The organism is Rhizobium sp. C1, assembly GCF_021026335.1.
In the GTDB taxonomy this organism is placed as follows: domain Bacteria; phylum Pseudomonadota; class Alphaproteobacteria; order Rhizobiales; family Rhizobiaceae; genus Ensifer_A.
The window spans coordinates 1-57671 of the sequence record NZ_JAJNCY010000008.1 but is presented as its reverse complement, the minus strand read 5'-3'; the positions used below and the strand labels follow the sequence as shown (position 1 = coordinate 57671).

Here is a 57671-nt window from a genome sequence, read left to right as displayed (position 1 = left end):
CGGAAACCGTGCTGCAGGCCATGGCGCGGGAAAATGTCAGCGTCTTCTGCGGCACGCCGACCATGTATTGGGCGTTGCTGCATCACGACAGCCCGACCGCGCCGGACCCGGTCAGCATCGGCCGCCACCTGCGCTGCTGCATCTCCTCCGGCCAGTCCATGCCGGGACCGACGCTGAAGGCGTTCGAGGAGAAGTTCTCGACCACGATCATCGAGGGCTACGGCATGTCGGAAGCCTCGCCGGGCATCACCTTCAACCGGCTGGAGATGCCGCGCAAGATCGGCTCGGTCGGGACACCCTTCTGGGGCATCAATGTGCGCATCGTTGATCCCGACGACCGCGATGTGGCCCCGGGCGAAACCGGCGAAATCATCTGCCGCGGCCATAATGTCATGAAGGGCTATTTCAATGCGCCGGAAAAGACGGCGAAGGCGCTGCGCGGCGGCTGGCTGCATACCGGCGATATCGGCCGCTTCGACGAAGATGGCTATCTCTATATTGTCGACCGGCTGAAGGAGATGATCATCCGCGGCGGCGAGAATGTCTATCCCACCGAGGTCGAGAAGATGCTGGCCGAGCACCCCGCCATTTCGCTCGTCGCCGTCATCGGCACGCCGGACGAGAAATACGGGCAGGAAATCAAGGCCTGCGCTGTGCTAAAGGCAGGCGCAAGCCTGACGGAAGACGAGTTCATCGCCTGGGCGAAAAACCGCATGGCGGCGACGAAATATCCCCGTAAGGTCGAGTTCATGGCGCAATTGCCGATGACGGCAACCGGCAAGATCCTCAAGAAGGAACTGGCGCGGCGCGAGCTTGCCAAATGCCTGCCGGAACCGGCTTAAGCAAAGCAATTCCAGCGAAAGTGGAAGCCGGTTTCGCGTCCGGAATTGCGCAAAAGCAAGCAGATGGACCATTTCAGTGTTTTTATGAAACGCTGAAATGGTCTGAGGCAGAAAGGACCCACGATGGAAGACTACGAAACCCTGACGCTCACCGTGGACGCGCGCGGCGTTGCCACCTGCACGCTCAACCGGCCGGAAAAGCGCAATGCGATGACCGACCGGATGCTGTCCGAGCTCATCGGCATGGCCGGCCGCATGTCGGCCGATCCCGCCATCCGCGCCGTCATCCTCACCGGCGCGGGAGACTTCTTCTGCGCCGGCGGCGACCTCGCCTGGATGAAGCAGCAGATCGAGGCCGACCGCCCCACCCGCATGAAGCAGGCGCGGGTGCTCGCCGATGCGCTGCAGGCGCTCAACACGATGGAAAAGCCCCTGATCGGCCGCATCAACGGCAGCGCCTTCGGCGGTGGGCTTGGACTGATGAGCGTCTGCGATGTCGCCATCGCGCCGGTGACTGCGCAATTCGGCTTCACCGAAACGCGGCTCGGGCTCATCCCTGCCACCATCAGCCCCTATGTTCTGGCGCGCATGGGCGAGGGCAAGGCGCGCCGCGTCTTCATGTCGGCACGGCTCTTTTCGGCGCAAGAGGCGGTGACGCTGGATCTTCTGGCAAGGACAGTCCCGGCAGGCGAACTCGACGCGGCCATTGAGGCCGAAGTCACGCCCTACCTTTCTGTTGCCTCGGGTGCTGTTGCCGCCTCCAAACGGCTGGCCCGCTCCTTAGGTGCCCGCATTGAGCCGGACGTGATTGAAGCGACGATTGCCGCGCTCGCCGACACCTGGGAAACAGAAGAGGCGCGTCACGGTATCGAAGCATTCCTCACCAAAGCGTTGCCGCGCTGGGCGCGTTAAACGGCGTGTTGTCCCTTACCTCCAGCCGGCGCTCGAGCACCTCCGATTGGAAATCGATCGCTCAGCCACGCTCGATGACGATCTTCAGCGCGTCGGGGCTTTCGCGCCAGTACGGGAAAGCGGCCTCCGCCTCGTCGAAAGGGAAGACCTTCGAGATGAGCAGATCGGCGGTGTCGCCGATCTTTTCCAGATGCGCGATGACCGTTGTGAAATCGTCCATCGTGGCGTTGCGCGAGCCCATGATGTCGAGTTCCTTCAGATTGAAGAACTTGGTGTCATAGGTGACGGGCGCTTTTGAGTAGCCGATATAGACGACGCGGCCGGCAAAGCAGGCGAGATCGATGGCCTGCACGAAGGTTTCCGGGAGGCCCACGGCCTCGACGGCGACATCGACGCCATCGCCATTCGTCCATTCCGCCACGCGTGCGGCAACGTCCTCGGTCCGGCCATTGACGGTCACGCTCGCGCCGAAGGCGCGGGCAATCTCCAGCTTCTTTTCGCTCATGTCGATGGCCAGCACTTCAGCGCCCTTCGCCACCGCGCCGATCAACGCGCCCATGCCGATCATCCCGCAACCGATCACGGCAACCTTGTCGCCCTTTTCGACGCGGCCGCGCTCCACGGCATGGAAACCGACAGACAGCGGCTCGACCAGTGCCAGCCGATGCGGCTCGAGCGTATCGTTGAGGATCAGTTTCTCCTGCGGCAGGACGATCTCGTCTGCCAGCCCGCCATCCTGCTGGACACCGAGCGTGCGATTGTAGCGGCAGGCGTTCAGCCGGCCCTTGCGGCAGGAACTGCATGTTCCGCAATTGGTATAGGGCATGACGATGACGCGCGCCCCGACGCCCATCGTCGGGCCGACGCCCTCGCCGGCCTCCAGGATTTCCCCACCGATCTCGTGACCCGGGATGCGCGGGAGCGCCACCAGCGGGTTGAGGCCGCGATAGGTGTTCAGATCGCTGCCGCAGAGCCCGACATGGCGCACACGGACGCGCACCTCGCCGGTGCCGAGCGGCTGGCTTTCTACCATGCGGAAACGGGCGGTATTCTCAGCCTCGATTGTCAGCGCTTTTCTCATTGCCAGCTCCCTTGGGGCGTATACAGCGAAATCCGGGATCGCCTGAAACGCTCTGTCTCTTTATTTTGAGGTCACATCGAACGCGAAACCGGTTCCCGCTTTCGCTGAATGTTTTGCTAGGCCGTCTCTTCCAGCATCGCGGCAAGAAACGGCTGGGTCAGGCCGAGCGACCCGCCCGCCTCGACCATCGGCCGGATGCGACGGGCGATCTTCTCAAGATGGTTGTTGGCGATGTCCGAAAGACGATGCACCAGGAAGGGGTTGAGGAAACGATCCAGGACCTCCGCCATATAAGCCGCCGCCTCGTCCCCCAGCCCCCGGGCGGCCATCACCGGCAGAACCTCGCCGCGCCATACTGCCTCAAGATCGGCCCGCACGGCCGGAACGCTCAGGATTTCGCGCACTGTCTCCGTTGCCGATCTTTCCTCTTTCCGCCACCGGTCCGCCAGGAATGTATGGCCGAGATTGAGGATGTGCAGCTTCAGCGTTTCGTAACGCTGAAGATCGGGCGTCACGACGATGGCCGGGTGCTGGCAGGGAAGGACAAGCCCGTCCTGCTGGCCCACCGCCCAAAGCGCATAGGGCTCCGCCACCGCGCCGACCGGCTCGATGGGTTCGGAGACGATCCGGTCCACCAGGCTGTTGGCGAAACGGCAATGCGTCTCGAGATAGGAAAAGAAGCTTTCCGGAAAGCCCCAGTCGCGGGCAAGATCCACGACGATTGCCCGCAAACGCTCGCCGTTCTTCTCGATCAGTTCGCAGGGAAAGAGCGAGACCGGCTGCTGCGGAGCGGCTTCCGAGCGCTCCAGCAGAAGAGCTGCAATCTTCGCCGGAAAACTGCGCGGCGCCGTGCTGCGATCACCGATGCTGTCGCGCGTGTCCTGCGGATCAAGCGCAAAGCCTTTATCGCCGGTGTTGGAAATGATGACGCGAGCGGCCACTGCAGCACGACGCACCGCCGGCCAGTCGCTCCCGGCAAACAGCGCCTTGCCGATCGCCTGGCCCTGAAGCTCCTCATCCACGACCTTGCCATCGGCGAGGCCGCGCACGCGGACTGGATAAGCAGCCCCCGAAGCGAGTGCAGCGACGCGCTTCGCGCTCTGCGCGCTGCCCGTCGTCTGCACCAGCGTGATCTTGCCCAGCGCCTCGCCGGACGCCAGTGCCTGCGAGATGAAGAGGTCGGCATGGGCCAGCAGAAACCGGCTGGTGCCGAATTGCAGGATCGGATTTTCGCCGGTGTGTTGAGAGGATTGCATGTTTCGGTTCCTGTTTCCGGGTCAGCGACCCGGCTTGAGGCGGTAAAAATCCATGGCATTTCCGCCAAAGACAGCGTCGTGATGTTCGGCTGGCACGATGTCGAGGCACTGGTCGAGCCAGGTCCGATAGTCGCTCACCAGGTTGACGACCGGCCAGTCGCTGCCCCAGATCGTCCTCTTCTCGCCGAAAAGTTCAAAGATTGTCTCCGCATAGGGCCTCACCGCTTCGGGGCGCTGATCGCCGGCCTCGACAAGCAGGCCGGAGAGCTTGCAGGAGACGTTCGGCAGGCGGGCAAGCGCCGCAAGCCTTTGGCGCCATTCAACATATTTGCCTTGAGCGATCAGAGGCTTCGCACCATGATCGACGACAATTCGCAGATCCGGATAGCGCTCGGCAAATCGCGTCAACGGCGCCATGTGGCGTGGGAGGATCAGACCGTCGAAAGCAAGATCGTGCGCAATCATGGCGGCCACAGCCGGCGCGAGGACCGGATCATCGATCCAGTCGGCATCTTCAAGGCCCTGCAGCATCGGCCGGATGCCCTTGAGCTCTTGATGCTGGGCAAGCGCTGCGATGGTCTCGCTTGCATCCGCGGCCTTCATGTCGACCCAGCCGACAACACCGAGAATGAAATCGTTCTGCCTGGCGAGATCGAGAAGAAAGAGCGTATCATCGACCTCCGGCAGGGATTGCACCACCACCGTTCCATCGACCCCCGCCGCTTTCAGGACAGGCTCGAGATCGACGGGCAGGAAATCATGGCAGATAGCGGCGAGTTCCGGCGGAGGCCACTGGCCTTGCCGGCGCTCCATCAGCCAGAAATGCTGGTGTGAATCGATGCGCATTGTCATGCCTCTTCCGACGGGAGAGGAACACCCTCTCCAACCAGACCACGCAACCGCAATTCTCGCCAGAAAGCCAACGGAATTTCTTCCTCGAACGAGGCGATGTTGGATGAAATCTGCGCCGCGTTGCGCGCGCCGGATACGACACTGACCACGGCCTTGTGGGCCATCGGAAACTGAAGGGCTGCGGCCTGAAGGCTGACATTCATGTCGCGGCAGACGGCCTCGAGTGCATCGGCCCGCGCCAGCACATCGGTCGGCGCTTCCTCGTAATTGAATTTCCGGTTTCCGGCGAGAATGCCCGAATTGAAGACGCCCGCCGCAACGATTGCGACCCCGGCCGCGGCGCATTCGTTCATGAAGGAAAGGCTTTCCTGTTCCAGAAGTGTATAGCGCCCGGCCAGCATCGCGACGTCGATGTCGAAAACCTGCATCGCATCGCGGATGACTTCGAATTCGTTGACACCGAGGCCAACGGCTTTGACCAGTCCCTGATCGCGCAATTCGCCGAGCGCCTTGAAGCCGCCGCCGGTCAGCTGCGACCAATAGTGCTCGTTCTTTTCTTCATGCGTGACGGTGCCGATATCGTGGATAAAGAGAATGTCGGGCGCATGGATGCCGAGCCGCTGCCGACTGTCCTCGAAGGATCGCATGACGCCGTCATAGCTGTAATCGAAGACCGGGCGGAAGGGCAGCGGCGCGGCGAAACCGTCGGATTCATCACCCACCAGGTCATCCGGCTGCATGACACGACCGACCTTGGTGCTGACGACGTAATCCTGCCGGTCGAAATCGGTGAGCATGGTCCCGAGCCGCCGCTCGGAACGGGTATAGCCATAATAAGGCGCGGTATCGAAATAGCGGATGCCGGCGTCCCAGGCAGCGGTAAACGCGCCCTTCGCTTCTTCATACGGCGTCACCCGGTAGAGATTTCCCATCTGGGCGCAGCCGAGACCGATCACGGAGAGGCTCAGGTCGCAGCGGGGAAGTTTGCGCGTTTCGGACGCTTTCATCGACATCGATCCTTGGGACATCAATCCTCGGGGAGAAGAACGCGCGCCGGACGAGCCCGGCGCGCGCAATGCTGCTCAGTAGAGAACGTTCTTGGCTTCCGGCTTGTCGATGTTTTCCTTGGTAACAAGGACCACACCCGTATCGATGAACTTCTCGACCTTTTCCTTCTTCAGGACCTTTTCGAGCGTTTCGATGCCCTTTTCGCCCATCTGGTAGGAGCTCTGCACGACGATGGCATTCAGCGTGCCGTCCTTGACGAAGTTCTGCAGGTCGGTATTGCCGTCAAAGCCGATGGCGACGATCTTGCCAGCCTTGCCGGCCTGCACGATGGCGCGGCCCATGCCGATGGCGGTCGGCTCATTGGCGCCGAAAATGCCCTTCAGGTCCGGGTTGGCGGCGAGCACGTCGGTCGTCTGGTTGAGAGCGGTCGCCATCTGGGACTGCGAGTAGAACGGACCGACGACCTGAAGCTTGGAATGCGCCTTCAGATAGTCGACGAAGCCGCCGACGCGGCCGATTTCAGAACCGGCACCTGCCACGTAGGACATGACGGCAACCTTGCCTTCCTGACCGACCTTGTCGATCATCGCCTGAGCGGCCAGTTCACCGGCCTTCTTGTTGTCGGTCGACAGGAACGCCTGGTAATACTTGTCGGCGTCCTTGTTGAGCATGGAGTCGATGATCACGACCGGGATATGGGCTTCCCACGCCTTCTTGACGGCAGGAACCAGAGCGTCCGGATCGGACGGCGCGAGCACGATGCCGGCCACCTTGCGGTTCACGGCGTTCTCGACCATGTTCACTTCGTCGGCAATCGCGGACTCCGATGCCGGGCCCTGGAATGTCATGGTGTACTTGCCGTTTGTCTTCTTGATCGCAGCATCTGCGCCCTTCTGGACGTTCTGCCAGTAGTTGGAGTTCACCGTCTTGACGATGACGGCGATTTCGTCGGCGGCGTTGGCCGGTGCGACCCAGAACGCGGCTGCGGTTGCCAAAGCGGCGAACACGATCTTCTTCATGTATTCCTCCCAGTAGGTGGCTTGGTAGCCGGTTGAGACAAGGAGCGACCGCCGCTCCTCGATTGATCGGCCCCCCTTGGGCCGAATTATTCAACGATCAGCGACGGTTGCGCAGCTGATCGATCCACACGGTGCCGAGAATGACGAAACCGATGATGATTTGCTGGATGAAGGCGGAGACGCCGTTCATGTTGAGGCCGTTGCGCAGGATGCCGATGACGAAGGCACCGATGGCCGTGCCCGAGATCGTGCCCACGCCCCCGATCAGCGACGTCCCGCCGATGACCGCGCTGGCAATGGCGTCGAGTTCGTACATCACGCCTTCGTTCGGCTGACCGGTGACGAGGCGGGACATCAGCACACAGCCCGTCAGGCCGGCGAGCGCCCCCGACAGAATATACGTGAAGATGGTGACGCGATCGACATTGACGCCGGAGAGCCGCGCCGCATCCGCATTCGAACCGACCGCGTAGATATGACGACCGAGAACCGAGCGGTTGAGCATATAGGAGACGGCAATCGCGATCACGACCATCAGGATGACCGGATAGGGAATGCCCGGAAACGTCACGTTCGGGAACCCATCGGCGCCGATGCTTTCGATGCGGAAGAGCGAGCCATTGCCGAGTTCGCCGAAGGCGTCGCCCAGGCCCGACACGGCACGCGCGCCGGTGATCTGCAAGGCAAAGCCGCGAGCGATCAGCATCATGCCGAGCGTTGCAATGAAGGGCGGCAGCTTGAGCCGCGTCACGGCGATGCCGTTCAGCAGACCACAGATGGTTCCCGTCAGGATGCCCGCCACCATGGCGAGCCAGATCGGGAAATCATATTCCTTGACAGCAATCGCCGCGACCACGCCACTCAGCGCCAAGACCGAGCCGACGGACAGGTCGATGCCGCCGGTGATGATGACGCAGGTCGCCCCGATGCCCAGAAGGCCGATGGAGGTGACCTGCAAGGCAATCGTCATCGCATTGTCGATGCTGAAGAAGGCGTTGCTCGTCAGAGAGAAGACGGCAGTCAGCGCAACAAGGCTGCCGAGCGCGGCAAATTTCTGCACCAGATCCTTCTGGCGGTCGCTCATACGGGAGGACATTTTCCCGGTCTCACTCATTGCTGCATTCCCTTGTGCTGCGCATCCTGTCCGGAGGCGTAAAACATGATCTCTTCCTGATTGGTCGCCCGGGTATCGAGGATCTTGGCGATCCTGCCGGCATGGAACACCGCCACGCGGTCGGTCATGCCAAGGATTTCCGGAAGCTCCGAGCTGATCAGCACGACGCCGATGCCCCTGGAGGCAAGCTCGTCCATGATCTTGTAGATGGCGTATTTCGCGCCGACATCGATGCCGCGTGTCGGCTCGTCGAAGAACAGCAGGTGGGAATTGCGGAACAGCCATTTTCCGATGATGATCTTCTGCTGGTTGCCGCCCGACAGGCGGCTGACCGTCTGGTCGAGCGACGGCGTCTTGATGCCGAGCAGATCGACATAATGGGCCGCCCGGTCCTTGTGCTGGCGGCGGTCGATAATGCCGAAACGGTTGGCGACGGCGCCCATGTTGGCGAGCAGAAGATTGGCCGCCACCGACATCTTGATGGCCAGGCCCTGGCTCTTGCGGTCTTCAGAAAGATAGGAAATGCCTTCCGCAATCGCGTCCTGCGGCGAGCGGATCGTCAGTTCGCGCCCGTTGAACTCTATGGTGCCGGCTTCCGCTGGCTCCGCTCCGAAGATCGAGCGGGCCACTTCGGTTCTGCCGGCGCCCATGAGGCCGGCAAAGCCGAGAATTTCGCCGCGCATGAGATCGAAGGTGATGTCGGAAAACACCCCTGCCCGCGTCAGGCCCTTGACCCGAAGGATCGGTTCATTGGTCGGAACGGAAACCCTTTCGGGGAATTTCTCATCCAGCGAACGCCCGACCATGCGGGCGACGATGTCGTTGACGGTTATGGCTGCAAAGTCGTGGCTGGACACGAAGCGGCCGTCGCGCAGAATGGTGACGCGGTCGACGATCTGCGCCATTTCATCCAGACGATGCGAGATATAGACAATGCCAACGCCCTTGGCGCGGAGTTCGCGGATGACGCGAAAGAGGAGGTTCGCCTCCTGTTCGGTCAGCGACGACGTGGGCTCATCCATGATGATGACTTCGGCATTCAGCGACAGCGCCTTGGCGATTTCCACCATCTGGCGCTGCGCCACCGAAAGACGCAGCACCTGCGCATCGGGATCGATATCGACGCCCAAACGGTCGAGACAGGCTTTTGCGCCGGCCTTCAGCTTGCGCCGGTCCACCATCGGGCCGCGTCTCGGCTCGCGTGACAGGAAAATGTTTTCGGCCACCGTCAGATGCGGAACGAGATTGAGCTCCTGATGGATGATGGCGATGCCGGCCGCTTCGGATTCGCGCGGCGAGGCATAGCGCACCTCTTCGTTCTTGTAGCGGATGGTGCCGGCGGTCGGCTGGTAAACCCCGCTGATGATCTTCATCAGCGTCGATTTCCCTGCGCCGTTTTCGCCGCAGATCGCATGAACCTCACCGCGGCGAAGGTTGAAATGAACGTCATCGAGCGCGATCACACCGGGAAATTCCTTGCGGATACCCGAGAGGCTCAACAAGGTTTCTTCCGCCGGGCTTTGCGCAGCGGGAGCGCCAGCTACAGAGCTTGCGCCGGACGACGTTTCCATCATATTTCCTCTCAAACCGTTCTGCGACTGGCGCAGCTCCTCACGGCCTCATGGCGGCAAGAAATAGCGACGCATCGAAAATTGGTCAAGCCAATTCTCGATTTGAGAGTGATTTGGGCGGCAGCAACCTTTGGAAAATATCCGTTAAAATTCTGATTAATATGGATAAAATAACAATAGCGCCCTTTGAGTTTCTGGCAGACCAAAACATTGGCTTGACCAATATCGGAAAAAGGGAAGGATGTGGGCATGAGCAAAATCGAAGAACCGCGGCGGCTTTACCAGCAGGTTGCCGACAAGATCAGGCAGTCCATCGGCGCGAAGGGGCTGAAGGCCGGAGCGCGCCTGCCAAGCGAACGCGATCTCGCACAGGAACTCGGCGTTTCGCGGCCCTCGCTGCGCGAGGCGCTGATTGCGCTTGAAATCGAGGGAACGGTCGAAATTCGCGGTGGATCAGGCATTTATCTGACGGCCGACACACCGCGAGATGGCGGGATGTCCTCCATTTACGGTGAAAGCCCGTCCGAGCTGATGCAGGCCCGCTCCATGGTCGAGGGGAGCGCGGTTCTCCTGGCTGCGAGCCGGATCACCGAAGAGGCGCTTGCGGATTTACAGCAGATGCTTTCGCAGATGGCTGAGACGATTGCCTCCGGCCAGATCCCGCTCGAACAGGACAAGGCCTTTCACCTGTGCATTGCGCGCCAGACAGGCAATTCGGTCATCGAAAAGCTCGTCGCCGGGCTGTTCGAGGAACGCCACAATCCCATCGCCAAGCGCCTGCAGGAACGCTTCGGCGGCGGCAAATCGTGGTCGCTCGCCCTTCAGGAACATCATGCCATATTCGACGCGCTCAGTGCGCGAGATCCGCTTCTGGCGCAGGCCGAGATGCACCGCCACCTCAATGCCTCCCGCCGCCGCTGGCTTGAGACCAAGGCTTTCGACAGTACGGCTGTAAAATCGCCGTTGGTCTGACCGTAGCATGCCGCATGCACTGACGACGCGAGATTGCTGGCAGCGGACGAATCCCGGCGGCCATTCCAGTGCAATTCAGATCGGCTGCGATGCAGGGACAGTGTCGCGTGAGCAACCATCGCTGGCCTGTGAACAAATCTCAGCACCAGAATCCTCCCGCAGACCGTCTCACCGTTAACTTTACAGGGCCATTCCAACCGTTAAGTCGACGCCACCCGCGGGTGGGATGAGGCCCCGGCAATGCCGGAACCTCTGCTTCGTCTTGCTGTATGGCGAATTAGAAAAGCGCGGCGGTTTTCTGAAGCGTGATCCACACGCCCCAGACGATCGGAATTCCCACCACAGCCCAGGCGGCAAGCGCCTTGCCGTCCAATCCGCCCTTGCCAATGCCGAACGAGCCCGTTGGGCCGGCGTTCGCCGCCGCAGTCTTCGCCTGCATCGCGGCAACCTCTTCCTGCGACATGTACCATTTTTCAGAGAGCGGTCTCACGAGCGCATTCGCCACAAGCCCGAGCGCCAACATGCCCGCCAGGATATACATCGTGAAGTCATAGACCTGATCACGCGGAATGCCGGCGGAAATCTGGAACTCGCGGATATAGTTCACCACGACCGGCCCGATAATGCCGGCCGTCGCCCATGCCGTCAGCAGCCGGCCATGGATTGCGCCCACGAACTGTGTTCCGAAAATATCGGCAAGATAGGCCGGTACAGTGGCGAAACCACCGCCATACATGGACAGGATGATACAGAAGATGCCAACGAAGAGCAGCTGGTTGCCCATATGTGCGGCGGTCGGGGCAAGCGTGTAGAGAACGATACCGAGAATGAAGAACGTATAATAGGTGTTCTTTCGGCCGATCTTGTCGGACAGCGACGCCCAGAAGAAGCGGCCTCCGATGTTGAAGAGCGATATCAGGCCGGCAAAGCCCGCCGCAATCGCCGCAATCGCCGTCTTCTGCTCGGGGCTCAGCGCGGTGAAGCTGATCTCCGGATGGCCGATCAGGCGGCCTCCGAAGATTTCCTGCAGCATGGGCGATGCCATGCCGATCACGCCGATGCCCGCAGAAACGTTGAGGCAGAGAACCGCCCAGATCAGCCAGAACTGCGCCGTCTTGTGGGCATCGCGCAGGTGGACGTGATGCGCAGTGATCATGGTGGGCTTGGCGCTGGCAACCGGAGGCGTCCAGCCTTCAGGCCTCCAGCCAAGCGGCGGTATGCGATAGCCGAAGGCGCCGCCCATCATGAAGACGAAATAGATCGCGGCCATGATCAGGAAGGTCTGCCAGACACCGACGGAATCGGGCCCCTTGAAGGTCTTCATCAGCATGTCGGCCAGCGGTGCGCCGATCATTGCGCCGCCGCCAAAGCCCATGATGGCCATGCCGGTCGCCATGCCGCGCCGATCAGGAAACCACTTGATCAGCGTGGAGACCGGCGAGATATAGCCGAGCCCGAGGCCCACACCGCCGATGACACCCGCGCCGATCCACATCATCCAGAGCTGGTGCATCATGACGCCGAAGGCCGCGATGGCGATGCCGCCGCACCAGCAGATCGCGGATACGACGCCTGCCTTGCGGGGGCCGGCACGCTCAAGCCACCCGCCCCAGATGGCAGCAGACGAACCCAGCAGAACGAAGAAGAGCGTGTAGATCCAGCCGAGATCGGCGACGCGCCAATTGCATTGCGTTGTGAAAAGCGCACTCGCCAGCGACATGGTCTTGCAAGCCTCGGGCGTGTTGGCGCCCAGTGCATTCGACAATGGAAGCCAGAACACGCTGAAGCCATAAGCCATGCCAATGCAAAGATGGATCGCGAGTGCCGCCGGCGGAACCAGCCAGCGATTGAAGCCGGGCTGCGCAACGATGCGCTCCCTGTCGAGAATTCCGGCGGAATAGACCCCGGACCCGTTGTCGGTGGTGACTGTCATGATTTCTCCTCCGCAGCGCATCCCGTTTCGGAATGCGATGTCTGTTGCCTGCGGGACCGGTCCGGCCACCTTGCAGCAAAAACAGCCACCTCCTCTTGATGGCTGTTCGCCGGAACGTCCCCCTTTTTTCGTAAGCAAGGGGCATGCCAGTAAAATGCGTTGGGAAATTCAAAGCGTTGGCAGAAGATGCCGCAAAATCGGGACAACTTGTCTTTTGTTAAGGGACGAATTGTCCGGTCAGTCCGCTTCAGGCAACCAGATAGTAAATCTCGCGCCTTCGTCTGGCGCGCTCTCGACCGCGATCCTGCCGCCTTGGCGCGTCACCAGTGTCTGACTGATGGAAAGCCCTAGCCCGGTGCCAGCCTGCTGCTTGTTGGTGAAGAACGGATCAAAGACCCGCGTCTGCATGTCCGGATCAATTCCGATCCCGGTATCCGTGACGATGATCGCGACACCCGGTCGCTCGTCCCATGTCCGGTCAACGGTTTCGATGGTGAGCTTGCCGCCGTCCGGCATGGCGTGAATGGCGTTGACGATCAGGTTCACGACGACCTGCTGCAGCTCCGTGCGGTTCATCAGGATCAGTCGCTCGGCCGTGTTTTCAAGGCTGACCTCGATTGCAGCCTTGCTCAGCAGATGTTGTACGAGCGGCATGCAATCTGCGACCGCCTGACCGGGTGCATGGCGATCGACGAACCCGGCAAACTCCTCCGGCTTGGCAAACTGCAGGAGCTTCGTGACAATCTGGTTGATCCGCTGGATCTGCTCGTCGATCAGTCTGAACTCGACCTTCGCCAGATCCGCCTTTTCTCCGACGACCGAGCGGATGACATCCAGATTGCCCTGCATGACGGCGATCGGGTTATTGATTTCATGCGCCACGCCCGCTGTGATCTCCCCGATCGCGGCAAGCTTTTCCGACATGACGAGCTGCTTCGTGGTGGCCTCCAGCTGTCGGTTGGCGAGCTGCAACTCCTGTGTCCGTTCATCGACGCGCAGGTTCAGTTCGTCGTTCCATTGCCGTAGCTCCTGATCCCGTTGTTGCAACTGATCGAGGAGATCATCGAGATGAACCGCCACGCGCCCGATTTCGTCCCGGCTCTCGACAGCGCCGGTACGTGCGCCGAGATCGCCGCTTTCCACCCTTGCAATCGTTGCGTCCACTCGCTCCAGGGGCTCGAAAATACCCCGCGCCAAACGTAGAAAGATCGGAACACTCAAGGCGGCTATGACGAAGAATGCCGCCATGATGAAGAAGGCGGTTTGGTATTTTGCAGCCGTGAAGGGCGCCTGCAGAAAGCCGACATAGAGCATGCCCACCCGTTTGCCGAAACTGTCGGTGATCGGTTCGTAGGCCGATATGTACCAGTCGTTGACGACGAAAGCGCTGTCGAGCCAGGTCTTCCCCTTGTCCAAGACCGCTGAGCGGACAGCGGCCGACACGCGCGTTCCAAGGGCGCGCTGCCCCTCAAAGAGCCGGACATTGGTGCTGATGCGCACATCATCAAGGAAGAGCGTGGCTGTCCCCTTGCTGCCTTCGGGCAGGCTGGCAGATCGGTAGACGAGATCGTTGATCGTATCGATGAACACGAGATTCCGGTTCAGCAGTATTCCACCCACCAGCACGCCCTTGCCGGCTGCCCCCAGATCAACCGGACTGGCGCTCTGGATCACCATTCCGCGGGTCTCGTCGGTGCGCGGGCTCGGCACGGCATTGTCGGTCGGCACGAGCGGCAGCCGCGCCCGCGCCGCAAGATCCGGTGAAAGCATCTGCAGGTCGGCGCTGTCCAAAACATCGATGGCCGTGCGGGGTGTTCCGCGCAGGGCAGCTTCTATAACCGGCCAGTCTGTCTTCAGGGGTCCGGCGGCAAGATCGTCCACCGAGGCAATAACTCTCCCTTGCCCGTCGATGACGTATAGGAAATCGAGTTCGAGACGTGGCTTGGCTTGCACAAGCAGCGCTTTCAGCGCCGCGGGGTCTGCGACGACCTCCTTGAACCGTGCCGAAGCTCCGAGCGCGGTGACATGTTCGCCGGAATTCTCCAGGATGTGGCTCAGATACTGATGCGCGATCGTGAGATCGCCATGCACCTTCGATGTCAGGGCCGCGTCGAATCTGGCATTCAGTCGATAGACCGCGATGCCCAGAAGCAGCGGCAGGATAACGAGCGTCGGCAGGAGCGCGATCACAAGCAGCCTGTAGCGCACCGAACGCGCAGGCCGAACAGGATCGGCGCCGGCGTCAAACATTCCAGGCCGCCAGCTTGCGATCGATGGTCTTGCGCGAAATGCCGAGCTTCTGCGCCGCCTCGTCCCGTTGCCCCTTGCAGGCGGTCAGAACCGCCAGGATATGCCGCCGTTCGACATCGGCAAGAGAGCCAGGCTCCGGCGAGGCCGGTGTGGACTCTCCCGGACCGAGGCCATCGGGGAAATATCCGAGGATGAGCGTGCGTTCGATGAGATTGCGCAACTCACGCACGTTGCCTGGCCAAGAATAGGTGCTGAGCGCACGGCGCGCATCGTCATCGATCGGGACCTGCGGCATCCCGAGCTGCGCGGACAGTTTTTTCATGAAGAGGCTTGCAAGCTCGATGACATCATCTTCACGCGCGTTGAGGGGCGGCAGATGGATCTGCATGACATTGATGCGGAAGAACAGATCGGCACGAAAGCGGCCAGCCTGCACCTCCTTGTCCAGCTCCGCATTGGTCGCGAAGACGAAGCGAATGTCGACTGGGACTTCGCGCTCGGCGCCCACAGGGCGCACCTTGCGGTCCTCCAATACGCGCAGGAGCTTGCTTTGTGTGGCAAGCGGCATTTCGCTGATCTCATCGAGGAAAAGCGTACCGCCCTGCGCATGCAGGAACAGACCCTCGCGGGCGCGTTCTGCGCCGGTAAACGCACCTTTCAGATGTCCGAAAAGCTCGCTTTCGATCATTTCGGGTGGAATCGCACCGCAGTTGATCGGGACGAAAGGCTTGGAAGCGCGATCCGACAGGCTATGCAGCGAACGGGCGGCCACTTCCTTGCCGGTGCCCGACTGCCCCGTCAGAAGCACCGATGTTGGAAGCGGTGCAACACGCGCAATCGTCTCACGTACGCGGTCTATGGCGCGGGAGTGACCGATCAGGCGGTCCCTCAGCAGCATCTGGTCAGACGCAGCCGTGAGCTCATAGCGCAGCACGTAGTTTTCACGCTGAAGACGGATGCGGTCAAGACACTGGGCGACTGCGTTGAGGATCTGGTTCGAGCGAAAGGGCTTGAGGATGAAATCAATGGCCCCAGCCCTGAGCGCCTGAATCGCCGTCTCCAGATCAGCATAGGCTGTCATCAGGATGGCTTCGCCGAAAAAGCCGATCGTCCGCTGTTCGGCGAGCCAATCCAGACCGTTTTTTCTGGGCATGATGTTGTCCAGTATGATGACGTCATAATGCTGCTCGTCGAGACGCGCCGTGGCTTCGTTCGTGTCGGACGCCACCTGAACGTGCTTGCACCGCGGCGCAAGCGTTCTCAAAAGGAAATTGCGCATTCCGGGTTCGTCATCGACCACAAGAATGGAAGCATGCGCCAGCGATGGGCCGAATTCCGTATCTGGCTGAGGGTCACGCGTGTGGCGCGGGGATTCACTTCCCACCTGACCCCTCCCCCTGGGCATGATGATCTTGCTCTAACCTTAGGAAGCTGCGCAAGAGAATGCAAGGCAGAGACCCATGTCTTTGGGGACCAGCCCGCTGAATGCCTTTTCATTGTCCGGCTCGTGTTTGACCGATTGGTCGACGAGTTCGTCGCGCGCCGAATGTAACATCGCCACCCCGTAGGCGAGCCCCATGGCCGCATAACTCAAACCAAAAGGTCTCCGGCAAGGCCGGGGCGTTTCAAAGCCAGGATGGCGGCATGACCATCAAATCCGCAATTGCTGTCTTTGGTTGATAAAGGCGGCCTGTCTGTGAGAACGGGCCTTGTTCCGGCCGCTATATTCAAATACTTGGCTGCTGATATGGGCGCTGACTTCATGATGTCGCATTCAACCGTTGAGCGCGACGACCTAGGGCCAGCGCACAAAAAGGAGGAGACCAGGCGATCGGTCTATACCCCCGGGTGGATTGACGACGAAGATTCAGGCGATCGTCGATAGGCTCGGCAAGGCATCGTGTTAAAAACGAAAGTCCGAGCGATGAAAATTTTGTTTGCGGAAGACGATGAGACGATGGCGGGATATGTCCGCAAAGGTCTGGTCGAACAGGGATTTTCGGTCGATTGGGTGAGTGACGGCCGTGAAGCGCTGACCTATTGCCTCTACAACACCTGTGATCTTGCAATCATCGACAGGATGATGCCGGGCCTTGACGGGCTTTCTCTCGTCAAGGCGCTCAGGGCATCCAACAGCTCGCTGCCTGTCATCTTTTTGACTGCGGTCTCCGATGTCCAGGACAAGGTGGAGGGGCTGATGGCGGGCGCTGACGACTACATCGTGAAGCCGTTTCACTTTTCGGAGCTTCTCGCCCGCATCCACGTCCTGTCGCGGCGTCCGAAAGAGAACAGCCAAAAGACGGAGCTCACCTGCCACGATCTCAAGCTTGACCTTCTCAAACGCGTCGCGGTCCGTCAGGGGCAGGTCATCGATCTGCAGAACAAGGAATTCGCACTGCTCGAACTCCTCATGGAAGCCGAAGGCCGGGTCGTGAGCAGGACAATGATCCTGGAGAGGATCTGGGATTTTTCCTTCGATCCGGGAACGACGGTCGTGGAGACTCATATCAGCAAGCTGCGCCAGAAGATCGACAAGCCCTTCGATACAGCTTTGATCCACACCGTCCGTAACATGGGATACCGGATCCGTGCGCCTCACTGATCTTCTATCTGGCAGCTCCTTTCGAACCTCAGCCAAGGTCGCGATAGGTGTTCTCGTTCTCATGTGCCTGGGCGGGACGCTCTTCATATGGTCGGCCACCCAGACCCTGCGCAATGTGACCGTGCAGCAGACCCTGGAGGAGGCCGTCCTCTTAAACGACGTCTACTCGGCCGGAGGACGTGAGGGCCTGGTGAAGGCAATCAGCACACTCAGCAACCTCGTAAGCAGCCAGGATCGCATCTCGGCGGTTTACGATGAAAACGGGATCAATCTTGCCGGCGCCGATCTCGTCCTGCCGGATTTCGTAGGTGTCCGCGACACCACGCTGCAATCCGTCTCCGCCAAGGGAAGCCAGGGCCATTTCATAGTGTCGGTCCAGAAGTTCAACGATGCAACGCTTGTTGTCGGCCGAAATCTCAAGGCCGTTGACGAGATGCGCGTTCACTTGATTGCAGGCCTCGTCGTTATGACCGTGCTGCTGACCTTCGGGACACTGGTTCTGGGCCTGCTGGCGAGTGGTGTGAGTTTTTCGAAACTCAGGTCGATCGAAGGTGTTCTCGCGCGCGTCGCAAGCGGGGAATCCGATGTGCGCATACCGATCGTGAAGAGGACGGATCAAATCGACCGCATCTCCGTGCAGATCAATGCGAATCTCGATGTGCTATCCCGCCTGATGGCCAGCATGCGCGCAACAACGACCGCGATCGCACACGATCTGAAAACACCGCTCGCCCGCGTCGGTCTTTTACTGAACGATGCTCTGGATGCAATCGAGGCCGGACGCGATCCGCACGGCCAGGTCGAACGGGCACTCAACGAGACCGGATCGCTCAACGAGATCATCGACACCATCCTCCGCATCACCCGAATACGCGCCGGCTCGCGGAGCCAGGACATGCAGCTGAACGACCTCGGCAGCATTGTGGAGAATACGCTCGAATTCTACGCACCTCTCGCACAGGAGAACGGGCAAACGCTCGAGTTTCGACCCGGCGAGACTGAAAAATACCTGCTTCTGTGCGATAAGAACATGGTGCAGCAGATGCTCGCCAACATTGTCGGAAATGCAATCGTGCATGGAGGCTCCGGCATTTCGATCCGGGTTTACCTTCAGGAGCGGCCGGAGATGCTCGACCTCATCGTCGAGGACACCGGCACCGGCATCCCAGAGGGCCAACGCCATGAGGTCTTCGACCTCTTCAAACGGATCGACAGTGCCCGCAGCAAGCCGGGCAGCGGTCTCGGCCTTGCCTTGGTCAAGGCGGTGGCCGACCACCACGAGGCTCGCATTACGCTCTCCAGCACCGATCCCGGCTCCTCGCATCATCCGGGCCTCCGGGTGATCGTGTCGTTCCCCAAGCGCCAAGTTCAACAATAATTATAGAACGCGGCAAGCTGCCTCAAACTGCATCGCTTAGTCTCTTCACTGTTCATGGACTTCGGGAAATGAACGGTGAAAGCGAGAGACGACCCCGTGGGCGTGCTTGAAGGACTGTTGCGTCGTCAGCTGATCGCCCGGCTTCGCAATTCCGGTCTAGACCCCGCCGGAATTGCGAATGCAGTCGGCATGGATGCCCCTGGCTGGTTCTTTCTTTCATCGAAGTCTTCACTCTGAAACCGCGGCGCCTCGGCAAAAGGCCGGGCCCCATTGCGAGGCACTCTGATGACCACGAATACACTTCGAACCGCAGCCCGCTCGAACAACGCACTTGTCGATGCGCTCCGCGATCACATGAACAAACGGATTGTCGGCCAGGAGACGTTTATCGACAGTTTGCTTCTCGGCCTGTTCGGCGATGGGCACATTCTGCTGGAAGGCGCACCGGGCCTTGCAAAGACAAAGGCCGTCAACACGCTGGCGGAGCTTATCGAAGGCGAGCCGTGCCGCGTCCAGTTCACCCCGGACCTGCTTCCAAGCGACCTGACGGGAACCGAGATTTATCGCCCGGAGAAAGGCACCTTCGAATTTCATCCCGGCCCCCTGTTTCACAACCTGATCCTTGCCGACGAGATCAACCGCGCACCGGCAAAGGTGCAGTCGGCGCTTCTGGAAGCCATGGCCGAGCGCCAGGTCACCGTCGCCGGACGAACCTACCGTCTGCCGGAGCTTTTCATGGTGATGGCCACCCAGAACCCGATCGAACAGGAAGGGACGTATCCGCTACCCGAAGCCCAGCTCGACCGTTTCATGCTGCACGTCAAGATCGACTTTCCCTCTGCTGAAGCGGAACGCGAGGTGCTGCGGATCGTGCGGGGCGAAGCGATGGCCCAAACCGTGAAGTCGTCCTTCCGGGTTTCGCAGCAGGACATCTTCGCAGCCCGGCAGGCTGCCCTGAAAACCCATGTCTCGGATGCGCTGACAGACTACATCATTCAGCTGATCCAGGCGACCCGCCGTCCCCAGTTGTACGGCGCCGATCTCGCCCATCAGATTTCCTATGGCGCATCGCCCCGTTCGACCATCGCCCTGGACCGCTGCGCGCGCGTGCATGCCTGGATGAACGGCGCGGATTTTGCGACCCCGTCCGACGTGCAGGCCGTCCTGCATGACGTGCTGCGCCATCGCATCATCCTGAGCTTTGAGGCCGAGGCGGAAGGCAAAACCGCCGACGCCTTCATCGATGCCCTGATCGACAGGGTTCCGGTTGCTTGAACCCGCGGGGAGACCGTCATGACAGACCAAGATCTCAAAGACCGAGACCTCAAGGGCATCGTCGCAACCCTGCCCGATCTGGTTCGGGTGCGCCCGGCGCGCGGCGTTGCCGGCTTCGCGCCATCAGGCCGCGTCGCGACCCATCAATGGGGCGCGAACCGTTCCGTTTATCGCGGTCGCGGTATGGAGTTCGCAGAAAGCCGGATGTATCAGCCCGGCGACGACGTGAGATCCATCGACTGGCGCGTGACGGCCCGCACGGGACACACCCACACCAAGCTCTTCCAGGAGGAGCGGGAAAGGCCCATCGTCATTCTCACCGACATGCGTGCGATGATGCAGTTCGGCACCAGAACCCGTTTCAAGTCCAATCTGGCAGCCGAAGTGGCTGCCATGATGGCCTGGACCGGACATGACGGCGGCGACCGCGTGGGTGGCCTGGTCATGACACGCGACGGTTTGCGGGATTTCCGCGCCGCCAGAACGCGACGCTCAGTGCTTGGACTTCTGGAAGCACTCTCGGAGGAAACCCGGCTGGAGCGACCTCTCGGCACAGAGGCGAGCCTGGCGCATGCCCTGCGGCGGCTGCGTCACCGCAACCGGCCCGGAACGCTGGCCTTCGTGATCAGCGACTTCTCCGATTTCGGCGACGAAGCGGAGAAAGAGCTCAGACATCTGGCTGTGAATGCCCATGTCACCAACATCCAGATCAGCGACCCCTTCGATGCCGCACTGCCGCCGCGCGGTGGGCGCCTCACCGATGGCGAACATGCATTGGCCGTCTCGGCGCTTGGCAGTCGCAAGCTCGACCGCTACGCGCATGAATTCGAGGCGCGCAAAGAGCGGCTCGCACGCGTCAGCCGGCACCACGGCATGGTTTGCCACTTCCTGCAGACAACGGACGATCCCTCCTGGATCCTGCATCCGCGTCTCAACCTGAGTATGGCAGCATGAGCAACGAACTCACTCCCCAAATCCAGGCCCAACTCGACCGGCTTCGCGACATTCACCTGCCTCCGCCCGTTGGCTGGTGGCCGCTTGCGCCAGGTTGGTGGGCTCTGATCGCCCTCGCCTGTGTCGTCATCCTGGCGGCCCTTGTGTGGATGCAGATCCGCCGCAGAAGCGCGCGTTTTCTGGCGCTTCGCGAACTTGAGGCAATCAGCCCTGAAAGGCAGGACGAATTTCTCACGCAGGTTTCTTCCCTGCTTCGACGTGTCGCCCGCCGGCGCTCGGCTGGCGCCGATGTTTTGACCGGCGAGGCGTGGAGCGCGTTTCTGATGGAAGGCAAATACGGAATGAGCAGCAACAGTGCAACGCTTCTGGCCGTGGGGCCCTACGGTCCGCCGGCCAATGAGAATTTCGAACCCGAGGCGCTGCGCGCCGAAACCGCCGTCTGGATCAGGAGGAACGGATGATGACCTTTCTCTGGCCTTTTGCCTTTCTTGTTCTGCCGCTGCCCTTTGTGCTGCGCTATTTTCTCAAACCCGCAGACAAGGGGTTGGGCGGTGCATTGAAGGTGCCGTTTTTTGCGAGCCTGTCGCAGGGTCTGGGGAACCGGGCCGATCGGATTTCGACATCGTGGTGGAAGTTCGCGGCTGCCTCGCTCGTCTGGTTGCTGATGGTGACGGCCTTGGCGCGTCCCGCCTATGTCGGACAGGAAGTGCCGCTGCCCGCCAAAGGACGCGACATCATGATGGCGATCGATCTATCCGGCTCGATGGCCTCGCAGGATTTCGCCGTCGACGGCAGGCCCGCAACCCGCCTCGACGTGGTCAAGGATGCCGCCGATGCCTTCATTAAAAACCGCAAGGGTGACCGGATTGGCCTGGTCCTCTTTTCGGACCGTGCCTATCTGCAGGCGCCTTTGACCTTCGACCGAGAGGCCGTCCGCAAACTACTCGACGAGGCCGAAGTCGGTCTGACCGGTGAGCAAACGGCCATAGGCGATGGCATCGCGGTTTCTCTGAAGCGGCTGGAAGACAGGCCCGCGGAAGGACGCGTTCTCGTTCTCCTGACGGACGGAGCGAACAATACAGGCAAGATTGACCCCATGCGGGCCGCCGAACTCGCCAAGAAGATGGGTGTCCGGATCTACACGATCGGCATTGGCGGCGGTCCGATGGCCATAGATACCCCGATGGGGCGCCAGATTGTCAATCCCTCGTCGGATCTCGACGAAGGCGCCTTGCGCAAGATCGCGGAAATGACCGGCGGGCAGTACTTCCGGGCGACAGACGTCCAAGGCCTGGCTCAGGACTATCGGGCCATCGACAAGCTTGAGCCGGTCAGCGCCGACCCGGTGCATGTGCGCCCCGAAGTCGCCCTTTATTTCTGGCCGGCCGGTCTCGCCCTGCTCATCGCCGCGCTTTCCGTCCTGATCGGTACGGTTCCGGCCCTCATCACCAACCGCCCCCTCTACAAGGGCCCGGTACACAAGGAAGCCTGACATGGAAACCAACCTATTCCACTTCCTGCGCCCGGAATGGTTCTGGGCGCTGATCCCGGCGGGCCTTCTTTTATGGCTCGTCCTCAGGGCCAGCAAGAACGCCACCGGCAGCGACTGGGGCAGATATGTGGACGCCCATCTGCTGCGCCATCTGGCCATAAGCGGCGCTACCGCCCGCGCATCGCGCGTCTTGCCATCAGCGGCAGCGGCCATGCTGCTGGTCCTGGTGACGGCGCTGGCCGGGCCGACCTGGGAAAAGGCCCAGATGCCCTCCTTCACCAGTGGGGAGCCCGTGGTCGCAGTCCTCAGTCTGGCGCAATCCATGAACTCAGACGACCTGTCGCCGAGCCGTCTGCGCACCGCGGTGCACAAGCTGCGCGACATTCTTGCGCGCACGGAAGGCAATGAGCGCGCACTGGTCATCTATTCGGACGTCCCCTTTGTCGCCGCTCCCCTGACGAGCGACCAGAAGGTGATTTCGCAGATGATTCCCGAACTTTCCACCAATCTGATGCCGGTTTTGGGCGACCGGCCCGATCTTGCCATCTCCGAGGCAGAGTCCGTCCTGAAGGGCGCGCACGCTTCGCGCGGCAAAATCGTGCTGCTCGCCGACAATGCCGGCAATAGGGCGGCAACGGAAAAGGCCGCCGCCGCTGCACGCAAAGCCGGCTACACCGTCTCGGTTCTCGGCATCGGCACCGAAAAGGGTGCAACATTGCAGACTGCGGGCGGTCAGGCCATTACCGACAGCTCTGGCGGAAAAGTGACGACCTCGCTTGACGCCGAAGGTCTGAGCGCGGTCGCCAGCGCCGGTGGCGGTACCTATTCCAGCGTGACTGCAAACAGCGCCGACCTGGACCGCATCCTGCCGAAGACGGACAAGGTTGAGACTGCCGGCAAGGTTGATGACTTCCACGCTGATGGCTGGGTCGATATGGGCTACTGGCTCCTGATCCTGCCGGTCCTTCTTCTGGCCTTTGCCTTCCGCCGCGGTTTGGTCTTCAGCATCGGACTGATCGCATGCCTGAATTTCGTGCCCGGCATTGCAACCCGGCCCGCTCATGCCGGAACCTGGCAGGACCTTTGGGCGACTTCTGATCAGCAGGGCAAGAAAGCCTTTGCCTCAGGGGATTACAAGACCGCGTCCGGCAAGTTCGAGACACCCTCATGGCGCGGCAGCGCCGCCTACCGGGCGGGAGATTACAAGACGGCGGCTCAGGACTTTTCCGCCAGCGCCTATAATCGCGGCAACGCGCTTGCCAAATCCGGCCAACTGAAGGAGGCGCTCGGCGCGTATGATCAGGCGCTGGCTTCCAACCCTCATGACGCGGACGCGAAGTACAATCGTGATCTGGTTCAGAAGCTGCTCGACGAGCAGAAAAGGCAGCAGGAACAGGAGAAAAACAAACAGCAGCAATCTCAGGGCCAGTCCGGCCAGCAAAATCAGCAGTCCGGCTCTCAAGGCCAGCAGAAGCAGCAAAATGCGGGTGGCCAACAGAACCAGCAGCAGCAGGCCGGCGGCAAAGGTCAGAAACAGGACCAGCAGCAGTCTCAGGGACAATCCGGCCAGCAGGGTCAACAAGATCAGCAGTCCGGTTCGAAGCAGAAGCAGACCGGCGGCCAATCCGGCGATCAGCAACAGTCTGCCACTCAGCCGGGGCAGGAAAACGGTTCGCAAAACGGCGTCGGTCAGCAAAGCGCGTCGCAGGGCGAACAACCCAGAGACCAGGCATCGGCCCAATCTTCAAAGCCCGCCGACGAGGCGAAAGGCGGCCAGTCTCCAAAGGCCGGAGCCGAGAAAAGCGCGGCTGAAAAAGCCCAGGATCAGAATGCGGCTGCCGGCAAGGAACAGAAGCAAGAGGCCTCTGCAACCAATCCGCAGGGCCAGCAAAGCGCCAACGAGCAGGCCGGTCAGCAACAACAGGACAAGAGCGGTCCAGAGGGCCTTGCCCAGGCGGACAAGGCCGCACAGAAGGCTGCCGAGGCCCGCCAGCAGGCAAGCGCTTCCGGGAATGGCAGCGAACAAGCCCGCAAGGACAGTGAAAACGCTCTGTCGAAAATGCTTGCCAGCATGCTGGACGGCAATGGCAAGGACAACGGCGGCAAGCCGGTGAAGGCCTCCGTTCCCGGCGCTCCGGTCGTCGATCAGGCGGTAGAGCAACAATTGCGCGAGGTGCCTGACGACCCGTCCGGCCTGCTGCGCGCCCGTATTCGTCAACATTACGCCGAGCTTCGGTCTGGCGCCAACTAAGAGGAAGCAGAACCATGAATCTCAACAGACTCAAGACCACAGTCAGCGCTGCTGCTCTTTCGATTGCGCTTGCCGTTCCTGCCTTCGCCGCGGGGCTCTCCGCCCAGGTGAACAGTGGCACGGTGGCGGAAGGGGATACGTTTCAGCTGACCCTGACGACCAACGGCCAGACGGACGCAAGCCCGGATCTCACGCCGCTGGAGAAGGATTTCGACGTCCTCGGCACATCGCAGTCCTCGTCGACGCAAATCATCAACGGGCAACGTTCCGAAAGCGAGAGCTGGATTGTGTCCCTGTCGCCGAAATCGAAGGGCACACTCGAAATTCCGGCAATCAGTGCAGGAAGCCTGAGCAGTTCGCCCATCCCCATCAAGGTGGTGGATGCGGGATCCATGCCCAAAGCCACGGGGGCCACAGGGATCGATCTGTCGGCTACCCTTAAAGACGGCGACCCCTTTCTGTTTCAGGAAACGCCGCTGACCGTCCGGATCGAGACCAGCGCGCCCATAAAGAGCGCCGAACTCATCGCGCCGCAATCCAGCGCATTTGAACTGGCTAAACGCGGCGAGGACAAGGTGAGCCAGGTCACCCGGAACGGGCAGACGGTCAACGTGATCGAGCGCACCTATATGCTCAAGCCACAGCAGAAGGGTGCCATCGAAATCCCCCCCTTCGTCCTGCGCGGCTCCGTCGAGGACCCTTCAGCGCAGGGACGCGATCCATTCGCAGACGTTGGCTTTGAGGGGTTCCCCTCGTCCATGTTCAGCGACATGTTTGATAGCGGCAAGCCGTTTGCCATTCGCTCCGAACCGATCAAGGTGACTGTTCGCGCCGATCCCAACGCCGGCTCCGGGCAGCATCAGTGGTTCCTCCCTGCCAAGGACGTCCAGCTAACCTCCAAGTGGTCTCCCGAGCACCCGGTCTTCAAGGAAGGAGAGGCGGTCACCCGGCGCGTCAGTCTTCTGGCCCTTGGCGCGAGCGCAGTCCAGCTTCCCGACCTCTCGTTCGAAAACCCGGATGGCGCGCGCATTTATGTTGATGACGTCAAGACAGGCGAAGATCAAACGGCTGACGGCACTGTCGCCAGAAAGGATTTTCTCCTGTCCGTGGTCCCAACCCGTGGCGGTGAGATAACGCTCCCGGAGATCAAGGTGAACTGGACCGATAGCGTCTCGGGAAAAGCAAAAACCGCGACCCTGCCAAGCGAAGTCATCAAGGCCGAGGGAACCATCCCGCCTGCTAACCAAGCCGCAGCGACACCCAAAGCTGAACCGGCCTCTCCGGTCGAGTCGCATGCGCAGCAGCAAACCAGCGAGGCATTGCCTGCCTATCTTTTTGCCGGTCTGGGAGCTGTCGCGGTTCTGGCGGCACTCGGCAGCGCCGCCCTCTATTTCAGACGAAAGCAGCGCCCGGATAAAAGCCCTCGTAAAGCCGTAGCGGCGAATGCGTCCACCCAAGAACGCCCCGACACGGTTTCCGAACGCCGCAAGCAGCTGGCCCTGGCAGTCAGCAAGGGAAAATCTGGCGATCTGCGCGGATCCTACGGCTGTGTTCTCGCCTGGCGTCGGCTGGCGGGTGGTGACCCGGCCATGACCAATGCCGCCCGAGAGGCAATTGCCGGCCTGGAAAAAGCAGCCTTTGCGCCTGCGGCAGAAACTGCAGAAGCTCAGGTCCGCGACCGGCTTGACGTGCTTGCAAGGGAAGACCGCAAGATCGGCCATGCGCAAAGTAACACGTCGTCGAAGCTACCGTCTCTCTATCCGGCTTGAAGCAGGACGATCGGGCCCAATGTCGGCAGTGGCAAGAGAGCGGAACTGCACAGCGATGTGGACGAGAAGATGAAGGCGCTTGAGCGGGAGGGCCGCAAGCGTCGTCATCCATGCAATGGGTATGGGAATGCATCCGGAGACGCGTCACGGCCATGCCGCGAGCGCGCAGCGACACTTGTGCATGGGAGGGAAACACGATCATCGTGTCTTCGGCGGAGTGCTCGTTCTTCGAATAGGAGTTTAACTCCGTTTCTGTTCATTCCTGCGCGACGCGTCCTTGTGGTAGGCGTCGTGAAGTTCTTCCATGCGCTCGGCCAGATAGGCGACGAAATCGGCCGGGACCGACTTGCTGAACACCATCCTGCCGCCCGCCTTGCCATAGGTCACATCGACCAGCTTGATGCCGCGCGACACAACCGTCAACGGGCCGGGATCCTTGGGCGCCGGCTTCAATGCCTTGACGAACATGGACGACATGGCGAGTGCAAAGCGCTCCTCGCTCGTCATGTTCTTGCCGGCGAAATCCAGCACTTCCTGCACCATGACATGCGAATGCTGGTGCGTGATCCACTTTTCCATCAGCTCGATCCAGCGCCGCCGGCCGATTTCCGGCGCGGAGCCGATGGTGCGGACCAGCTTGTCCGGCAGCGTGTTGGCCAGCCGGATCATCTCGGAAATATGCGACTTGCCGGTGGAGAGCGAGGCGGCAATCGTGTTGCGCGAATAGCCGGCCTTTTCCATGGTCAGTGCGAAGGCGCATTTCTCGATATAGGTCAGATCGTTGCGGGCGGTGTTTTCCTCGCCCTGGTAGATGACGGCCTGTTCGTCGGTAAGCTCGCGCACCACCGCCTTGAACTTGAGGCCGAGCTTCTTGGCGGCGGCCAGACGCCGGCGGCCATAGACGATCTGGTAGCGCTGCGGCTCGCCGCCCTCTGCCGGAACCGGGCGCACGAGACCCGGCACGATCTGGCCGCGATCGGCCATGCTGATCACCAGCTCCGAAATCGCCGTGTCGTCATAGGCCCCTTCGAAACGGTCGGCGAGCGCGGACGGCAGGACCTGATCCGGGTCAAGCTCGACCACCTGACCACCCTCTTTCAGGAGCTTGTCGATCAGCTCGCCGCGCTCCTGGATCTGGCGCACGCCGGCGGCCACCTTCATCAGATGCGGCGAGGTGAGCGGCTTCGGCGCGGATGGTGCTGCGGCCTGCGTGCCGGCAGTCGTGGACGGTGCGCTGTCTGCAGCCCCCTCCCCCAGCTTGCCGAGCACATTGGCGAACATGCCCTTCGAATCCTTCCGGCTCATTGACGCCCCCATGCGTTCCAAAGCAGTTGCTCGATCTCTGCGTTCGCCGCATTGATCGATTCGATCGCCCGGTCATAGGTCTTGGGCGCGGAGAATCGCGCCCGCTGCACCTCGTACAGGCTCTGCTTCCATGTTAGCGCATCCGCGACCGCCGTGGACTTGATGACCATGTTCAAAAGCAGATCATTGCCGAAGACCTGCCGCATGAGGGCCATCATATTGGCCTGCGGATGGTCGTTGGGCTCGAATTTGGTGATCAGGAACTTGGCGAAATCCCACTGCGCGGTCGCACCGATATCGGCGAGGATCTGCATGTAGGAGCCGGCCAGCTCAAGGAACTTCGCCGTCGAATCCACATCCAGCATATGCGCCGGCACCGGGATCAGAACGCCGGTCGCGGCCGTCAGCGACGAGAGCGTCAGGAAGTTGAGCGAGGGCGCGGAATCCATCAGGATTACGTCATAGCGATCCACCACCTGCTCGATCGCCTGATTGACCCTCAACAAGAAACCCGTGCCGCCGGTATTGCGCATTTCCAGCGCCACGGCGGTTTCGAACTCGGTCAGTTCAAGCCCGGCGCAGATGACATCGAAGCCGGCAATATGCGTCTTGTGGATCAGCGTTTCGGTGGCGACCGGCTCGTCGAAGCGGATCGCCGAATAGAAGGTCTCGCCCTCGCGCGGATCGAAGCCTTCCAGCGCACCGTGAAGCGCGGTAAGCGAGGCCTGCGGATCGAGATCGATGGCGAGAACGCGGTAGCCTTTCAGCGCGAGATAATGACCGAGATGGATCGTCGTGGAGGTCTTGGATGAGCCGCCCTTGAAGTTGGTGACCGCAATCACCTGACAGGGCTCGCCTTGCGCCCGGCGCGGATTGATCCACTTTTTCCGGCCGTTTTCGGCGAGCAGCAGGCGCAGTTCGAGGATCTGCTCGACCGAGTAGAGCCGCCGCCCATTGGCCGCCACTTCCGGCTCCGGGCCCCTCCCCTTCAGTGAAATCTGCCGGATATAGGCCTCCGTCACATCGAGAAGCTGGGCCACTTCGGAAGACGCAAACTTGCGCATGGTGCGGTGGGCGTCGGGCGGATATTGGGCGAGCGACAGATTGCGCAGAGCCCCGTCGAGCTTGGCGGAAAATGTCTGCATGAAATCGAGGCTGCTCAGGTGCCGTGTCAAATGGCGATCCTCTCCTTTTGAAGTGACCCCATGTTACAGACTATGGTTAACAAAATGTTGATCGGGGCGAGACTACGCAAAAAATCGAAATTTTCGGAAATCCGCGTAACAGGGTACGACGATTCGGGAAGGGCGGGCAAATGGGGTCAGGATCCGGAAAAGTTCCCCGCGGCGAACTTGAGACGGAAGGTTGGGGGCAAGACAAGAAATTGCGGAGTGAGCGAGGCTCGTTCGGGCCGGAGCAGAACGATCCATCGCCACTCAAAATACAAAGTTCCCCGCGGGGAACTTCTTGGAGAAAGGCACTTAGAGAGGGCCAGCGCCCTCGCCCTCAGTCCTCTTCGGACAGATGCCGCTGAGCCGATTCCTTGACCTGGCCGAGTTCGGAGAGCAGCCGCTTTAGAACGGCGGGCTCGACCTCGGCCATCATTTCCTTGATCCAGCGCTCATGCGCCTCCGCCATCCCTTCGAAATAGGTCCGGCCCTTTTCGGAAAGCCGGGCGACGGTGACGCGCTTGTCGTCGGGAAGACGCTCGCGGATGATCGTGCCGTCGGCCTCCAGACGCTCGACGAGACCGGTGACATTGCCGTTGGTGACCATGGTGCGGCTGGAGAGTTCTCCGAGACGAAGCCCGTCCTTCTCGCGATAGAGCTGGGCGAGCAGGTCGAACTGCGGCAGCGTCGCGCCGAATTCGCGGCGGAGCCTCCGGCGGATTTCCTGCGACATGAGCTTGGTCGTCGCAAGCAGGCGCAGCCAGAGCTTCAGCTCCTGCTTCTTGCCCTCCTGGGCGTCGCTGGCAACCAGTTCGAGATCCATCGCCGAGTCCGTCATGCGTGTGTTGAGATGAACCCTACCTGCGGGAAGTGCCGGGCCGCGTCAAGACATTCGTTGAGACCTGAAGCAATTGCCCCCAGGTCTCGCGATGGTCTCAGCCGGCCAGCATCTTCGCCAGCATGAAGCCGGAGCCGGCTCCCGTACCGGCGCCCGGCCAGGTCGCCGCGCCGCACATGTAAAGTCCATCGATCGGACTCTTGTAGCGCGAGTAGCCCGCGACCGGGCGAAAGAGGAAATTCTGGTCGAGATGATGCGAACCAGACAGGCTGTCGCCGCCGATGAGGTTCGGGTTCTCCGCCTGCAGATCGAGCGGCGACCAGACGGCGCGGCCGCGGATTTTGGAGCGGAAGCCGGGCGCGTAACTCTCGATGATCGAGAGGACGCGATCGGCATAGGCTTCCTTCACGCTCGCCCAATCGGTCGCCGAAATCTCAGCCCCCGCATCACCCTTGATCTCGGCGGGCAGGACGCGGACCTGGACCCAGAGCACATGCTTGCCCGCCGGCGCGCGCGTCGGATCGAGCGCCGTCGGCTGGCCGACGACGAGAGCAGGTTCGCGGGGCAGCAGACCGGAGACCGCCTCGTCATAGACCCGGTTCATCATAGCAAGGTTCGGGGCGATGTGGACATAGGCGTAGGACTTTAATTCCGGCGAGGCGGACCAATCCGGGAGATCGTCCAGCGTCAGATGGATCATCATGGCGCCGGGGCCGGGGCGGTAGGTCTCGAGACCATCGGCAAAACGGCCGGGCAGGGCGCTGCCCTTGACCAGACCGTTGAAGAGGAGCTTGGGGTGGATGTTGGAGATGACTGCGCGCCTCGCCGTGAGCTTGCGGCCATCGGCGAGCGTCACCGACTTCGCCCGGCCGCCCGAAACATCCACGGACGCCACCGGGGAATTGAGGAAGAGTTCCCCACCCTTGGCCTTCAACAGACCCGTCATCGCCTTGATGATCGCATCCGCGCCACCCTCGCCGATTACCATGCCGAAGGCCTGGTTGGTCATCGTTTCGAGATAGGGAAAAAGCGCACCGCCGGCGGCATCCGGCGGGAAGTCGAGATGCAGGCCCCAGGCGGCCATCATGGCCTTCAGCTTCTCATTGTCGAAATGCCGGTCGAGAAAACCGCGCGGCGAAGAGAGGAGGAGACGAAGCATATCGGTCAGCAGCGGAACGCCGCCTGCCCGCCATGCCTTCCAGACCGCCTTGACGCTGCCGAGCGAGGGCATGGGGTTGCCGAGCAGTCCGAAGAGGTGCGGGGCCGTGTTGCCGAATTCGGCGGACATGGCGGCGAAACTTTCCGCATCCTTCGGGGCGAGCGCTGCAATGGCCGCCCTGTTGGCGGCCGCATCGGTGCCGATGCCGAGATGGGTACCGTCCGGGAAGACGGAGGCGAAGCATTTGGGGGCGGGGACGAATTTCAGGCCGTGGGCGGCCAGCTCCCCGGCATAGGTCTGGTGAAAGGCGGAACCGGCGAACATGGAAAGGTTCATGGCGGCAATGTCGTGGCGGAAGCCCGGTTCGATCAGCTCGACCGTCTTCACCGCACCGCCAGCGCTGGCCTTGGCCTCGACAACCGCGACCTTCCAGCCCCTGGCGGCCAGATGCACGGCAGCGGCCAGACCATTGTGACCCGCGCCCAGAATGATCGCATCAAATTCAGACATGTAGCTCCCCCGATTTTCCGGTTTTATTTCTGTATGCATACATTTTCCCGAAAATGCATCAAGCTTAAAATAGTTTTCCGAAAGGGGAAACAACCGCCAGAATGCCTTTTGTACAGCGCACAGAGTGCCAGAAGCGGGAAGGGGAGGGGAGGCGGCCGCGCGACGCCCGGAACCCGCTCCACAAAATTACTTGCATTTACATATTTTGTGATCTAGCGTCGCCTCAATGCAGGACCCGGCCGGGCTTCCGCCGGGTGCGCATCCGCCAATAAAAGGGGATCACCATGTCGGATACAAGCTCACTTTCGCAACTCGCCACCCAGCTTCTGACCGGCAAGGTCAAGGTTGTCGACCTCACCGCACCGCTCGGCCCGGAAACGCCGGTTCTCTATCTGCCGCCGCAGTTCGGCAAGAACACGCCGAACGTCAAAGTGCACGAAATCTCGGCCTATGACGAAAACGGTCCGTTCTGGGCCTGGAACTGGCTGGAACTCGGCGAGCACACCGGCACGCATTTCGATGCGCCCTGTCACTGGATCACCGGCAAGGACCATGTCGGCAACACGACCGACACCATCCCGCCGCAGAATTTCGTCGCCCCGGTCAATGTCATCGACCGTTCCAAGGAAGCGACCGAAAACCCGGATTACCTGCTGACCGTCGACAGCATCAAGGAATGGGAAGCTGAGAACGGCGAGATCGAAGCCGGTTCCTGGGTGCTCATGCGCACCGACTGGTACAAGCGCAACGGCTCGACCGAAACCTTCCTCAATGCCGACGAAAACGGCCCGCATTCGCCCGGCCCGACGGCGGAAGCCATCGAATATCTGCTCTCCAAGGGCATTATCGGCTGGGGCCAGGAAACGATCGGCACGGATGCCGGTTCCGCCGGCGGCATGAACCCGCCCTTCCCGGCGCATAACCTCATGCACAAGGCCAACAAATACGGCCTCGCCAGCCTCTCCAACCTCGACCAGCTTCCGGCCAAGGGCGCGATTTTGATTGCGGCTCCGCTCAAGTTCGTCAAGGGCACGGGCTCGCCGGTGCGCGCGCTGGCGCTGATTGCGTAAGGCGTTAAGAGACCCCTCCCTAGCTCAACGTCCATAAAGAGGGCAGGGCGGTCGCTCCATTCGTCTCCCCCCTTGTGGGGGAGATGGCGGCAGCCAGAGGGGGACTTCGCCACGAGCGCTGAGCAAGCAGAAAGAAAGACCCCTCCCCAACCCTCCCCACAAGGGGGAGGGGGAGTTGCCGCTGCGGCGAACCCCTCTGAGCCGAGAGGTACGAGTTTGCTGCATCCTCTGCACAACACCAACCATCCCCAGCAGGAGATGACCCATGAGCGATCCGGATTACATTATCGTCGGCAGCGGCATCAATGCGCTGGTGGCAGCGGCCATGCTGGGGAAGAAGGGCAGGAAGGTTCTCGTTCTCGAGCGCAACGCCCAGATCGGCGGGTGCCTGCGGACGGAAGAGATCACGGCACCGGGCTTTGTGCATGACGTGATGGCCACCACCATGGTGCTGTTCATGACCTCGCCGGCCTTTGCAGCGCTTGGCAAGGATCTCGAGGCGCGGGGGCTGGAGTTCTGCCATTCGGCCACGCCGACCGGGGTTCTCAGGCCGGATGGATCGCATGCGATCCTTGCCATGAACCGGGCGGAGAATGTCGCGAATTTCGACCGGCTAGCCCCCGGCGACGGGCAGGCCTTCGATCGCGAGATGAACCGCTTCGGCGGCAATGCCGGCTTTGTCTTCGGGCTGCTCGGCGGCAATCTCTGGTCCATGGCGACCGCAAAACTGGTGGCAAAGGAAGCCTGGTCGCGCGGCCTGAAGGGCTTGGCCGCCTTCTTCGGCGAGGCGCTGGCGCCGGCGCGGTCGTATCTCGAAACCACCTATCAGTCGGACGAGATGAAGGCGCTGTGGGCGCCCTGGGCGCTGCATTGCGGGCTGGGACCGGAAAGCAGCTATTCGGCCGAGATGGTCAAGGTCATCGGCTTTGCCGTCGAGCTGGCCGGCTGCCCCATCGTCAAGGGCGGCGCGGTGAACCTTTTGAAGGCGTTTGAAAAGCTTATCACCGATCAGGGCGGCCAGATCGTCACCGGCGCCGACGTCGATGAGGTCATCCTGGGGCCGGGCGGCAAGGCCACTGGCGTGCGCCTCACCGATGGCCGCAGTTACAAGGCCGGTGCCGGCGTGATTGCCTCCATGACCCCCGACCAGATCTACAAGCGGCTCCTGAAGAGCGGCGCGGCGGCCCTGCCGGACTATGTGAAGGACGGGCTGAAGGCCTATCGCTACGGCAAGGGCAACATGCAGATCCACTATGCGCTGAAGGCCGCGCCGCGCTGGAAGGCGGGCGAGGGCTTAAGCAAGGTGGCGCTCCTGCATCTCACGCCCGGCCTCGACGGCGTGTCGCGTTCGGCCAACGAGGCGGAGCGCGGGCTGTTGCCGGCCGAACCCACAGTCTGCGTCGGCCAGCCGACCTCCTTTGATCCCAGCCGCGCGCCGGAAGGGCAATCGATCCTCTGGCTGCAGCTTCCCGATACGCCGCGCTACATCAAGGGCGATGCGGCGGGCAAGCTGGACTGCCCGGCGGGTGGTGGCTGGACCGAGGCGCTCCGCGAGGCCTTTGCCGATCGTGTGGAAGCGATGCTGCGCCACCATATCGAGAATTTCGACGAGGTGGTGATTGCGCGCCGCGTCTATTCGCCGGCCGATCTCGAATTCATGAACATGAACCTTGTGGGCGGCGATCCCTATGGCGGTTTTTGTGGGCTCGACCAGTTTTTCCTCTGGCGTCCGTTCAAGAGACCGAATAACCACATGACCCATGTGCCGGGGCTCTACCATATCGGAGCATCCACCCATCCGGGGCCGGGCCTTGGCGGCGGATCGGGCTTCCTGCTCGCATCCTCGCTCAAATGAGGATTGTTAGCCGACGAATTATTTCGTCGCGCTGACCCGACAAGTGGGAGAAGACTGGATGGACAACGGCTTTTCCGGCGCGGTTCCGGCACCTGGGGTCACCGAGGATGGCCGCATGCCGTCGCTCGGCGAAATGGGCCTCAACCATTTCGCGCCCTATATCATGAACCGCGTCATGGCGCGCTGGAATGCCAATCTTTCCGAAGAGCTGCGCGCCCGCGATATCACCACGGCAAAGATGCGGGCGCTCGCCGTTCTTTCGGTCTCGACCTCGCTGACGATCAACGAACTGTCGGTTCTCGGCGTCACCGAACAGTCGACCATGAGCCGCACGGTGGATTCGCTGGAAGAGCAGGGGCTGATCAGCCGCACGCCGCGGCCCGACGACCTGCGCGTGCGCGATGTCTCCATCACCGAGGAAGGCCGCGCGGTCTTCAACGAGGTCTGGCCGCTGATGTATGACGGGCTGCGCCAGATGTTCCGCGACATCGACGAGGACGAGTATCGCGCCTTTCTGAATACGCTGCACAAGATCCTGCGCAATGTTCGCAAGAACGAGATGTGAGACATTTGACGATTGCTATATATTTAAAACAATTTTAATCGTCTTTCTTTAGAATCTCTCCACATAATGTTTTGGACAATGGAGAGCGGGCGTGTTCAAGAATCTTTTCGGCAAGCCGGAGAATTTCCGACAGGAGGCCGCGGCTTTCATTTTTGAAAGCATGCCGGACTCTCTTTGCGTGCTGCGCGAAGGCAAGATCATCGAATTCAACGATGCGTTCGTGAAAATCATGGGCCGCCCGGCAGAACAGCTGAAGGGTATCAGCCCGAACGATTTCTCTCCGGAGTTCCAGCCAAACGGCGCCCGCTCCGACGATATGGCCATGGAACACATCCAGAAGGCCTTGCGCGAAGGCTATGATCGGTTCGACTGGCATGTCGTGCGAGGCGACAAGACTGCGTTCCATGTCAACGTGACGCTGATGCGCTGGCCGCGCGGCGACGAGATGCTGCTGATCTGCCTCTGGCGCGACATCGATGAGTTAATGGAAATGCGCCGCCGCGAGGCCGCCCGCATGGAAGAAATCCGCCAGGCCGCCGCCAACGACCAGCGGACAATTGCAGCACTGGCCGAAGGGCTGAAGGCGCTGGCCGCCGGCAAGCTCTTCGTTTCCATCGATCAGGCCTTCGACCCCAAGACCGACGCGCTTCGGCGGGACTTCAACGACGCGGCCGATGCACTCTGCCGCGAGATCTCCGAAATCGCCTCTGTTGCCGGTTCCATGTCGAAAAGCTCGCGCGAAATCGGTTCCGCCACGCGGGATCTGGCATCGCGCACCGAGCGGCAGGCGGCCAGCCTCGAGGAGGCCTCGGCCTCGATCAAGCAGATCGTAGAGAGCATCAGCGCGACCGCAGACTTTGCCCGCAAGGCCAAGGGTCTCGTTGATATGGCCCGCGGCGACAGCTCGGCCATCGGCACGATCGTCGAGCGCGCAGTCGCCTCAATGGAGCAGATTTCCCGTTCGTCGTCGGAAATCGGCAAGATCATCGGGGTCATCGACGAGATCGCCTTCCAGACCAACCTGCTTGCGCTGAATGCCGGCGTTGAAGCCGCGCGTGCCGGCGAAGCGGGCAAGGGCTTCGCGGTCGTGGCGCAGGAAGTCCGCGAACTGGCCCAGCGCTCGGCCTCGGCCGCCAAGGAAATCCGCCAACTCGTCACCACCTCCGAGCGGCAGGTGAAGGATGGCGTGGAGCTCGTCGGCGAGACGGGCGGCGCGCTGTCTCGCATTGCCGGTCATGTCGAGGAAATCGGCAGCGCCGTCGTCCAGATCGAGAAATCCGCGCAGGAGGAAGATGTGGCGATCCGGGAAATCAACAAGATGATCGCCGAGATCGACCAGGTCACCCAGCATAACACCGCCATGGTCGAGGAGACGGTGGCCGCCATTCACTCTCTGAACGAGGATGTCAGCGATGTGGAGACGCGGGTTTCCCGCTTCGCGCTGCAACGGCAGGCCGCACATCCGGCCCGGCGCGTCGCCTGAGAAAACGCGCGCAGACTCTATGGCCTGGACGTTTTGTTAAAGCTTGAGTTGTATTGTATTCACCTGTAGGCCGATTCGCGCCGCCAGCGCGATGCGACGTTAAATACACGCCATTGCGCCTTGCATGTTTCGAAGCCGTGTTGCGGGCTTGGAGCACGGCGAGGCGCTTCTGGGACCCAAGGGGGCAAGGTGAGCAGTTTTCGTGATGCCGGCGTCGCACCGACGCCGTTGTCGGCGTCCGTCGCAGGGCATATCAATCTTATCCTCGATACGATCCGCGCCGAAATGAGCATGGACATCGCGTTTCTGGCGGAGTTTCACGAGGCGGCACGCGTGTTTCGCGGCGTCTCGGCGCGGGTTGAAAATCCGCCGATCCGCGCCGGTGACATTCATCCGCTCGGCGCTGGCTATTGCCTGAAGGTGGTCGAAGGCGCGCTGCCGGAGGTCATTCCCGACACGGCGGATGTGCCGCTCACGGCGGAGATTCCGGCAACGGCCGACGTGCCCATCGGCGCGCATCTGAGCGTGCCGGTGAAGCTTGCCGACGGGCAGATTTACGGGACGCTCTGCTGCTTCAGCTTCCAGGCGCGCCCCAATCTCGGCAATGCCCAGCTCTTCCTGCTGCGACGGCTTGCCGATTTGATGGCCAGCATGCTGGCGGCCGATGTCAGCACACAGAAGAAGCGCACCCGCGCCCGCAAGCTGGTCGAGACGGCCCTGGCCGCCGGCGATCCGGGGATCGTGTTCCAGCCGATCGTCAACCTGAAGACGCGCGCCATCACCGGCTTCGAGGCGCTGTCGCGCTTCAGGACCGAGCCGCAGCGCAGCCCCGACAAGTGGTTCGCCGATGCCGATTTCGCCGGGATCGGCAGCCGTCTCGAGCTTATCGCGGCGCATCGCGCGATGTCCGAGAGCCGCATCCTGCCGCGCGACATGTCGATCAACATCAATCTGTCGCCGAAAACGATCCTGACAAGCAATCTCGAGCCGCTTCTTTCGCTGATCGATCCGAGATTTCTCGTCATCGAGATTACCGAACATGCCGCCGTCGACAATTACGACGACTTGCAGGCCGCGCTCAGAGCGATGCGTCAGCGCGGCGTAAGGATCGCCATCGACGACGCAGGCGCGGGTTACGCCAGCCTCCAGCACATCCTGAAGCTCGAGCCTGACGTTATCAAGTTCGATACGAGCCTGACACGCGGGATCGACACAGACCCCTCGCGCATCGCCATGATCAGCGCGCTGACGGAATATGCCCGCCGGACGAAGTCGACCGTGGTCGCCGAAGGCGTCGAGACGCCGGAGGAGGAAAGGACGCTGCGCGAACTGGGCGTCCACAAAGGCCAGGGTTACCTCTTCAGCAGGCCGAAGCCGGCGGGTGAGTTTAGAGGGGTGGCTAAGGCGGGCTAAGTGCGAAGCACCTCTTCTCTCCTTGGGGAGAAGGGGAACAGCACCCTGCTTACAGGCTCGCCACCGTCTTCAGTGCCCCATCCAGCGCAATCCCGCCTTCGTCGAGCAGCGCTGCCTGACGAAGCCGGCGCATCCACGCCGCACCATCCTCGCGGCCCGTCAGCATCGGCAGGGCCGACATGACGCGGTCGAACTTGGAGAGGCCGCGGACATGGGTGTCCGAATAGCCCTTCACGAGGCGACGATTGCCGAGGACCTCGACGGCGAGGTCGTAATTCTGCGGCAGGACGTTGAGTGCGGTCCTGATCCACGCATCGCGATGCGCCATTTCGATGGAGTGGCGGAGGCTGCCGCGGCGGAAGCGGCGCAGCGACGAGACGAAATAGAGACCGGCGAACCAGAAGAGCGTGCCGGTCTTGACGCGGCGGCCCTTGTCGATGCGGCGGTTGAGCCAATTGAACAGGGCAGGGCGGTTTTCGATGAAGCTGCCCAGCCCCTTCGGCAGCGTGCCGCAGACCTCTTCCATGCGCGGATGCATGTATTCGGTCGTGTAGAGGATCTGGTCGGCCTTGACGCCGACTTCCTTCTTCACGCGGTCGAAGCGGCTGCCGCGCGTCTTCAGATCGGCGACACGGATCACGTCGTCATAGGCCATGGCGATGGCGACATATTTGGCGGCCTGGCTCGTGAAGGCGAAGTCCTTCTCCATACCTCCATTGAGCTTGTCGGCAGCGTGGAGTTTCGCGACTTCGGTCAGGTACTCATCGGCATAGGCCGGGTCCTGAAAGTCCGTCAGCTTCTTCACACCGGCATAGAGCATCGGCTGGATGTTCTCCGGAAACTCCTTGCGGATGCGGGTCAGCAGCCTGTCCAGCGCCGGATGGCCGGCGGTCTGCGGGATTTCGGCGAAGGTCTTGCCGGGCGTGGCCGAGACCTTGTCATTGCCGCCGCGCAGCACGCGGTCATAGGCCGCGTTGAAGGCGCGGAGGCTGGCTTCCACGCCCTTGCCGCCCTTGCGCACGGTCGCCTCGAAGGCTTCCTTGGAGAAGGGCAGCGCGCCCGACGCAGCGAGCGAACCGAACATGGAGGCGGAAATGACGCTACCGTTCTTGGTGGCCAGCGTGTCCATATCGAAGGCGATGGTCTTCTTCGCGGCGAAATCGGTGGCATCGACCACGATGGTCGGGTTGCCGATGCCGTCGCCGGGCTTTTCCTTTTCGCCGACCGCATAGGAACGATGGGTGGAGGCAATCAGCATCGTCTTGTCGGGGGTAACGAGGCCGCGCAGCACGGAGCGGCCGGCCTCCATCAGCTCGGCGGCGAGCACGACATCGACATCGCCCGGCGTCGGCATCAGCGCCAGAACCGGATGAGCGCCGTCGCGGGCCTTGATGAGTTCGAGATAATAGATCGTTGCACCCGTGCGCTGGGCGACGCCCGGCACGGAACTGGTCTGCGCGACCCAGCCTTCGGATTCGGCCAGATCGACGATCCAGTCGGCAAGCACACCGCCGCCCTGACCGCCCATGGCGAGGATGGCAAGCGACAGCGGCTTGTCGTGGGAGAGGGCGGCGAAGGCATTATCGACATGGATGTTCATGATATTCACCCCTCTCAATCTGCAAAGACGACGCGGCCGCTCGCGCGGCGCGACTGGAGCCAGCCGATGACGGCCTTGCGCACACGATGCGCGAAGCGGTCCCAGCCGGTCGGGTTATGGATGACATCGGCGCGATAGAAGGAGGGGCACAGCACCGCCGCTTCCGACACTTCGCCGCAATTGCCGCAGCCGACGCAGGAATTGTCGATGGCCGCGACCGGATCGTCCTTCAGCGGATCGTCCGTATGCTTGACCGAAAGGGAGGGACAGCCGGAGAGGCGGATGCAGGCGTGATCGCCCGTGCAGACATCCTCGTCGACGCCGAAGCGCTCCTTGACCATGCGCTTGCCGTCCTTGACGGCCTTGGCGAATTGCGGCTTCACGCGGCGCTGCTTGTTGAGCATGCATTCGGATGAGGCGACGATGATCTTCGGGCCGGGCTCCTTGGTCGTCAGCGCTTCCTTCAGCGTGTCGCGCATCTTCGCGACATCATAGGTGCGGTCGATCTGGCGGACCCAGGTCGCGCCGATTCCCTTCACCGCATTGACGATGGAATTGTTGGTCTTGCGGCGCGGGTTGATGGCGCGGGACGACAGGATGTCCTGGCCGCCGGTCGCCGCCGAATAGAAGTTGTCGACGACGAGGATGACGCCATCCTGCTTGTTGAACACGGCATTGCCAACCGAGGTCGCGAGCCCGTTATGCCAGAAGCCGCCATCACCCATGACCGAGATGGAGCGCTTGTCGGCCTCGACATTGAAAGCGGAGGCGGAAGCCGGGCCAAGACCGTAACCCATTGTCGTGCCGCCGATGTTGAAGGGCGGCAGGATGGAGAAGAGGTGGCAGCCGATATCGGCCGAGACGTGATGTTCGCCGAGTTCCTTTTCGACCAGCTTCATGGCCGCGAAGATCGGGCGCTCCGGACAGCCGGTGCAGAAGCCGGCGGGGCGCGGCGGGACGACTTCGGCCAGCGCCTTGACCTTGGGGTCGGTGAGAATCGGATCGGGGTTCGGCACCGGCGGGCGGTTGCCGAGCAAGCCCGGTGCATTGGCCTCGATGAAGGCGCCGAGCCCCTTGATGAGCACCGGCGTCGTATATTCGCCACCCAGCGGCAGCACGTCCTTGCCGGACACTTTCGTCTGGATGTCTCTGCGGCGGAAGAGCGTGTGCAGCGTGTGCTCGATATATTCCGGCGCGCCTTCCTCCACCATGAGGATCGCCTTCTTGCCGGCCGCGAATGCGATCAGCTCGTCATCGACCATCGGGTAGGAGACGTTCATGACATAGAGCGGCACGCGGGAATTGCCGTAGACATCGGCAAGGCCGAGATGCTGGAGCGCGCGCATCGCGCCATTATAGACGCCGCCCTGCAGCACGATGCCGATCTCGCCTTCGCTCGGGCCGAAATGTTCGTTGAGCTTGTTGGCCTTGATGAACTCGACGGCGGCGGGCCAGCGCTTCTCCAGCTTTTCCTTCTCATGGACGAAGGAGGCCGGCGGCAGAACGATGCGGTTCACGTCGCGGCGCGGATTTTCCAGCGCTTCCTTCAGCGTATATTCGGGCCGCTTGTTGTCCTTGGCGACGAAATGGCCGTGGACGTGGCAGGAGCGGATGCCGACCTGCAGCATGACCGGCGTGTTGGAGGCTTCCGACAGCTCGAAGCCCTTTTCGACGGCGTCCACAATCGAGGGAAGGTTCGGGCGGGGGGTGAGCAGCCACATCTGCGACTTCATCGCAAAGGCGTGGCTGCGCTCCTGCATGATCGAGGAGCCTTCGCCGAAATCCTCGCCGATGATGATCAGCGCGCCGCCGGTGACGCCGCCGGAGGAGAGGTTGGAAAGCGCGTCAGACGCCACATTCGTGCCGGCGGTGGACTTCCAGGTGACGGCGCCGCGCACCGGATACATCACCGAGGCCGAGAGCATGGCGGCGGCGGCCGCTTCGGACGCGGAGGTCTCGAAATGCACGCCCAGCTCTTCCATGACATCCTTGGCATCGGCCAGCACGTCCATGAGATGCGAGATCGGCGAGCCCTGATAGCCGCCGACGTAAGAGACGCCCGATTGCAGGAGCGCCTTGGTGATGGCGAGGATGCCTTCGCCTCTGAAAATGTCACCTTCCTTGAGCTTCAGGTCTTCGACTTCACGCGCAAATGATCGCTCTGCCATGACATTCCCCATCTTGTTGGCAAGTTATATGCAAATGCATATTTCATCTCCTGGATCGTGTCAATTGCATAAATCTCCACCGCTCACGCGCGCGATTGCCTTTATATGCGGCGGAGCGGAAATATTCCATTTCATATTATTTTCGAGAAATGCGCCAAGCGACCCTTGTCAAAATCCGGATTTTCATTTTAAGTTTCAAACAATCACAAAATCCGGAAAACCGGAAATCCGTTCAAGGGGAACTTAGGAGTCCAAAATGACTGACTTGACGCGTCGTGGCGTACTGGGATTGGGTGCGGCTACCGTTCTGACCGGCATTCTCGCCGGCCGAATTCCGGTTCAGGCTGCCGAAACGAATACTCTGACAATTGCCTTCAACTCGAACCTGCCGTCCTTCGACGGCACGGTCGGCCTGTCGGGTGTGAACCCGGCGATCCAGGCGATCTATCGCTCCATCTATGACCAATATATCGGCCAGAAGCCGGACCTGTCCTTCGAGCCCGGCCTGCTGACGGCCTGGGGCTGGAACGACGATAAGACCAAGGTCTATATGGATGTGCGCGAAGGCGTGAAGTGGCATGACGGCTCGGACCTCACGCCCGAAGACGTCGTCTGGTCGCTGACCCGCGCCGGCAAGCCCGAGACCGGCAACCCGGTAGCCGGCGTCTGGGCCGGCATCGGCAATTTCAAGGTCGAGGGCAAGCGCATCACGGCCGACGTTCTCGCCTTCGACCCGACCATCTTCAAGTGGATGGCCTTCCTCACCGGTTATGTCCTGCCCAAGGCCTATTATGAAAAGGTCGGCGCGGAAGGTTTCGAAAAGAAGCCGATCGGCACGGGCCCCTACATGTTCGACGCTTACGAAGGCAATTCCTTCCTGCGTCTCAAGGCCAACCCGAACTACTGGGGCGCCAAGCCGGCCTTCGACACGGTCATCTTCAAGTTCGTGACCGACCCGACCAGCCGCGTCGCCGAAATCGAAAGCGGCTCGTCCGACGTGACGCTTGAAATTCCCTATGAGGAGTTCGACCGCCTCAAGGCCAAGAAGGGCTTTGCCGGGGTCTCCTCGCCGATCTCCGATATCGGCATGATCTTCATCACCAATGTCGAGCCGATGCTGGACAAGAATGTGCGTCTGGCCGCCCATCACGCCATCGACAAGGCCGGCATCGTCAAGAAGCTGCTGCGCGGCTATGGCGTGCCGATCGACACGCTGGAAGCCCCGGAATATGCCGCCTTCGATCCCTCGATCAAGGTTCCTTATGATCCCGACAAGGCCGTCGCCCTTCTCAAGGCTTCGGGCTATTCGAAGGACAAGCCGGTCAAGTTCAAAATCCAGACCACGCGCGGCCTGAAGCCCAAGGATTACGAGATGATCCAGGCCATCGTCGGCATGTGGCGCAAGGTCGGCATCGAAGCCGAGATCGAAGTCTACGAAATCGCCAAGCACTTTGAACTGCGCGCCGGCCACAAGCTCGCGCCCGCCGCCTTCTACAACTGGGGCAACGCGATCGGCGATCCGACGACCTCGACCGGCTTTGCCATGTTCTCCAAGTCGCCGCATTCGGCCTGGAAGACCGACGATGTCGACGCGCTCATCGGCCCGCTCTGGGGCGAAAAGGACGAGGCCAAGCGCATCGCCGGCTGGAAGGCCGCCGACAAGTATATTGCCGAGCAGGGCTATGTGATCCCGCTCCTGCAATATGTGCAGCCCATCGTCTTCAAGTCCTCGCTGAAGGTGACGCCGAACGTGTCGAGCGCGCTGCAGCCGACGCTGGTGTCGAAGGCGTAAGCTTAAGGGCTTCGGCGGTGCGGTTTCGCCTTCTCCCCCCTTTTGAACAGGGGGAGGGGAGAAGGTGGCCCGCAGGGTCGGATGAGGGGCTTTTGCGGCGGGCTTCGTTGCAAGTTCTGCCGTGTGGTTCCCCCTCACCCCGCCTCCGCTGACGCTCGGCGACCCTCTCCCCAAGGGGAGAGGAGGTCCGAGAGGCTGCGGCACACTCCCTCTTCTCCCCCTGGGGAGAAGGTGGCGCGAAGCGCCGGATGAGGGGTTCCCACGTCCGAAGCCGCTGCTCGCAGGTGGATGAGGGGGCTCCCTCCGCCCCAAAAAGCTAAAAGAGACCGCACCATCGCGATCTCCCAATCTCACGACTTCGAAGGCAACAGGAAGGTTCCGATGACCGCTTCCGATCTTCTCAATCGTCTTTTCATGGCGGTGCTGACGCTGATGGGCGTCGCCGTCATCGTTTTCTGTCTCTTGCGCATCGTGCCGGGCGATCCGATCGCCATGATGATCTCGCCGAGCGCGACGCCAGCAGACATCGCCGCATTGCGCGCCCATTACGGCCTCGATCTCGGCCTGCCGCAGCAATTCGGCATCTGGTTCATGGATGTGCTGAAGGGCAATTTCGGGACCTCGATCTCGCAGCGCCGCGATGTCATGGAGCTGATCGGCGAGCGGCTGCCCGCAACGCTGGAACTCGCCTTCGCCGCCCTCGTCTTCGGCGTGCTGGCCGGCGGCGTCATCGCCACGCTCGGCACATTGGCGCGCCGCACCACGCTTGATCCGGCGCTCGACTTCATCAACGGCCTGTTTCTCGCCGTGCCCGATTTCGTCTGGGCGCTGGCGCTGGTCCTGCTGCTCGGCGTGTTCTGGCCGGTGTTTCCGCTGTCCGGCCGTATCGATCCGACGCTTTCGACGTATTTTCATACGGATTTCTACCTGATCGAAAGCCTGGTGACCTTCAAGTTCGCCGCCTTCGGCGATCTGATCGCCCATATGGTCATGCCCATGCTGGCGCTCGGCCTGCCGCTCGCGGCCATCGTCGTGCGGACGCTGAAAGAGGCGCTCGCCGAGGCCATGGTGCAGGATTACGTGCTGCTCGCCCGCCTCAAGGGCATGTCGCCGCTCCGCCTCGTCCTGCAGGAAGCGCTGCGCAATGCGGTTGGCCCGACGCTGACGCTGACCGGCGTACAATTCACCTTCATGATCGGCGGCACCGTCATCGTGGAGCGCATCTTCTCCTATCCGGGCCTCGGCAACATGGCGATCGACGCCGTCATCAACCGCGACCTGCCGCTGATCCAGGGCATCGTGCTCACCTTCGGCGCTATCTTCATTCTCGTGAACATTCTCGTCGATCTCATCGCCGGCTGGCTGAACCCGCGGGGTGCGGCCCATGGCTGAGATCGTGACCACCACTGCGGACGCCCCCGTCCCCCTCCGGAGCTTTCCGATGAAAACCATCAAACCGCTTTTGCGTGAACCGCGGGTGGTGATCGCCGGCGGCTTCCTCCTCCTGCTCCTGCTGATCGCGATCTTCGCGCCCTACATCGCGCCGAAGGACCCGCTGGAGCAGGACCTGATGCTCGGCAACATGCCGCCCGTCACCTCACCCGGCGCGGAGCCGGGCTATTATCTCGGCACCGACGATCTCGGCCGCGACGTGCTGTCCCGCGTGCTTTACGGTTCGCGCATCGCGCTGACCGTCGCCTTTGTCGCTGCAAGCCTCTCCGCCGTCATCGGTACGCTGATGGGCCTCGCCGCCGGCTGGTATGGCGGCTGGGCGGATCGCATCATCTCCCGCCTCGTCGATATCTGGATGGCCTTTCCGCCGGTACTGCTCTCGGTGCTGCTCGTCGCCGTGCTCGGCTCGGGGCTCCATTCGGTCATCGCCGCCATCGTCATCATCGACTGGACACGCTTCTGTCGCGTCGTGCGGGCCGAGACGATGGCGCAGGCGCGGCTGGATTACGTGATGGCCGCCGAAACGATCGGCTTTTCCCGCAGCCATATTCTCTGGCGCGAGATCCTGCCCAATGTCGCGCCTGTCCTCATCGCCGTTGTCAGCCTCGAAATGGGCATCGCCGTCATTGTCGAGGCGATCCTGTCCTTCGTCGGCCTCTCGCTCTCCTCGGATATCCCGACCTGGGGCGGGATGATCGCCCAAGGCCGCCAGATGATCCATCAGGGATGGTGGGTCTTCGTTTTCCCTCTCATCGCGCTCTTCGCCACCGTTCTCGCCTTCAACCAGCTGGGCAACGGTCTGCGCAAGGCGCTCGACCCGGTGATGCGCCGATGACCCAGTCCCTTGTTGCTATCGAAGGCCTGAGCGCCATTTCCACCCGTGACGGCGGCGCGCCCGTGCTGCGCGACGTGTCTCTCACGCTCGAAAAGGGCGAGGTGCGCGGTCTCGTCGGCGAGTCCGGCGCGGGCAAATCCACCATCGCCAAGGCGCTGCTGGGCATACTGCCCTCCACGGTGAAAGTCACCGGCGGCTTCATCCGCTTCGAGGGACGCGACCTGCTTGCCATGCCGCGCCGCGAACTCTCCGACCTCATGGGCCGCGAGATCACGCTGATCCCGCAGGACCCGCAGACGGCGCTCAATCCGGCGCGGCGCATCGAGGCGCAGCTGACCGACGGGCTGCGGCTCAAGCTCGGCATGGGCAAGGCTGCGGCGCATGAGCGCGCCCTGCAGCTTCTCGACGAAGTGCAGATCCGCAATCCGGAACGCGTGCTCGCCGCCTATCCGCACGAGCTCTCCGGCGGGATGCGCCAGCGCATTCTCATCGCCTCAGCCTTCGCGCTGAACCCGAAGCTGGTGGTCGCCGACGAACCGACGACGGCGCTGGACGTGACGGTGCAGAAGGAGATCCTGCGCCTCATCCGCCGCATGCAGGAAGCCCACGGCACGGCCGTGATCTTCGTCACCCACGATCTCGGCGTGGTCGCCAAGATCTGCGACCGCGTGACGCTGCTTTATGCCGGCAAGGTGATCGAGGACGGCGCCACCGCCGGCATGCTGACGGCCCCGAAACACATCTATACCAGCGCGCTGATTGCCGCCGGCCCCCGCTACGACCGGCCGAATGCCGGGCTGGAGCCCGTGCCGGAGGCCGTATTCCGTCAGCTGCGCGCCGAAATCGGCATTGCCGAGAGGAGAGTGTGAAATGAGCGATCTTCTCTTTGAGGCACGAGGCGTCGAAGTCACCTATGGCCAGAGCAAGGGCCTGTTCGGCCATGGCCGCCCCGGCGTGCGCGTGCTGCATGGCGTCGATCTCGCGATCCGGCGCGGCGAGACCGTGGGCATTGTCGGGGAATCCGGCTCGGGCAAGACGACTCTCGGGCGGGCTCTCTTGAAGCTCGTGCCCGTTTCCGGCGGCGCGATCCGCTTCGACGGGCAGGACATCACGAACCTCTCAGCTGACGCCATGCGCCCCTTGCGCCGGCGTATGCAGATGATCTTCCAGGACCCGATGGCCTCGCTCAACCCGCGCCACTCGATCCGGCAGATCCTCACCGAACCGCTCATCCTGCACGGGCTTGCGACCGACCGGCGCGATGCCGAGCGGCAGGTGCGCGCCATTCTCGACCGCGTCTCGCTGCCGCCCGTAACACTCGACCGCGCCCCGCACGAGCTTTCCGGCGGCCAGCGCCAGCGCATCGGGATCGCGCGCGCCGTACTGATGAAGCCGGATTTCGTGCTCGCCGACGAGGTCGTCTCCGGTCTCGACGTCTCCACCCAGGCGCAGGTGCTCAACATCCTGAAGGCGCTGTCGCAGGAAATGGGTCTCGCCATGGCCTTTATCAGCCACGACCTCTCCGTCATCCGCGCCGTCTGCGACCGCGTCACCGTCATGCGCTTCGGCGAGGTGGTGGAGGAGGGGCCGTGCGAAACCGTCTTCGACGCTCCGCAATCGCACTACACGCGCCTGCTGCTCGACGCCATTCCGCTGCCCGAAATCGATGACGGCTGGCTGACGCGGCCGGCGCCGTCACTCGAAAACGCTGCCTGAGGGGAGAAACTTCCATGACCGTTCAAAAGGGCCTGCCCGGCCTCGTCGGCCACGACCATACCGGCCTCACCGTGCCGAACCTCGACGAGGCGATCGACTTCTTCGACTGCGTGCTGGGCTGCACCCATGTGCTCACCTTCGGACCGATCGGCGACCCGGAGGGCAGCTTCATGACCGACGCGCTCGGCGTCCATCCGCGCGCCCGCATCGAACGCGTCGCCATGATCCGCTGCGGCAACGGCTCGAACCTCGAACTCTTCGAATATTCCGCCCCCGACCAGCGCGACCTCAAGCAGAAAAACAGCGACATCGGCGCCTTCCACATCGCCTTCTACGTCCGCGACATCGCGGCGGCGAAGGCCTATCTGGACGAGATGGGCGTGGAAACGCGGCTGGGGCCGCTGCCGATCGAGGACGGCCCGATCGCGGGGCAGTCGATTTTGTACTTTCAGGCGCCCTGGGGCCTGCAGTTCGAGGCGATCAGCTATCCGAAGGGGATGGCGTATGAGGCGACGAGTGAGGTGTTGTTGTGGCATCCGGAGAAGCCGGGGGTGTGAGGTTGCGATTGCGTCATTACATTCTATGATGGGCTCCTTCCCCACACACGCTCATTGTTTGACGAAGAGCCTACCTCAACCTCCGTCATCCCGGACTTGATCCGGGATCCAGTGCGCGATGTCTATCGCGCGGGAGACTCTTTTTACGCCGCATCCTCGAAATAAGTCCTTTCAGCCCGCAGACGCGGGCTGGCTGGATCCCGGATCAAGTCCGGGATGACGGTGGGTGGGGGGAGCGCCTCCGAAACATTCACCATTTCGCCTGCGGGAACGGCCTACAAGGATGCGACTTTGCCTGAGCTGACCAAGACGCCTGCGAGGCAGCAAACTCTCAACAATAACAAATAATGCGCGATATCGTCCCAATCCGGGTTCATCGCTTCAATCAACTCCAGCTTCCACTTGCGCGGCCAGTTCTTGATCGCCTTCTCGCGAGTTATCGCATCCGTAACGAGATCGAACTCCTCGAACCACACCAATGTCTTCACCCCATAGGTCGAGGTGAAACCCGGCGTGAGATTGTTCTGATGTTCGTAAAGTCGTCGCGGCAGATCGCTGGTGACGCCGGTGTAGAGCGTTCCGTTGCGTTTCGAGGCGAGGATGTAAACGTAGCCTTTCATGCTATGGTTGTGCATGAGGTTGCATGCGGTTGCAAGATACGGACGGAGATTGTTTGGCGCAGAAGGGGCTTACCTTCTCTCCGTCATGCCGGACTTGATCCGGCATCCAGCCAGCTCGCGTCTGCGAGCTGAAAGGAGTCTCTTATGCCGTGCCGGGACATGAAGTGTCTCCCGCGCGATGGACATCGCGCACTGGATCCCGGATCAGGTCCGGGATGACGGAACCGAGGGGCTGTCACCCGCCTGAAACAACCTAAGCATTCGCTGCGCGAACAATAACTGCGCCCATGAAGGCTCACCGCCCCCGCACCCGCCGCAACGTCTCCGACGGGCTTTCCCCATAGACCTCGCGATAAGCCGCCGCCGCCCGCCCCAGATGCCCGAAGCCTGAGGCCAGAACCGCGTCCGCCACATTCAGCGTCGGCGTCGGCTTCAGCAGCGCATGGCGCAAGCTCTCCAGCCGTGCCTGCTGGACGCCATCCAGCAGCGTGCGGCCGAGCGCCTTGCGGTAGGCGTCCTGCAGCGTCCGCAGCGGAATGCCGGCGGCGCTGGCGATGTCGGCCATGGAGATGTTGTCGCTCGCGCGTGCGCGGATGAATTCTTCCGCCTTGCGCACGGCGGCGGAGCCGGCATCGGCGGCAGGGAGACTAAGGGCGCCGGAGACGTTGTTGCCGAGGCCGTTCAGCAGCAGCGAGATCAGGCCGTCGCGCAGCATGGCGCGGTACGCATCCGGCAGGCCAGACCCGCCTTCCGCCGCCTCGACCATCATGCGCGCATGCGCCATGAGGCTGCGGCCGACGGGGGCGGTGAGGTCGATTGCGGGTGTAAACTCGATCGCCGCGCGCGGGCGATGCGTCATCGTCTCGAAGAAATCCTCCACCATGCGGCGGCGCATCAGCACGATCAGCTTTTCGCAATCCTGCTTCCAGACCATCCGCGAGGCGAGCGTCGGCGAGAGGATCGAGGCGCGGTGGCCTGCGGCGACATCGACAGTCGCGGTGCCGCTGCGCACATGTGCGGCACCTTGGACGGGTAATTGCAGCAGGAAGAAATCGGAGAGTTCGCCCGGGTCGATCTCCACCTCCGCGCCGTAGGCGACGAAATTCACCGAATAGCCGGGCTGCTCCACCGCGTTGTGGACGGCGTGAAAGCCTTCGGCCGAGCGGTCGCGGACATCGAGGAAGTGCGGGCAGAAGATGCGGCCGATGGCGTCACGCGCCTCGTCCACGGCGCGGGTGTCGACCAGACCGTGATGCTGAAGAGGCTTTTCCTGCGCATCGAACATCGGCGGTTTCCCCGTCACGAGCTCAAATCAAACCACACCTGCCGGATTTGGACAACACCCTGCGCAAATTGGATTGCCGATTGTCAAATCCGGTTCATGATTAGTTTAAACATAAAATGAATGGAAAATCCATTCGGCTAAAAACGGGAACATGACAATGGGTAGCGATCTCTTCCGTGCCGGAATGCGCCGTCTTGCAGGCGGTGTCACCATCATCACCTCGCTGGACGCCGAAGGGCGTCGCTGCGGGATTACGGCGACCGCCGTCTGTTCGCTCTCCACCGAGCCGCCGTCGCTGATTGCCTGCGTCAACCGCTCGACCTCCATTGCCGCCGTCGTCGAACATCGCGGCGTCTTCGCCGTCAACGTTCTGGCCGAGGATCAGCGCCCGGTCGCCGAGACTTTTGCCGGACGCACCGGCCATGCCCGCGAAGACCGCTTCGCCGTGGGCGAGTGGATCGATGACGGCACCGGCGCGCCGGTTCTGGCGGATGCTTCCGTCTCCTTCGATTGCAAGCTCGCCGAGATCCACGAATTCGGCACCCATATGATCCTCATCGGCGAGGTCATCTCGACTCGCTGCGCCGACGGCGAAACGCCGCCGCTGATCTATGGCGACGGGGCGTTTTTGACGGCGCGTCTCGCGGCAGCGTCGGCCTCCGCCGCGGCCTGAGCAACATCACAAAAAAGCATCGTTAGAACGACAAGGGGAAGCCATCATGAATGGACTGAACGGGAAAACTGCGATCATTTCTGGCGGCGCGACGCTGATCGGGCAGGGCATCGCCGAGGTGCTGAAAAATTACGGCGTGACGGTCGTGATCGCCGACATCAACAAGGAGGCCGGCGAGAAAGCCGCCGCCAAGGTTGGCGGCAACACGCATTTCATCGCTACCGACATCACCAACGATGACGACATCGCAGCCCTGGTGAAGGCCACGGTCGAGAAGACCGGCCGCCTCGATTTCCTCGTCAACGTCGCCTGCACCTATCTCGACAATGGCGCCGAGACGACGCGCGGCGACTGGCTGAAGGCGCTGGATGTCAACATTGTCGGCTCCGTCATGCTGATGCAGGCCGCGCGCCCGCATCTGGCCGCCAACAAGGGCGCCATCGTCAATTTCGGCTCTATTTCGGCGCGCGTCGCGCAGACCGGTCGCTGGGTCTATCCCGTCTCCAAGGCCGCGATCCTGCAGCTGACGCGCAACCAGGCGATGGATCTCGCGCCCGATGGCATCCGCGTCAATGCCGTGTCACCGGGCTGGACATGGTCGAACATCATGCAGGAACTGACGCATGATACGCGCGCCAAGGCCGACGCGGTCGCCAAGGATTTCCATCTGCTCGGCCGCACCGGCAGCCCGAGCGAAGTGGGCGAGGCGATCGCCTTCCTGCTTTCCGACAATGCCAGCTTCATCACCGGCACGGATATCCGCGTCGACGGCGGCTACACGGCCATGGGCCCGGAAACCAACGTTCCGGCCATCCCGCGCCTGATGGACTGAACCTCATCACTTGAACAAACCAAAGAAAGGGGAATGACATGACCAAATCCAGACATTTCACCATCGTGGGCGGCGGCCAGTCCGGCCTGCAACTCGGCATCGGCCTTCTCAAGGCCGGCCATGAAGTGCGCATCGTGCAGAACCGCACGGGCGAAGACATCGCCAAGGGCAAGGTCATGTCCAGCCAGTGCATGTTCGATCAGGCTCTGCAGAACGAGCGCGATCTCGGCATCAACTTCTGGGAAGCCGAATGCCCGACGGTCGACTCGATCAGCTTCACGGTTCCCTCGCCGGAAGGCAACGGCGCCAAGGCCATCGACTGGAACGGCAAGCTGGACAAGGTCGCGCAGAGCGTCGATCAGCGCGTCAAGATCCCGCACTGGATGAAGGAATTCGTGCGCCAGGGCGGCGAAATGGTCATCCACGACGCCGGCATCGAAGACCTCGAAACCTATGCCAAGCAGAGCGATCTGGTGATCGTTGCCGCCGGCAAGGGTGATATTGCGAAGATGTTCGAGCGCGACGCCTCCCGCTCGCCCTTCGACAAGCCGCAGCGCGCCCTGGCGCTGACCTATGTGAAGGGCATGGAAAAGCGCCCCGACCATTCGGCCGTCAATTTCAACCTCATCCCCACGGTCGGCGAATATTTCACCTTCCCGGCACTCACGACCACAGGCCCCTGCGACATCATGGTGTTCGAAGGCATTCCGGGCGGCCCGATGGACTGCTGGAAGGACGTCAAGTCGCCCGAAGAGCATCTGGCGAAGTCGAAATGGGTGCTGGAAACCTTCACGCCCTGGGAAGCCGAGCGCTGCAAGAATATCGAGCTGACCGACGATAACGGCATTCTCGCCGGCGCGTTTCCGCCCACGGTGCGCAAGCCCGTTGGCCGCCTGCCCTCCGGCGCCATTGTTCTCGGCATGGCGGACGCCGTCTGCCTCAACGATCCGATCACCGGCCAGGGCTCCAACAACGCTTCCAAATGCGCCAAGGCCTATATGGACGCGATCCTCGCCCATGGTGACCGCGCCTATGACGAGGCCTTCATGGTCGCGACCTTCGAAGGCTATTGGGCCTATGCCCAGTTCGTCGTCGGCTGGACCAATGCGCTTCTCGCGCCGCCGCCGCCGCATGTGCTGAACATCATGGGCTCGGCCCAGGCCTATCCGGACCTCGCCAAGCGCATCGCCAACGGCTTCAACGACCCGCGCGATTTCTTCCCCTGGTTCGCAGTTCCCGAAGAGGCGGACGCCTATCTCACGCGTCTTGCCGCCTGACGGATACCTCCCAGTTCAAAGGCGAACCCTTGGCCGCGTTTCGACGCGGCCTTTTTTGTTGTCTCAGTCTGCGGAGTCGCTTGCGAAGCCAGATGATCCCTTGCGGCCAGCGATGCGCCGCGACCGTGAAATGCCGGTCAATGAAATCGCGAACAGCAGGCCGGCAGCGACCATGAACAGCCAGCCGGCGATGGCCTGATAGATGACGACACCGAGAACGCCGCCCGCGAGAAAGGCGGCAATCGTATAAAGATGCAGGCGCAGCTTCGAGCGGTTATGCGCCGCATCGGTCTCGCGGTCGCGCCCGCGCAGGATGTCGAAGGCGATGCCGAGTTCGATGCCGATATCGGTCGCCATGCCGGACACATGCGTGGTGCGCACACGCGCATCCGAAATCCGCGTCACCACCGCATTCTGCAGGCCCATGAGAAAGGCGAGGCCCAGCACGACAACCGGCGTGCGCCACGCCTCCAGCAGCCAGAGATCGGCGCATCCGAGCAATGCCAGCAGAACGGCTTCCGTCAGGACGCTATAGGCATAGATGCCATGCACCTGACGCCGCCGCCCGGTATTGATGAGCAGCGTCGAAACACCGGCGCCGAAGATAAACGCGAAGACGATGCTGAAATAGAAGAGCGCGGACTGCCACTGGCCTATTGCGAGATGATCCGACAGCGTCGAGACATTGCCGGTCATGTTGGCGGAAAAGAAGCCCACCGAATAGAACGCCGCCGCATTGAGCGCACCTGCCGTTCCGGCCAGCGTCACCGCGAGGTTGAGATCGACGCGTTCATCACGGGCTTGCCCCTGCTGCAACAGCATGCGGTGTTCTTTCTGGGCGACTTCAAAGGATAAGGGGCGAATACACCCGTTGAAGCCGGGTCGCAATGTCGATGTGGGATGAAAGATAAGGTTGGGGAGGGGCGGGAAGCCGAGTCAAACCCGCTTCTCACTCTTCGTCATGCTCTGAAATGTTGTCACGCCCGAGGATCTGCTGGCGGGGCCAGGCAAACGACCTTGCTGCAGGAATCCGGCGCAGGCAGATGGCCGGGACGGGCCCGGCCATGGACGCCTTGGGAGAACTTCGGGCGGATTGGGGCGGCGACGGCGGCTCGGGAGCCGTCACCCCCGGCGGATGCTGAGAAGCTGGTAGGGTGTGGTCCCCACCATTCCGCCCTTTGGGTAGCTACTGTAGCAGACCCTGTCGCCCTGGTTGCCGCCGAGAAGCTTGATCTGCGTTCCCTGATCCTCGACGAAGAACCCGACATGCCCGTGTCCCTCCGGGAGCGGCCCACGGGCGAAGACCGCGATGTCGCCTTCCTGCGGGGTTCTGGTCACGTCCTGCCCCCAGTTTTCCCAGCTTCTGGCGCTCTGGCTGTCTGTGCCTTCCATGCCGGCCTGTTCAACACAGTAATTGACGAAGGAAGAGCACCACGCCACGGAATCGGCGGTGCCGTCAGTGTGGTCGGTTGAGCGGTGATACAGGACAATGCGGGGATTGTCGCCCGGCCCGGGCACCTCGGCGACGCCCTGTGCCAGTTCCGCCTTCGCCACCTCATAGGGCGTCTTGCCCATGGCCGATACGATGGGGAACCCGCCCGACAGTACCGTCAGATAGTTGGCGCTGACATAGCCGTCGAACCCGCCGTCGCCATTCACATCCACCTTGGCCCAGCCGTCGGCGCGTTCCAGAACGACCACCGGCGCGCCCTTGGCCAGCACTTTCAGGATCGGGAAATTCGTGCCCGGTCCCCCGCGCAGGTTCAGCGCACCGGTGGTGCGGATTTCGGCGAGTTCGGTGTGTTTGGAAACGGCAGCGAGAAGGCGGGAGCTCGCGCCCATTTCCAGCGTGCCGCCCTGCGCCGCGGCGGCGCGAAACTGACCGAAATCGGTCCATTTCGCCCCGACGAAATTGCCATCATAGCCCACGCCCTTGTAGGACATGGCGTTGGGCAGCTGATAGAGCGCCCATTGATCGGTTTTCAGCATGTCTCTGGAGCCGGACCATCCGCTTCCCGCAGCCAGCCATATAAGGTCTGCGTGGCCGGCGTCGCGGACGGCTTTGCAAATCATCCCGGAGCCGTATGCGCCGACCCGATAGGTCCCTTTCAAGGCTTCGGAGACGACCTCGAAATAGTCGAGGATCGACGCGATCTCATCGTGATGTGTAAAGTCGAAGTCCACGGCGAAATAGATCGCCGAGCCGACCGGCTGGCCGAGCTGCTTTGCGAGGGCCAGGGCCCTTTCAGCGTCCCTTTTCCCCGTCTGGGCGCTGAGATCTTCGATATGCGCCGTATCATGGTCGTTGTTGGGTGCACCGGCGCGCTGTTCGAACACCACCGCCAGCGAAAGGCCGCCTTGCAGAATGGCATCATATTCCGCCTTCTCGATGCATTTCTGCGGCAGTTTGGTGGAGTTCTGATGGTTGTAATAGCGGATGACCGTATCCACCCCGGCGGCCTTCAGCTCGGCAGCATATTGCCCGATCTGCCACGGACTATCGATAACCTTGTGCATCTATTGGTTCCCCCAGCTGCGTTGATGGCAAGACACGCCGCATCCGGGTAGACGTTAACATTCACTCTTTAAGGTTGCAATTCGAATCAAGGGTAACTTTATGTTGCAATCAGGCATGCCCGGCCCGAGATCGTCACCGGGGCAGCCGCCGATGCGTTGCCGCCGTCCTTGCCACCTGTTCGTAAATGCCCGTCAGCAGATCCAGCGTTTCCGCCGCATCCTGAAGCCGCTTGCCGAGGTTCGGCACCGATTGCACGGCCTTGACGAGAAGAGCCGCGCGGATGTCGGCATAGCGGTCGGTGATATCGCGGCCGGCTGGCGTGACGGTGTAGGTGACGCCGGAGCGGCCGCTGCCGGTGCGCTCCACGAGGCCGGCGCCGATCAGCTTGCGCAGGCTGTATTGCATATTGGGAATGTCCTCGCGGTTGGAGAGCCGGGCGATGTCCTTCAGCGTCTTCGGCCGATCGTTCATGCGGATGATGTGCAGCATGGCGTTTTCCGGACCGCTCGCGGTGAGGTCGAGAACGGTGGAGAGGCATTCCGTCTGCCAGCGGCCGAAGGCCTCGAAGGCGCGCATCAGCGCATATTCCAACTCGGCGACATCCATCTCGACAGGCGTGCGCGCCAGATGCCAGTGGCGGTCGAGGCCGCTATCCTTCTTCGCATCGGCGCCCTTGCCGGCGTTACCGTTCTTGTCCTGCATGTCCCGCACCTCACTCCGACTCGTCCCCGACATTAACCGCGCTTGCGCCCCCGCTCCAAGCCCGGTGCGGCCAGCGCTGAAAAATAGCGATTTGCGAACTTCCGCCGTTGACAAAGTTCAGACTTCAAATAAATTTTCTATCGTAAATTCTAACAAAACTTCTGGGGAACTACTATGACAGAGAACTCGATGTTCGCTGAAGGCCAATTCGTGCTCGGAACCTTCGCGTCCAACTGCTCCGGCGGCATGTCCGTCACCAAAGTGCCCGAACGCTGGGTCAATTCCTGGGACAACAATCTCAAGCTCGCCCGCCTGCTCGACGATGCCGGCATCGACTTCATGCTGCCGATCGCCCGCTGGATCGGCTATGGCGGCGAGACGAATTTCCATGGCGGCGTGCTGGAAACCATGACCTGGGCGGCGGGACTTCTCGCCAGCACGCAAAACATCAACGTGTTTGCCACCATCCACACGGCGGCCAACCATCCGGCGGTCGTCGCCAAGCAGATCGCCACCATCGACCAGATCAGCCGCGGCCGCATCGGCCTCAATATCGTCGCCGGCTGGAACGAGCCGGAATACAAGGCGCTGGGCCTCGACCTGCCCGCCGGCCATGAAGAACGCTATGCCTATGCGCAGGAATGGTTCGACGTGATCAAGGCGCTGTGGAGCTGCACAGAGACCTTCGACTGGGACGGCGCCTTCTTCAAGCTCAAGGGCATTCTCGGCGACCCGCGCCCGTCACGGAAAGTTCCGATCCTCAATGCCGCCGGCTCCGGCGAGGGCAGGGCCTTCGCGGTCAAGAATGCCGATTTCCTCTTCACGCCGGCGATCGATCTTTCCCGCTCCGGCGAGGAGATTGCGGCCCTGAAGCAGCAGGCCCGCGATGTCGGCAGCAAGGTCGGCGTGCTCACCTTCAGCCATGTCGTCTGCCGCCCGACGGAGAAGGAAGCGAAGGACTATCTCCAGCATTTCGGCCAGGACAATGCCGACTGGGCGGCGGTCGACAATCTCGTGCGGCTGCAGTTTGCGCACGCGCATTCCTTCCCGCATGATCTGCTGGCGCTGATCCGCGACCGCATGGCTGCAGGCCATGGCGGCTTCCCGCTGGTCGGCACGCCGGAACAGGTGGCCGAAGGGCTGATCGCGCTCCACAAGGCCGGCTTCAACGGCACGACGCTCTCCTTCGTCGATTATGCCGAGGAGTTCCCCTATTTCCGCGACACCGTGCTGCCGATGCTGGAGAGCGCCGGTATTCGGCGGGCGGTCACGAAGGCGGCGAAGGCGGCTTGAGGCGAACCGCAACTTCCTCCATCATCCCGGCCTTGAGCCGGGATCCAGCTGCGCGATGTCTATCGCGCAAGAGGACTCTTTTTGGGAGTCTTTCCAGCCCGCAGACGCGGGCTGACTGGATGCCGGATCAAGTCCGGCATGACGGAAGAGAGCGGCCTCCCTTTCTGAAGCAACTGAGCGTTAGGCGAAGACCCCTCCCCAACCCTCCCCACAAGGGGGAGGGGGAGTGACTGTCGTGCTTCCGGGTGCCCACGCGTCGAAACTGAGTGTTTCTTCTCCTCCGCCGCCGCCGTGGGGCAGGCGCTCACCACGAGTCGTCTCCCCCCTTGTGGGACCGTTGCATAATGCGATGTCTTCGCGGCTGGGAGATTGTTAGACGTGCCTTATCGAGCCCGGCCTCTGTTTTGGCCGGGTTTTTGGTCGTTTGGGTTGGCTTTGGGTGTTTCTAGGCGC

At 62.0% G+C, this 57671-nt stretch carries 47 protein-coding genes (1 of these 47 running past the window's edge); 26 read left to right on the top strand and 21 right to left on the bottom strand.

Annotated features, from left to right (window positions below; genetic code table 11):
• Positions 1–842: the 3' portion of a long-chain-fatty-acid--CoA ligase gene (locus LQK83_RS16535; protein WP_230838502.1), read on the top strand. Its footprint begins 739 nt before the window's first position; only the last 842 of its 1581 coding nucleotides appear in the window; its start codon lies beyond the left edge, outside the window; the stop codon is at positions 840–842.
• Between the two features lie 123 nt (positions 843–965).
• Positions 966–1754 (top strand): crotonase/enoyl-CoA hydratase family protein, encoded by a 789-nt coding sequence (locus LQK83_RS16530; protein ID WP_230838501.1) that lies wholly within the window; start codon positions 966–968, stop codon positions 1752–1754.
• A gap of 61 nt (positions 1755–1815) precedes the next feature.
• On the opposite strand, the gene LQK83_RS16525 is transcribed toward LQK83_RS16530, so the two are convergent.
• The 7 genes from LQK83_RS16525 to LQK83_RS16495 form a co-directional block, all read right to left on the bottom strand.
• Positions 1816–2835 carry a zinc-binding alcohol dehydrogenase family protein gene (locus LQK83_RS16525; RefSeq protein WP_230838500.1) on the bottom strand — a complete coding sequence of 340 codons (1020 nt, stop codon included), beginning with the start codon at positions 2833–2835 and terminating at the stop codon, positions 1816–1818.
• Between the two features lie 116 nt (positions 2836–2951).
• Positions 2952–4091 (bottom strand): mannitol dehydrogenase family protein, encoded by a 1140-nt coding sequence (locus tag LQK83_RS16520; protein ID WP_230838499.1) that lies wholly within the window; start codon positions 4089–4091, stop codon positions 2952–2954.
• A 21-nt stretch (positions 4092–4112) separates the two neighbouring features.
• Positions 4113–4937 (bottom strand): amidohydrolase family protein, encoded by an 825-nt coding sequence (locus tag LQK83_RS16515; protein WP_230838498.1) that lies wholly within the window; start codon positions 4935–4937, stop codon positions 4113–4115.
• 2 nt (positions 4938–4939) lie between these two features.
• The gene (locus LQK83_RS16510; RefSeq protein ID WP_230838497.1) at positions 4940–5950 is read right to left on the bottom strand and encodes an aldo/keto reductase; all 1011 of its coding nucleotides are present in this window, start codon (positions 5948–5950) and stop codon (positions 4940–4942) included.
• A gap of 75 nt (positions 5951–6025) precedes the next feature.
• A complete protein-coding gene (locus LQK83_RS16505) occupies positions 6026–6970 on the bottom strand; it encodes an ABC transporter substrate-binding protein (protein ID WP_230838496.1) in 945 nt (314 codons plus the stop codon).
• A 97-nt stretch (positions 6971–7067) separates the two neighbouring features.
• Positions 7068–8084 carry an ABC transporter permease gene (locus tag LQK83_RS16500; protein WP_230838495.1) on the bottom strand — a complete coding sequence of 339 codons (1017 nt, stop codon included), beginning with the start codon at positions 8082–8084 and terminating at the stop codon, positions 7068–7070.
• On the bottom strand, positions 8081–9655 hold the full coding sequence (locus tag LQK83_RS16495; protein ID WP_230838494.1) for a sugar ABC transporter ATP-binding protein: 1575 nt from the start codon (positions 9653–9655) through the stop codon (positions 8081–8083). The genes LQK83_RS16500 and LQK83_RS16495 overlap by 4 nt, the downstream gene beginning before the upstream one ends.
• A gap of 249 nt (positions 9656–9904) precedes the next feature.
• On the opposite strand from LQK83_RS16495, the gene LQK83_RS16490 reads away from it, so the two are divergent.
• Positions 9905–10627, top strand: coding sequence for a FadR/GntR family transcriptional regulator (locus tag LQK83_RS16490; protein ID WP_230838493.1), 723 nt, complete (start codon positions 9905–9907; stop codon positions 10625–10627).
• Positions 10628–10904: 277 nt separating this feature from the next.
• Here the strand turns inward: LQK83_RS16490 and LQK83_RS16485 are convergent, their stop codons facing one another.
• The 3 genes from LQK83_RS16485 to LQK83_RS16475 form a co-directional block, all read right to left on the bottom strand.
• The gene (locus LQK83_RS16485) at positions 10905–12560 is read right to left on the bottom strand and encodes an OFA family MFS transporter (RefSeq protein WP_230838492.1); all 1656 of its coding nucleotides are present in this window, start codon (positions 12558–12560) and stop codon (positions 10905–10907) included.
• Between the two features lie 237 nt (positions 12561–12797).
• Positions 12798–14810, bottom strand: coding sequence for a sensor histidine kinase (locus LQK83_RS16480; protein WP_230838491.1), 2013 nt, complete (start codon positions 14808–14810; stop codon positions 12798–12800).
• Positions 14803–16194, bottom strand: coding sequence for a sigma-54-dependent transcriptional regulator (locus LQK83_RS16475; protein ID WP_230838490.1), 1392 nt, complete (start codon positions 16192–16194; stop codon positions 14803–14805). Before LQK83_RS16475 ends, LQK83_RS16480 begins: the two co-directional genes overlap by 8 nt.
• 540 nt (positions 16195–16734) lie before the next feature.
• Between LQK83_RS16475 and LQK83_RS16470 the strand changes: the two genes are divergently transcribed.
• The 8 genes from LQK83_RS16470 to LQK83_RS16435 all read left to right on the top strand — a co-directional run bounded on the left by LQK83_RS16470 (position 16735) and on the right by LQK83_RS16435 (position 26531).
• A complete protein-coding gene (locus tag LQK83_RS16470) occupies positions 16735–17412 on the top strand; it encodes a response regulator transcription factor (RefSeq protein WP_230838489.1) in 678 nt (225 codons plus the stop codon).
• A 115-nt stretch (positions 17413–17527) separates the two neighbouring features.
• Positions 17528–18790, top strand: coding sequence for a sensor histidine kinase (locus LQK83_RS21770; protein ID WP_230838488.1), 1263 nt, complete (start codon positions 17528–17530; stop codon positions 18788–18790).
• Positions 18791–19075: 285 nt separating this feature from the next.
• On the top strand, positions 19076–20065 hold the full coding sequence (locus LQK83_RS16460; RefSeq protein WP_442966782.1) for an AAA family ATPase: 990 nt from the start codon (positions 19076–19078) through the stop codon (positions 20063–20065).
• A gap of 18 nt (positions 20066–20083) precedes the next feature.
• The gene (locus LQK83_RS16455) at positions 20084–21019 is read left to right on the top strand and encodes a DUF58 domain-containing protein (RefSeq protein ID WP_230838487.1); all 936 of its coding nucleotides are present in this window, start codon (positions 20084–20086) and stop codon (positions 21017–21019) included.
• Positions 21016–21480 (top strand): DUF4381 domain-containing protein, encoded by a 465-nt coding sequence (locus tag LQK83_RS16450; protein WP_230838486.1) that lies wholly within the window; start codon positions 21016–21018, stop codon positions 21478–21480. Before LQK83_RS16455 ends, LQK83_RS16450 begins: the two co-directional genes overlap by 4 nt.
• Entirely contained in the window at positions 21477–22511 is a 1035-nt protein-coding gene (locus LQK83_RS16445) for a vWA domain-containing protein (RefSeq protein WP_230838485.1), read from the top strand. Before LQK83_RS16450 ends, LQK83_RS16445 begins: the two co-directional genes overlap by 4 nt.
• 1 nt (position 22512) lies before the next feature.
• The gene (locus LQK83_RS16440; protein WP_230838484.1) at positions 22513–24762 is read left to right on the top strand and encodes a VWA domain-containing protein; all 2250 of its coding nucleotides are present in this window, start codon (positions 22513–22515) and stop codon (positions 24760–24762) included.
• A 14-nt stretch (positions 24763–24776) separates the two neighbouring features.
• Positions 24777–26531, top strand: coding sequence for a BatD family protein (locus tag LQK83_RS16435; RefSeq protein ID WP_230838483.1), 1755 nt, complete (start codon positions 24777–24779; stop codon positions 26529–26531).
• 240 nt (positions 26532–26771) lie between these two features.
• Here the strand turns inward: LQK83_RS16435 and repB are convergent, their stop codons facing one another.
• The 4 genes from repB to LQK83_RS16415 form a co-directional block, all read right to left on the bottom strand.
• The gene (gene repB, locus LQK83_RS16430) at positions 26772–27836 is read right to left on the bottom strand and encodes a plasmid partitioning protein RepB (protein ID WP_230838482.1); all 1065 of its coding nucleotides are present in this window, start codon (positions 27834–27836) and stop codon (positions 26772–26774) included.
• Complete coding sequence (repA, locus tag LQK83_RS16425; protein ID WP_230838481.1) at positions 27833–29011, bottom strand: plasmid partitioning protein RepA; 1179 nt, start codon at positions 29009–29011, stop codon at positions 27833–27835. Before repA ends, repB begins: the two co-directional genes overlap by 4 nt.
• A gap of 331 nt (positions 29012–29342) precedes the next feature.
• A complete protein-coding gene (locus LQK83_RS16420) occupies positions 29343–29828 on the bottom strand; it encodes a MarR family winged helix-turn-helix transcriptional regulator (RefSeq protein ID WP_230838480.1) in 486 nt (161 codons plus the stop codon).
• Between the two features lie 112 nt (positions 29829–29940).
• On the bottom strand, positions 29941–31512 hold the full coding sequence (locus LQK83_RS16415; RefSeq protein WP_230838479.1) for a phytoene desaturase family protein: 1572 nt from the start codon (positions 31510–31512) through the stop codon (positions 29941–29943).
• A gap of 284 nt (positions 31513–31796) precedes the next feature.
• On the opposite strand from LQK83_RS16415, the gene LQK83_RS16410 reads away from it, so the two are divergent.
• The 5 genes from LQK83_RS16410 to LQK83_RS21765 all read left to right on the top strand — a co-directional run bounded on the left by LQK83_RS16410 (position 31797) and on the right by LQK83_RS21765 (position 37898).
• Positions 31797–32582, top strand: coding sequence for a cyclase family protein (locus tag LQK83_RS16410; RefSeq protein ID WP_230838478.1), 786 nt, complete (start codon positions 31797–31799; stop codon positions 32580–32582).
• Between the two features lie 265 nt (positions 32583–32847).
• Positions 32848–34437, top strand: coding sequence for a phytoene desaturase family protein (locus LQK83_RS16405; RefSeq protein WP_230838477.1), 1590 nt, complete (start codon positions 32848–32850; stop codon positions 34435–34437).
• Between the two features lie 58 nt (positions 34438–34495).
• Positions 34496–35002 carry a MarR family winged helix-turn-helix transcriptional regulator gene (locus tag LQK83_RS16400; RefSeq protein ID WP_230838476.1) on the top strand — a complete coding sequence of 169 codons (507 nt, stop codon included), beginning with the start codon at positions 34496–34498 and terminating at the stop codon, positions 35000–35002.
• Positions 35003–35093: 91 nt separating this feature from the next.
• The gene (locus LQK83_RS16395; RefSeq protein ID WP_230838475.1) at positions 35094–36485 is read left to right on the top strand and encodes a methyl-accepting chemotaxis protein; all 1392 of its coding nucleotides are present in this window, start codon (positions 35094–35096) and stop codon (positions 36483–36485) included.
• A gap of 189 nt (positions 36486–36674) precedes the next feature.
• Positions 36675–37898, top strand: coding sequence for a sensor domain-containing phosphodiesterase (locus LQK83_RS21765; RefSeq protein WP_230838474.1), 1224 nt, complete (start codon positions 36675–36677; stop codon positions 37896–37898).
• 49 nt (positions 37899–37947) lie between these two features.
• On the opposite strand, the gene LQK83_RS16385 is transcribed toward LQK83_RS21765, so the two are convergent.
• Positions 37948–39498, bottom strand: coding sequence for an indolepyruvate oxidoreductase subunit beta family protein (locus LQK83_RS16385; RefSeq protein ID WP_230838473.1), 1551 nt, complete (start codon positions 39496–39498; stop codon positions 37948–37950).
• Between the two features lie 14 nt (positions 39499–39512).
• Entirely contained in the window at positions 39513–41666 is a 2154-nt protein-coding gene (locus tag LQK83_RS16380) for an indolepyruvate ferredoxin oxidoreductase subunit alpha (protein ID WP_230838472.1), read from the bottom strand.
• Between the two features lie 256 nt (positions 41667–41922).
• On the opposite strand from LQK83_RS16380, the gene LQK83_RS16375 reads away from it, so the two are divergent.
• The 6 genes from LQK83_RS16375 to LQK83_RS16350 all read left to right on the top strand — a co-directional run bounded on the left by LQK83_RS16375 (position 41923) and on the right by LQK83_RS16350 (position 48018).
• On the top strand, positions 41923–43458 hold the full coding sequence (locus tag LQK83_RS16375; RefSeq protein WP_230838471.1) for an ABC transporter substrate-binding protein: 1536 nt from the start codon (positions 41923–41925) through the stop codon (positions 43456–43458).
• A gap of 381 nt (positions 43459–43839) precedes the next feature.
• Positions 43840–44850 carry an ABC transporter permease gene (locus LQK83_RS16370; RefSeq protein WP_230838470.1) on the top strand — a complete coding sequence of 337 codons (1011 nt, stop codon included), beginning with the start codon at positions 43840–43842 and terminating at the stop codon, positions 44848–44850.
• A gap of 49 nt (positions 44851–44899) precedes the next feature.
• Positions 44900–45745 (top strand): ABC transporter permease, encoded by an 846-nt coding sequence (locus LQK83_RS16365; protein WP_230838469.1) that lies wholly within the window; start codon positions 44900–44902, stop codon positions 45743–45745.
• Positions 45742–46614, top strand: a complete 873-nt coding sequence (locus LQK83_RS16360; RefSeq protein ID WP_230838468.1) for an ABC transporter ATP-binding protein — start codon at positions 45742–45744, stop codon at positions 46612–46614. The genes LQK83_RS16365 and LQK83_RS16360 overlap by 4 nt, the downstream gene beginning before the upstream one ends.
• Position 46615: 1 nt before the next feature.
• Positions 46616–47461, top strand: coding sequence for an ATP-binding cassette domain-containing protein (locus LQK83_RS16355; protein ID WP_230838467.1), 846 nt, complete (start codon positions 46616–46618; stop codon positions 47459–47461).
• A 14-nt stretch (positions 47462–47475) separates the two neighbouring features.
• The gene (locus LQK83_RS16350; protein WP_230838466.1) at positions 47476–48018 is read left to right on the top strand and encodes a VOC family protein; all 543 of its coding nucleotides are present in this window, start codon (positions 47476–47478) and stop codon (positions 48016–48018) included.
• 275 nt (positions 48019–48293) lie between these two features.
• Here LQK83_RS16350 and LQK83_RS16345 read toward each other — a convergent pair whose 3' ends face one another.
• Together LQK83_RS16345 and LQK83_RS16340 are read right to left on the bottom strand one after the other, a co-directional pair.
• On the bottom strand, positions 48294–48638 hold the full coding sequence (locus LQK83_RS16345) for a GIY-YIG nuclease family protein (RefSeq protein ID WP_230838465.1): 345 nt from the start codon (positions 48636–48638) through the stop codon (positions 48294–48296).
• Between the two features lie 295 nt (positions 48639–48933).
• Positions 48934–49923: an AraC family transcriptional regulator gene (locus LQK83_RS16340; RefSeq protein ID WP_230838464.1), complete on the bottom strand. Its 990-nt coding sequence runs from the start codon at positions 49921–49923 to the stop codon at positions 48934–48936.
• 157 nt (positions 49924–50080) lie between these two features.
• Here LQK83_RS16340 and LQK83_RS16335 point away from each other — a divergent pair, with 157 nt between their 5' ends.
• The 3 genes from LQK83_RS16335 to LQK83_RS16325 are packed head-to-tail and all read left to right on the top strand — an operon-like array spanning position 50081 to position 52705.
• Complete coding sequence (locus tag LQK83_RS16335; protein WP_230838463.1) at positions 50081–50596, top strand: flavin reductase family protein; 516 nt, start codon at positions 50081–50083, stop codon at positions 50594–50596.
• Positions 50597–50642: 46 nt separating this feature from the next.
• Positions 50643–51428 (top strand): SDR family oxidoreductase, encoded by a 786-nt coding sequence (locus LQK83_RS16330; RefSeq protein WP_230838462.1) that lies wholly within the window; start codon positions 50643–50645, stop codon positions 51426–51428.
• 38 nt (positions 51429–51466) lie between these two features.
• Positions 51467–52705, top strand: a complete 1239-nt coding sequence (locus LQK83_RS16325; protein WP_230838461.1) for a styrene monooxygenase/indole monooxygenase family protein — start codon at positions 51467–51469, stop codon at positions 52703–52705.
• A 63-nt stretch (positions 52706–52768) separates the two neighbouring features.
• Here LQK83_RS16325 and LQK83_RS16320 read toward each other — a convergent pair whose 3' ends face one another.
• The 3 genes from LQK83_RS16320 to LQK83_RS16310 all read right to left on the bottom strand — a co-directional run bounded on the left by LQK83_RS16320 (position 52769) and on the right by LQK83_RS16310 (position 55925).
• Positions 52769–53527, bottom strand: coding sequence for a YoaK family protein (locus LQK83_RS16320; RefSeq protein WP_230838460.1), 759 nt, complete (start codon positions 53525–53527; stop codon positions 52769–52771).
• A gap of 300 nt (positions 53528–53827) precedes the next feature.
• Entirely contained in the window at positions 53828–55222 is a 1395-nt protein-coding gene (locus LQK83_RS16315; RefSeq protein WP_230838459.1) for a TIGR02594 family protein, read from the bottom strand.
• Positions 55223–55355: 133 nt separating this feature from the next.
• Complete coding sequence (locus LQK83_RS16310) at positions 55356–55925, bottom strand: winged helix DNA-binding protein (protein WP_230838458.1); 570 nt, start codon at positions 55923–55925, stop codon at positions 55356–55358.
• 189 nt (positions 55926–56114) lie between these two features.
• Between LQK83_RS16310 and LQK83_RS16305 the strand changes: the two genes are divergently transcribed.
• Positions 56115–57218 (top strand): LLM class flavin-dependent oxidoreductase, encoded by a 1104-nt coding sequence (locus LQK83_RS16305; protein WP_230838457.1) that lies wholly within the window; start codon positions 56115–56117, stop codon positions 57216–57218.
• Positions 57219–57671 lie beyond the last annotated feature (453 nt).

Excerpts from the sequence above, each read along its gene's own strand:
- LQK83_RS16530 (WP_230838501.1), top strand. The coding sequence starts at position 966 with ATGGAAGACTACGAAACCCTGACGCTCACCGTGGACGCGCGCGGCGTT.
- LQK83_RS16505 (WP_230838496.1), bottom strand. The coding sequence starts at position 6,970 with ATGAAGAAGATCGTGTTCGCCGCTTTGGCAACCGCAGCCGCGTTCTGG.
- LQK83_RS16315 (WP_230838459.1), bottom strand. The coding sequence starts at position 55,222 with ATGCACAAGGTTATCGATAGTCCGTGGCAGATCGGGCAATATGCTGCC.
- LQK83_RS16440 (WP_230838484.1), top strand. The coding sequence starts at position 22,513 with ATGGAAACCAACCTATTCCACTTCCTGCGCCCGGAATGGTTCTGGGCG.
- LQK83_RS16510 (WP_230838497.1), bottom strand. The coding sequence starts at position 5,950 with ATGAAAGCGTCCGAAACGCGCAAACTTCCCCGCTGCGACCTGAGCCTC.
- LQK83_RS16415 (WP_230838479.1), bottom strand. The coding sequence starts at position 31,512 with ATGTCTGAATTTGATGCGATCATTCTGGGCGCGGGTCACAATGGTCTG.
- LQK83_RS16455 (WP_230838487.1), top strand. The coding sequence starts at position 20,084 with ATGACAGACCAAGATCTCAAAGACCGAGACCTCAAGGGCATCGTCGCA.
- LQK83_RS16480 (WP_230838491.1), bottom strand. The coding sequence starts at position 14,810 with ATGTTTGACGCCGGCGCCGATCCTGTTCGGCCTGCGCGTTCGGTGCGC.
- LQK83_RS16470 (WP_230838489.1), top strand. The coding sequence starts at position 16,735 with ATGAAAATTTTGTTTGCGGAAGACGATGAGACGATGGCGGGATATGTC.
- LQK83_RS16515 (WP_230838498.1), bottom strand. The coding sequence starts at position 4,937 with ATGCGCATCGATTCACACCAGCATTTCTGGCTGATGGAGCGCCGGCAA.
- LQK83_RS16310 (WP_230838458.1), bottom strand. The coding sequence starts at position 55,925 with ATGCAGGACAAGAACGGTAACGCCGGCAAGGGCGCCGATGCGAAGAAG.
- LQK83_RS16525 (WP_230838500.1), bottom strand. The coding sequence starts at position 2,835 with ATGAGAAAAGCGCTGACAATCGAGGCTGAGAATACCGCCCGTTTCCGC.
- LQK83_RS16340 (WP_230838464.1), bottom strand. The coding sequence starts at position 49,923 with ATGTTCGATGCGCAGGAAAAGCCTCTTCAGCATCACGGTCTGGTCGAC.
- LQK83_RS16490 (WP_230838493.1), top strand. The coding sequence starts at position 9,905 with ATGAGCAAAATCGAAGAACCGCGGCGGCTTTACCAGCAGGTTGCCGAC.
- LQK83_RS16355 (WP_230838467.1), top strand. The coding sequence starts at position 46,616 with ATGAGCGATCTTCTCTTTGAGGCACGAGGCGTCGAAGTCACCTATGGC.
- LQK83_RS16380 (WP_230838472.1), bottom strand. The coding sequence starts at position 41,666 with ATGGCAGAGCGATCATTTGCGCGTGAAGTCGAAGACCTGAAGCTCAAG.
- LQK83_RS16335 (WP_230838463.1), top strand. The coding sequence starts at position 50,081 with ATGGGTAGCGATCTCTTCCGTGCCGGAATGCGCCGTCTTGCAGGCGGT.
- LQK83_RS16450 (WP_230838486.1), top strand. The coding sequence starts at position 21,016 with ATGAGCAACGAACTCACTCCCCAAATCCAGGCCCAACTCGACCGGCTT.
- LQK83_RS16365 (WP_230838469.1), top strand. The coding sequence starts at position 44,900 with ATGAAAACCATCAAACCGCTTTTGCGTGAACCGCGGGTGGTGATCGCC.
- LQK83_RS16520 (WP_230838499.1), bottom strand. The coding sequence starts at position 4,091 with ATGCAATCCTCTCAACACACCGGCGAAAATCCGATCCTGCAATTCGGC.
- LQK83_RS16360 (WP_230838468.1), top strand. The coding sequence starts at position 45,742 with ATGACCCAGTCCCTTGTTGCTATCGAAGGCCTGAGCGCCATTTCCACC.
- LQK83_RS16495 (WP_230838494.1), bottom strand. The coding sequence starts at position 9,655 with ATGGAAACGTCGTCCGGCGCAAGCTCTGTAGCTGGCGCTCCCGCTGCG.
- LQK83_RS16485 (WP_230838492.1), bottom strand. The coding sequence starts at position 12,560 with ATGACAGTCACCACCGACAACGGGTCCGGGGTCTATTCCGCCGGAATT.
- LQK83_RS16385 (WP_230838473.1), bottom strand. The coding sequence starts at position 39,498 with ATGAACATCCATGTCGATAATGCCTTCGCCGCCCTCTCCCACGACAAG.
- repB (WP_230838482.1), bottom strand. The coding sequence starts at position 27,836 with ATGAGCCGGAAGGATTCGAAGGGCATGTTCGCCAATGTGCTCGGCAAG.
- LQK83_RS16400 (WP_230838476.1), top strand. The coding sequence starts at position 34,496 with ATGGACAACGGCTTTTCCGGCGCGGTTCCGGCACCTGGGGTCACCGAG.
- LQK83_RS16445 (WP_230838485.1), top strand. The coding sequence starts at position 21,477 with ATGATGACCTTTCTCTGGCCTTTTGCCTTTCTTGTTCTGCCGCTGCCC.
- LQK83_RS16420 (WP_230838480.1), bottom strand. The coding sequence starts at position 29,828 with ATGGATCTCGAACTGGTTGCCAGCGACGCCCAGGAGGGCAAGAAGCAG.
- LQK83_RS16410 (WP_230838478.1), top strand. The coding sequence starts at position 31,797 with ATGTCGGATACAAGCTCACTTTCGCAACTCGCCACCCAGCTTCTGACC.
- LQK83_RS16500 (WP_230838495.1), bottom strand. The coding sequence starts at position 8,084 with ATGAGTGAGACCGGGAAAATGTCCTCCCGTATGAGCGACCGCCAGAAG.
- LQK83_RS16305 (WP_230838457.1), top strand. The coding sequence starts at position 56,115 with ATGTTCGCTGAAGGCCAATTCGTGCTCGGAACCTTCGCGTCCAACTGC.
- LQK83_RS16345 (WP_230838465.1), bottom strand. The coding sequence starts at position 48,638 with ATGAAAGGCTACGTTTACATCCTCGCCTCGAAACGCAACGGAACGCTC.
- LQK83_RS16370 (WP_230838470.1), top strand. The coding sequence starts at position 43,840 with ATGACCGCTTCCGATCTTCTCAATCGTCTTTTCATGGCGGTGCTGACG.
- LQK83_RS16435 (WP_230838483.1), top strand. The coding sequence starts at position 24,777 with ATGAATCTCAACAGACTCAAGACCACAGTCAGCGCTGCTGCTCTTTCG.
- LQK83_RS16350 (WP_230838466.1), top strand. The coding sequence starts at position 47,476 with ATGACCGTTCAAAAGGGCCTGCCCGGCCTCGTCGGCCACGACCATACC.
- LQK83_RS16320 (WP_230838460.1), bottom strand. The coding sequence starts at position 53,527 with ATGCTGTTGCAGCAGGGGCAAGCCCGTGATGAACGCGTCGATCTCAAC.
- LQK83_RS16460 (WP_442966782.1), top strand. The coding sequence starts at position 19,076 with ATGACCACGAATACACTTCGAACCGCAGCCCGCTCGAACAACGCACTT.
- LQK83_RS16375 (WP_230838471.1), top strand. The coding sequence starts at position 41,923 with ATGACTGACTTGACGCGTCGTGGCGTACTGGGATTGGGTGCGGCTACC.
- LQK83_RS16325 (WP_230838461.1), top strand. The coding sequence starts at position 51,467 with ATGACCAAATCCAGACATTTCACCATCGTGGGCGGCGGCCAGTCCGGC.
- LQK83_RS16330 (WP_230838462.1), top strand. The coding sequence starts at position 50,643 with ATGAATGGACTGAACGGGAAAACTGCGATCATTTCTGGCGGCGCGACG.
- LQK83_RS16405 (WP_230838477.1), top strand. The coding sequence starts at position 32,848 with ATGAGCGATCCGGATTACATTATCGTCGGCAGCGGCATCAATGCGCTG.